Genomic DNA, 55,807 nt, shown 5'->3' on the forward strand with positions numbered 1-55,807 from the left:
CCACCCCCCGGGCCATGCACTCGACAAGGGGAGGTAGTCATGCCAACTCCGAAGGCCGGTAACCCCGTTGCGGGGCTACGAAGACGGTAATGGGGGGGGGGAAGCGGGGGTTGTAACTGGCGCCGGGGCGCGCCGGCTTCGCGCCGAGTCTCTGCATCACTCCGTCGGCGGAGACAGTCGTCAGCCTCCTGTTCACCGTTCCCTTCGCGCTGGGGTCGTCGTGAGCAATGCTCAAGTCCTGTGGATCGGGCTCGGGTTGGTGCGTAGAGGGCGTACCTTCCCGAGTGATCGATTGAAGGTCACCGAGTAGGCCGACGCTGCGAACGTCGGTCGGGAAGGCACGCCCGTGCTCAGCGTAGTCAATGCCGATGGCGCCACCCCGAACTCCTCCTTGATTGACGAGATCGTCCGTGAAGGCGCACGGCGCATGCTGGCCGCCGCGCTGGGGGCCGAAGGCAACGCCTACATAGCCGAGTTGGCAGATCAGCGGGACGAGTTGGGTCGGCGCCTGGTCGTGCGCAATGGCTTCCACCAGCCGAGGAAGGTCACCACGTCGGCCGGGACCGTCGAGGTCAAAGCCCCGCGGGTGAACGACAAGCGCGTCGATGAGGCGAGCGGGGAACGCAAGCGGTTCGCCTCGGCGATCCTGCCGCCGTGGTGCCGCAAGTCCCCGAAGATCAGCGAGGTACTGCCGTTGCTCTACCTGCACGGACTGTCCTCCGGCGACTTCGTGCCCGCTCTCGAGCAGTTCCTGGGCTCCTCGGTCGGCCTGTCCCCAGCCACGGTGACGCGGCTGACCACCCAGTGGCAGGCCGACCACACCGCCTTCCAGGACCGCGACCTGTCGGCCACCGACTACGTATACGTCTGGGCCGACGGCGTTCACCTGCGCATCCGCTTGGAGGAGGCGAAGGCCGCCGTGCTGGTGCTGATGGGCGTGCGTGCGGACGACATGAAGGAACTGATCGCGATGACCGACGGATACCGCGAGTCGTCCGAGGCATGGGCGGGGCTGCTGCGGGATTGTGCCCGTCGGGGTATGCGGGCCCCGGTCCTGGCCGTCGGCGTCGTCGCGCTCGGCTTCTGGAACGCGCTGAACGAGGTGTTCACCGACACCCGCCACCAGCGGTGCTGGGTTCACAAGACCGCCAACGTTCTGGACGCGCTGCCGAAGTCGGCCCAGCCCGCGGCCAAGCGGGCGATCCAGGAGAACTACAACGCTGAGGACAAGGAGCACGCGGCCAGGGCCGTCCGCAACTTCGAGTGCGCCTGCCAGGCGAAATCCCCCAAGGTCGTCAAGCGGGTCACGGACGACGAGGACGAGCTGCTGGCGTTCTTCGACTTCCTCGCCGAGCACTGGGTCCATCTGCGCACCACAAATCCGATCAAGTCGACCTTCGCCACGGTCCGGTTGCGGACGAAGGTCACCAAGGGTGCCGGCAGCCGGGGAGCCGCCCTCGCCATGGTCTTCAAGCTGATCGAATCCGCGCAGGTCCGCTGGCGCGCGGTCAACGCACCCCATCTCGTGGCGCTGGTGCGGGCCGGCGCCCGCTTTGAACGCGGCCACTTGGTCGAGCGCCCCGAGGAGGCCGGCGCGTGAATGGCCTCAACGGCGCCGATGACGGTTTCGCCGAGGACGGGCACCAGCGATTCGCCCGCTACCTGCACGAGCTGGCCGTCGTCCGTGACGAGGAAGGCACTATGGGAGTGCGATCCACACGTCCTGCCCCTCGCTATCAAGCCAGGTGTCGGTCAGGTTCAAGAGGCGATCTGCACCCTGCTCCTCAATGAGATCGCACAGAATGCGCTGGGCATGCAGGCAGTTTTTCTGCACGACGCTCTGGTCACGCTCGGGCTGGAAAGGGAAGTGTTAGCGACAACGCTCCGCCCCTGCCTGCAGTCCGCGATAACTGACTTCAAGTACGGCGACCAACCGGCCGTGGTGTGGCAGAGACTGACACGCAGTCTCGCTGTGCACATTCCGGCAATCGCTACAACCCAGCTCACACGCAAGCCACTTGGCGCCCTGAATCGTCTACAGCTCCGGCTCGCAAACGACCGGGTGATACCTGGCCTTACCGCCCACCAGTCCAAGGGACGCGAGTGGAACACGGTAGCCGTCAGGTTGAGCCCGGCAGACGCTGCGGCCCTGGCGCACGGCCTCGACCCTGCACGGTCAGACCATCGTGCCCCTGTACGTGGCACTCACGCGCGCCCGCCTCAACACCATTGCCCTAACTTGAAAGTGGCACGCCCCATACATCCCAAGCCGAACGTCGTGGACGTCCCCACGGGAAGCAGGAGTTTACTCCTCGACAACCAGGGGGCTGCGAAGGTTTGCCGGGGCACCCCGGCCTTGTGTAGTTCGACCGGATCGAAGCGGACCGGCCCTACTTCGGCAAGAAGCGGCACGTGGCCGGCCAGGATCCGTTCCATGGCGGCCCGGATCGCGGCCTCGTTGCCCCGACCCGGTATCACGTGAACGGCCCCCGGCGACTACTAGAACTCAAGCTGCGCCGGGGGCCGTTTCCCGTCTCCCCATGGGAGACGGATGGGAGAAAGATCTTCCCAATCAGGGCTCGCTAGGGCAAGTGAAAGCCAAGTAGGGCTAGGTAGTGGGACCGGATAGAAGCAGGCGGAACGCTGACCGGGCCTTGCGTCGACACAACCCTTGATCCAGACGATCACGGTTCCCCCTCTTCTGTTGGCCCCCTGAGGCTTGCCCGCTTCACCCTGCCACGGAAACCAGCCCCTGATGAGGGGGCCGAAAGCAAGGCGCCGGTGCCCCCGCCCAGGGACACCGGCGCCGCGGAACGAACGTCTCAGCTGTTCTTGCCCAGTGCACCCTCGTCCATCGCCAGGCTGTCACTGCTGACGGTGTGGTCGAGGGTGCTGAGCGTGTCGTTGACGTCCAGGTTGTCGAGTACGTCCGTGTCGGCGTGGGAAGGCGTGACCGCCGCGACGACGAATCCGGCGGCCAGGGAGGCAATGGCAAGCATGCTTCGCTTCTTCATGCCCGGATCAACTGCGAAGCCGGTCATCAGTAACGGGTGGGTCACGCAACGCGACTTTGCACCACCTGGCACATCCGTAGCACTACCGTCATCCCCCTCGAAACATCCCTGGGGGGACAAGATGGCCAATCCGTACACACCACCATCGAACGCACCGGCCCGCACCGCACCGGTCTCGGCGCGCGAACGGTTCCTCCTGCCTGCGCTCGCCGTGGCGTTCCTCATCGGCATAGGCATCGGCATAGGTGTCGGCGGCAGCGGCGACGACAAGGAGCCCGCAGCGGCCGATCCCCAGCCGAGGGCCACGGTCACCGCGACCGAGACAGCCACCGCAACAGCCACCGCAACGGAGGCGGCCACGCCAAAGCCCGCTGCCACCGTGACGGTCCGGGCGACGACGACCGTGAGTACGACTGTCACCGCGCAACCCGCCGCCGGCAGCGACACCGACGACAGCAGCGGCGGAAGCGACGACGTCTACTACGGCAACTGCGCCGCCGCCCGCGCCGCGGGAGCCGCTCCCGTGCACGTCGGCGAACCCGGCTACGGCCGCCACCTCGACCGTGACGGGGATGGCGTCGGCTGCGAGTAAGAGGCCGTCAGCGCCACGTCGAGCCCAGAGAGTTGGGGACGGCGTCCGGAGCGCCGGCCTCAACGCCGGCTTCGTTTTTGTTTCCGACAGGTACCTCACCGGACGCCGAACCCAGGGCACCGAGCGCGAGCGCGCCGACTCCAACATCCGCGCCACGCAAGCCACTTCGCCGGAACATCCGATGTTCCGGCACGCCCACAAGCAGGAAGAGCCGCTGGAGAGCAGGCTCAGCCCTGTCTTCCTCCTCAGTCATCTACCAACACAACCGAACACACAGCTTGGGATCTCACTCCCATTCGAGGGCTCCGTCAAGAGATCTGACGATATTTCGAACACCAACTACCGCCTGGCGCCCGTCATGACGCAACCCTTCCAACAGGGTCCGACACGTCCTACCGTAAACGCACACAGAGATGACACAGACATGACGTCATCCCACCTTTCGCGTGCTCGGAGGAACGTAACGATGCGTCACCTTCACACCCGCACGGCCCGCCGAAGAGTGGTCGGAACACTCGCCGCAGGACTGTTGTGTACGATCGGCCTCGCCGCGCCGGCCCTGGCCGCCCCCGCCGAGGATGCCGCTTCGGCCCAGGACGTGGCCCCGGCCGTGGACGACGGCCTGGCCCTCACCCCGCCCATGGGCTTCAACAACTGGAACTCCACGAACTGCCGCGCCGAGTTCAACGAGGACATGGTCAAGGGGATCGCCGACATCTTCGTCGAGAAGGGCCTCAAGGCGGCCGGATACCAGTACGTCAATCTGGACGACTGCTGGGCCCTACAGTCCCGCGACGCGAACGGCAAGCTGGTGCCCGATCCCGTCCGATTCCCCAAGGGACTCAAGGCAGTTGCCGACTACGTCCACTCCAAGGGGCTGAAGCTCGGCATCTACACCAGCGCCGGCACGAAGACCTGCAACGAGGCGGGCTTCCCAGGTGCGCTCGGCCACGAGTACAGCGACGCCCAGCAGTTCGCGGACTGGGGTGTCGACTACCTGAAGTACGACAACTGCAACAACCAGGGCGTGGACGCCCGCTTGCGCTATACGACGATGCGCGACGCCCTGCTGGCGGCCACCCGGACAACGGGCCGCCCGATCGTCTACAGCCTCTGCGAGTGGGGCGAGAACAAGCCCTGGGAATGGGCGTCCGAGGTCGGACATCTGTGGCGTACGACCGGTGACATCAGTGACAACTGGGGGTCGATGCTGTCGATCCTCAAGCAGAACCTGCCGCTCGCCCAGTACGCCGGTCCCGGGCACTGGAACGACCCGGACATGCTGGAGGTCGGCAACGGCGGCATGACCGACACCGAGTACCGCTCACACTTCTCCATGTGGTCGATCATGGCCGCGCCTCTCCTCATCGGCTCCGACCTGCGCGACGCGTCCGACGCGACCTTCGGCATCCTCGGCAACAAGGAGGTCATCGCCGTCGACCAGGACCCGCTCGGCAAACAGGGCACAGTGCTCTCCTCCGAGGGCGGGCGCTGGGTCGTCGCCAAGGAGATGAAGGACGGCAGCCGGACGGTGGCGCTGTTCAACGAGAGCGGCAGCGCACAGCGCGTCGCCACCAGCGCGCGGGCCGTCGGTCTGCCCGCCGCCGGCGCCTACACCGTCCGCGACCTGTGGCAGCACAAGAGCTACAACACCGCGGGCGCCATCTCCGCGACCGTTCCCGCGCACGGCACGGTGCTCGTACGCGTCTCCACCGACGCCAAGTGGGCCAAGAACCCGCCCGCCGTCGAACTGGGCCTCGACGGCAGCCTGTTGGTCGAGGCGGGCAAGCCCGTGAAGCTGACGTCGACGGTCACCGATCTGGGCCGTACGGCCGCCACGCAGGTCTCCGTGAAACTGAGCGGGCCCGCGGGCTGGGCGGTCAAGGCGACTTCACCGGCCGACGCGCACGTGCTGCCGACGGGCCGGTCGCTGCGTACGGCATGGAAGGTCACCGCCCCCAAGGGCACGCCCGACGGCTCGTACGACCTGACGCTCAAGGCGACCTACCGCTCGCCCACCGGAGCGCGCGCCGAGAGCGTACTGCCGCTGACCGCGTCCGTCGTCGTGGCACCCCCTTCGGGAGTCTCCTCCCTCGGGGACCTGCCGTGGCTGTCGACGACCAATGGCTGGGGCCCTGTTGAGCGCAACACGAGCAACGGTGAGAACGAAGCGGGCGACGGTAATCCGATGACTGTCAACGGTGTCGTGTACGCCAAGGGGCTCGGCGTACATGCCGACAGCACCGTCGAGTACTTCACCGGCAACGCGTGCGAGACCGTCAGCGCACAGGTGGGAGTCGACGACGAGGAAGGAAACGACGGTTCCGTCGCCTTCGAGATCTGGGCGGACGGCACGAAGGTGGCCTCCTCGGGCGTCCTCACCAACGCCCAGGCCGCGCAGGCGATTTCAGCCGACGTGAGCGGCGCCCAGTTGGTACGTCTTGTCGTCACCGACGGCGGCGACGGGAGCACCTCGGACCACGGCGACTGGGCGGACGCGCAACTGACCTGCTGACGCGCCGCCCGGCCGCCACCGGGTCAGCCACTCACACCTGCGGCGGTCGTGTTCGCCTTGCGGGTGAGCGCGGCCGCCGCCGCGCCGACCAGACCGGCGTCCGTGCCCATCAGCGCGGGCGCCACGGTCAGGCGCTGGACGAAGGACAGCGTCGCGTAGGCGGACAGCGCCTTGCGCAGCGGCGTGAAGAGGACGTCCCCGGCCTTGCCGACGCCTCCGCCGATGACGGCGATGTCGATCTCGACGAGGGTCGCGGTCGCCGCGATGCCCGCCGCGAGGGCCTGCGCCGCCCGCTCGAAGGAGGCGGTGGCGACCGGGTCACCGTCGCGGGCGGCGGCGGCCACCGCGGCCGCCGAGGTGTCGCCGTCCGGACCGGGCTGCCAGCCGCCCTCCAGCGCACGGCGCGCGATGTTCGGGCCGCTCGCGATGCGTTCGACGCAACCTCGGGATCCGCAGGGACAGAGGTCGCCGTCGAGGTCCACGCTGATGTGGCCGATGTGGCCCGCGTTGCCGGTGGGCCCCGGGTGCAGTTTGCCGCCCAGGACCAGCCCGCCGCCGACCCCCGTCGACACGACCATGCAGAGCGCGTTGGCGTGGCCGCGTGCCGCGCCCTGCCAGTGCTCGGCCGCCGTGATGGCCACGCCGTCGCCGATCAGCTCGACGGGCAGCCCACCCGTGGCCCTGCGGACCCGCTCGACGAGGGGATAGCCACGCCAGCCCGGCACGTTCACCGGACTCACGGTGCCCTCCGAGGCGTCCACGGGTCCCGCGCTGCCGATACCGACGGCGCCCGCCCTGCCCCACAGAGGGGAAAGGGTCAGCTCGCGGATCACTTCCTCCACGGCCCCCATCACGGTGTCGCCGTCCTCCTGCGCGGGCGTCGCACGCTGCGCGCGGAGGAGAATCCGGCCGTGGCCGTCCACCAGCGCTCCGGCGATCTTGGTGCCGCCGATGTCGAGCGCGGCCACGAGGTCGGTGTGCATCAGTGTCAGATCTCCCAAGGCGGTGTCGAATCGGACCCGCCGCGCTGCGGGTCCGTGTCCCCGGCCGGAAACAGGACGGAACCACGCGCCTCTGGGGGAAGGCGCAGGCCGGAGAATGCGGTGGACAGTGTCTCCCGCATCTGACAACGTTGTCCAGGCTCTATGCTCGACGCCACATCCTCATACAACCCATGGACCGACGCATCCCCCTAGTCCATTCTCATGGATCATTCTTTATGGAGCGACGCATCCCCGTGGACGACAGGACAGGACAGCGCATCGTGGCAGAGACCGCCCGCCGATCCCAGAACCGCTACGGCAACCGTCCCACCATGAAGGATGTCGCCGCGCGCGCGGGGGTCGGTCTCAAGACGGTCTCGCGCGTGGTCAACGGCGAACCGGGGGTCACCCCGGACACCGAGCGCCGCGTCCAGGAGGCCATCGACGCGCTGGGCTTCCGCCGCAACGACAGCGCCCGGGTGCTGCGCAAGGGCAGCACCGCAAGCATCGGACTCGTCCTTGAGGATCTCGCGGACCCGTTCTACGGGCCGCTCAGCCGGGCGGTCGAAGAGGTCGCCCGCGCCCATGGCGCACTGCTGATCAACGGCTCCAGCGCCGAGGACCCGGAACGCGAGCAGGAGTTGGTCCTCGCGCTGTGTGCGCGCCGGGTGGACGGGCTCGTGGTGATCCCCGCCGGTGACGACCACCGCTATCTGGAACCCGAGATAAAGGCGGGCGTCGCCACCGTGTTCGTGGACCGCCCGGCGGGGAGGATCGATGCCGACGTCGTGTTGTCCGACAGCTTCGGCGGGGCCCGAGGCGGCGTCGCCCATCTCATCGCCCACGGCCACCGCAGGATCGGTTTCATCGGTGACATGCCCCGCATCCACACGGCCGCCGAGCGACTGCGCGGTTACCGCGCCGCGATGGAGGACGCGGGCATAGAGGTCGAGGACGCGTGGATGTCCCTGGGCGTCACCGACCCGCAGCGGGTGCGCAAGGCGGCCGAGGACATGCTCTCCGGCGACTCCCCCGTCACCGCGGTCTTCGCCGGCAACAACCGTGTGACCGTCACGGTGGTCCGCGTCATCGCCGAGCGCGGGCGCCCGGTCGCCCTCGTCGGCTTCGACGACATCGAACTCGCCGACCTCCTCCAGCCCGGCGTCACCGTCGTCGCCCAGGACGCCGCCGCCCTCGGGCGCACCGCGGCCGAACGGCTCTTCCGCCAGCTCGACGGCAGCCTCATCACTCCGGAACGGATCCAGCTCCCGACCCGGCTCATCACCCGCGGCTCGGGGGAACTGCCGCCCGCGGTCTGAGCCATGGGCCGCCCGGATCCTCGTACGCTCGAAGCGCTGGGCCTCGCCGAGGCGCCGCGTGACCACCCGCTGAGCTATCCGGGAAGTGGCCTCAGGAGTCCGGACTCCTGGACGGGGACCGCCTATTGCCCCTGGAACGACTGGTGCACAAGGACCGCGTCCCCGTCATCGCCGTCGGCTCCAACGGCCGCCCCGCCCAACTCCGGCACAAGATGGCGGAGTACGAGGTGTCCTCCCCGATCCCGCTGGTGAAGGCGAGGGTCAGGAGCCTGGGCGTCGGCGTCTCGGCCCATGTGAGTCTGATGGGTTACGTGTCCGCGTCGCCTTCCAAGCGCCGGGAACCGTGGGCGGGTTGTTCGTCACCTGGCTCGATGAGGCCCAGCTCGCGGTCATCGACGCCGGTGAGGGAGTTCCGGCGCCGACCGGGGCGTACGACCGCGCCTGCGTGAGCTGTTCGGGGACACGCCCGAGGAGTTCTGCACCAGGGCGCGCTTCGACAGAGCGCTCTGCGCGCGGGGCGCCCGGCTGTTCGCCGAGGAAGGACTTGCGATGCCTTCCGGCCTGGAAGGGCTGCAAGGGCTGGAGACGTACGTGGGGTCTCAGCAGACCGGAAGTCCCGGAAGCGGTGCGTCGTTGTCGCCGCCCTGGATGTAGACATCGCTGACGAAGACATTGACGTTGCCACTGTCGTCGTCAGTCCTGGCCCACCAGACGTTCGTCCACTCGCCGTAGGTCTCCCGGCGGCCCAGGTTCTGCTGGCAGTAGAAGTAGTTGGTGCCCGCGTTGAGGGTGCCGGCCTCGGCGCCGGAGGCGGTGTAGGACGTGGCGGTGCGCCAGACCTGGCAGTTGTACCTGCCGCCGCCGATGGGGTCGCAGACGGGATCGGGAGGGGGGTCAGGAGTGGGAGAGCTGTCCGAACCGCCCCCCGTTGTACCGCCGTCGGCGGAGCCGCCCGAGGCTCCGCCCGATGTCCCACCCGATGTCCCGCCTGTACTGGCGCCGTCGACGGGGGCATTTGAGGGCTTCGGAGTGGTCTCGCCCGTGTGACTGGGCTTCTGCTCCGGGGGCTTGGTCTTCTTGTCGCCCTGTCCGGTCGGCTTGGAGTCGTCCGACAGGTCGACCTCTCCGCGGCTGGCTCCGTCGGAGGGTGCCGCGCCGTCGGCCCGGGGCGGCGCCGCTGCGGCCCCGCTGCCGGTGTCGTCGGCCGGGCTGTTCAGCAACGCGACGCTGACGCCGGCCGCCGCGAGGACGACGGTGACGGCCGCCGCGGCGAGGAGGGCGCGGCCTCGGCGGCGGGGTGCGGGAGAAGGGCCGGCGGCAGCAGGGGCCGCCGCGGGAACCACGGGCTCCGGTGGCCCGAATCCCGGCGGTATGGAGGGGACGCTCAGCGCCGTCGCCTGACGCGGCTGTGGCTCCGGCAGCCTCAGCCCAGTCGTCCGGGAGTCCGTCTCAGGAGCTCCCGCGACCGCCTCCAGCAGCTCGCGTGCCCGGTCCGCGTCCGGTCGTTGCCCCGGCTGCTTGTTCATGAGCTGCTGCAGTACGGGGCCCAGCGGCCCGGCGCGCCGGGGTTCCGGCAGCGGGTCGGCCACTATCGCGGTGAGCGTGGACCACGTCGACGTACGACGGAAGGGGGACAGCCCCTCCACGGCCGCGTACAACGTGGCGCCGAGTGCCCAGACGTCCGACGCGGGGCCCGGGTCGTTGCCCTGGGCTCGCTCGGGCGCCAAGTAGTCCAGGGAGCCGACCAGTTCACCGCTGCGGGTCAGGTGGGTGGCCGAGCCGTCGCCCGGGTCCTCCATCGTGGCGATGCCGAAGTCGGTGAGGACGACGCGGCCCGAGCGGTCCAGGAGGATGTTGCCCGGCTTCACATCGCGGTGCAGGACGCCTGCGCGGTGGGCCGCGGCCAGCGCGTCCATGACCTTGGCGCCGATGGAGGCCGCCTCGCGGGGATCCAGGGTGCCGCGCTCGCCCAGGACGTCGTCCAGGGAAGGGCCGTCCACCAGTTCCATGACGATGAGCGGCCGTCCGTCGACCTCTGTCACGTCGTACACGGCCACGACTCCGGGGTGGCGCACCCGGGCCGCCGCGCGGGCCTCGCGCTGCATCCGGCGGCCCAGGTCGGCCAGTTCGGGGGCGGCGGCGTCCGTGTAGGTGCGCAGTTCCTTGACGGCGACCTCGCGGCCCAGCACCTCGTCCCGGGCTCGCCAGACGACACCCATGCCGCCGCGGCCGAGTTGGGCCAGCACGCGATAGCGCCCGGCCAGCAACCGACCGGTTCCGTCCGCCTGTTGGTTCTCCCCCGAAGACACCGCTGCCCCGTTCCTTGGTCACGCCAGTGGATGGCGTCCACCCTACGTGGCAGCAGTGACGGCTGGTGTCGGGAGGCGGCCTCTGTGACGTGGTCGCTCCTCGGCGACCGGAGTCGACGGCCGTCCTGAAGCCCCGGGCCGTCCGCCCGCCGCGGCGGAGCCGCACAGTGTCACAGCCCCGCGCCCCCGAAAAGCTCTACTTGGCCGAGATCGTCAGATCTCCCCGCCTCGGCACCGCGAAGCCCTCCAGTTCCGCCCGTGTCAGCCCCGTCGCCCGTGCCACCTCGGCGAGGTCCAGGGCGCCGCAGTCCAGGCCGCGCAGCAGATAGCCACTGAGGGCCTTGGCGGTGGCGGGCTCGTCCATGACGTCGCCGCCGGCCTGGTTGGCGTAGCGGGAGAGGCGGGCCGCGGCCTGCTCGTAACCCTCGCGGTAGAAGGCGAAAACGGCCGCGTAGCGGGTCGGGATGTGGCCGGGGTGCATGTCCCAGCCCTGGTAGTAGGCGAGGGCGAGGGCGCGGCGGGTGAGGCCGTAGTGCAGCCGCCAGGCGTCGTGGACCTGCTCCGACGGGCCCACGGGGAGGACGTTGGTGGAGCCGTCGCAGACGCGTACGCCGGTGCCCGCCGCGGCGACCTGCATGATCGCCTTGGCGTGGTCGGCGGCGGGGTGGTCACTGGCCTGGTAGGCGGCGCTGACGCCGAGGCAGGCGCTGTAGTCGAAGGTGCCGTAGTGCAGGCCGGTGGCGCGGCCCTCGGCGGCCCGGATCATGCGGGCGACGGTCGCGGTGCCGTCGGCGGCGAGGATCGACTGGCTGGTCTCGATCTGGATCTCGAAGCCGATCCGCCCGGGCTCCAGGCCGCGCGCCTTCTCGAACTCCTCCAGGAGCCGGACCATCGCGGTGACCTGTTCGGCGTACGTCACCTTCGGCAGGGTCAGGACGAGCCCCTCGGGCAGACCGCCGGCCTCCATCAGGCCGGTGAGGAAGATGTCGAGGGTGCGGATGCCGCGGGCGCGGACCGGGGCTTCCAGGCACTTCATGCGGATGCCCATGTACGGGGCCGCCGTGCCGTTCTCGTACGCCTCCGCGATCAGCCGGGCCGCGCGTGCCGCCGTCTCGTCCTCCTCGGCGTCCGGACGCGGGCCGTAGCCGTCCTCGAAGTCGACGCGCAGGTCCTCGATCGGTTCGCGCTCCAGTTTGGCCCGTACGCGGTCGTACACGGGCTGCGCGAGCTCGTCGGTGAGGCCGAGGACGGCGGCGAAGGAGGTGGCGTCCGGGGCGTGCTCGTCCAGGGCCGCGAGTGCCTGGTCGCCCCAGGTGCGGATGGTGTCGGCGGCGAACGCGTCACCGGGTACGTACACGGTGTGGACGGGCTGCCGGGTGCCCGGGTCGCCGGGGTAGTGGCGCTCCAGCTCGGCGTCGACCGGGGCGAGGGAGGCGCTGATCTCCTCGCTGACGGCGCCCGCGAGGCTGGTCGCCACCTTCTCCTGCTGACCCTGACTCATTCCACACCCTCCATGTTTTCCGCAGTGCGGAATCAACAATCCGTAGAACGAAGTTATCCGGGGACCTTCCCGCCGGTCAACACCCTCCTGGGCAACTCTGCCCCCGGCATGAACAGAGGCCCCCGCGACCGCGCCAACGGCGGTCGCAGGGGCCTCGTATGCCTCGTACGGCGGAAAATCAGCCCTTGCGGGACTTGATCTCCTCGGTGAGCTGCGGGACGACCTCGAAGAGGTCACCGACGACGCCGTAGTCGACCAGGTCGAAGATCGGGGCCTCGGCGTCCTTGTTGATGGCGACGATGGTCTTCGACGTCTGCATGCCGGCGCGGTGCTGGATCGCGCCGGAGATACCGGAGGCGATGTACAGCTGCGGCGAGACGGACTTGCCGGTCTGGCCGACCTGGTTGGAGTGCGGGTACCAGCCGGCGTCGACGGCGGCGCGCGAGGCGCCGACGGCCGCACCGAGGGAGTCGGCGAGCCCTTCGATGATCGCGAAGTTCTCGGCGCCGTTGACGCCACGGCCGCCGGAGACCACGATCGCGGCCTCGGTCAGCTCCGGGCGGCCGCTGGCCTCGCGCGGGGTGCGTGCGGTGACCTTCGTGCCGGTGGCCTTCTCCGAGAAGGTCACGGCGAGGGCCTCGACGACGCCCGCGGCCGGGGCGGCCTCCACGGCGGCCGAGTTCGGCTTGACCGTGATGACCGGAGTGCCCCTGGACACACGGGACTTGGTGGAGAAGGAGGCGGCGAACGCGGACTGCGTGGCCACCGGGCCCTCGTCGCCGGCCTCCAGGTCGACGGCGTCGGTGATGATGCCACCACCGATACGGAGCGCGAGGCGGGCCGCGATCTCCTTGCCCTCCGCGGAGGACGGCACGAGCACGGCGGCCGGGGACACGGCGTCGTACGCGGCCTGGAGCGCGTCCACCTTCGGTACGACCAGGTACTCGGTGAACTCGGGGGCGTCGGCGGTGAGGACCTTGACCGCGCCGTGCTCGGCGAGCGCGGGGGCGGTGGCCTCCGCGCCGGCGCCCAGGGCGACGGCGACGGGCTCACCGATGCGACGGGCCAGGGTCAGCAGCTCAAGGGTGGGCTTGCGGACGGCGCCGTCCACGTGGTCGACGTAGACGAGAACTTCAGCCATGGGACTTCTTCTCTCCTGCTTGCGAAAGATGAGGGGCGGTCAGGGAGCCTGCGGCAGGCCGGTGTTCTCAGATGAACTTCTGGCCCGCGAGGAACTCGGCGAGCTGCTTGCCGCCCTCGCCCTCGTCCTTGACGATCGTGCCGGCGGTGCGCGCGGGGCGCTCGGTCGCGGAGTCGACCTTGGTCCAGGCGCCTTCGAGGCCGACCTCGTCCGCCTCGATCTCCAGGTCCTCCAGGTCCCAGGCCTCCACCGGCTTCTTCTTGGCGGCCATGATGCCCTTGAAGGACGGGTAACGCGCCTCGCCCGACTGGTCGGTGACCGACACGACCGCCGGCAGGGAGGCCTCCAGCTGCTCGGAGGCGGAGTCGCCGTCGCGGCGGCCCTTGACCACGCCGTCCTCGACGGAGACCTCGGAGAGCAGGGTGACCTGCGGGACGCCAAGTCGCTCGGCCAGCAGGGCCGGGATGACACCGGCGGTGCCGTCGGTGGACGCCATGCCGGAGATGACCAGGTCGAAGCCGGCCTTCTCGATGGCCTTCGCGAGCACCAGCGAGGTACCGATCACGTCGGAGCCGTGCAGGCCGTCGTCCTCGACGTGGATGGCCTTGTCCGCGCCCATTGACAGCGCCTTGCGCAGCGCGTCCTTGGCGTCCTCGGGGCCGACGGTCAGCACCGTGATCTCGGCGTCATCGGCTTCGCCGGCGATCTGCAGCGCCTGCTCCACCGCGTATTCGTCGAGCTCCGAGAGCAGACCGTCCACGTCGTCACGGTCGACGGTCAGGTCATCGGCGAAGTGCCGGTCGCCGGTGGCGTCGGGCACGTACTTCACAGTGACAACGATCCTCAAGCTCACGCCGGCTCTCCTACTGCATCGTCATTTTTGGCTGCCTTCTATCGGCAGCATAGGCGCCTGAAGCGGCCGATCCCGGTCGGGGCGGCCCGCGCTCCGACCGAAATATTACTCACCAGTACACCTAGTGGGTGCCCACTAAGCAAGCGCTTTGAACTGTGACGTTCGCAACGCTGCGTAACCGAGAAGTAGGACCGGTGAGTAGACCGGAGAGTAGGACCCCGAGCAGGACCGCGGAGCAGGTTCGGACTCGACTCAGTCGCGCAGGCCGTTGAAGCGCCCCTGGTGGTAAAGCAGCGGGCGGCCGGAGCCCGAGGGGTCGCCGAGGACGACCTCGGCCAGGACGATGCGGTGGTCCCCCGCGGGCACGCGCGCGACGACACGGCATACGAGCCACGCCAGGACGTCGTCGAGCACCGGAACACCTTCGGGGCCGTTACGCCAACGGGTGGGCGCGCCGAAGCGGTCGGCGCCGCTCCTGGCGAAGGTGCCGGCGAGTTCCTGCTGGTGCTCCCCGAGTATGTGCACGCCTATGTGCTCGGACTCGGAGACCGCGGGCCAGCTGGAGGCGCCGACTCCGATCCCGAAGGAGACGATCGGGGGCTCGGCGGAGACCGAGCTGAGCGAGGTGGCGGTGAAGCCGACGGGGCCGTCGCCACCGGGAGCCGTGATCACGGCGACACCGGCCGCGTGCCGCCTGAAGACGGAGCGCAGCAGGTCGGGGGAGGCGAGCTGGGGGGTGCCGAGGTCGGGCGTGGCCGTCATGGACTTGTCCTTCTGCGAGAGGTGACGGGCTGATCCGTGGCTGCTCAGCAGCCCGGACAGCGCGCACTCGCGGTTCGGGCCAGGTCCACGTGGACGCGCTCGAAGAGAAGGAGTTCCGGGGGCATACGGTCAGGCTGACGATAGATGGCGGGTGCAGTCAAGTGCGTCCCGGTATCTGGGAGGTGCCTCACCTTGGTCACCACGGTCACACCGCCTCCCCCAGTGCGGCGATCACATCCGCCTTGCGCGGCTGCCCCGTTGCCCGCCGCACGATCCGCCCGTCGGCGTCGAGCACGAGGACGGTCGGGGTCTTGAGAATGTCGAGTTCGCGTACGAGGTCGAGGTGGCCTTCCGCGTCGATCTCCACGTGGGAGACCCCGGGGACCAGCTCCGCCACCTCGGCGAGGATCCGCCGGGTCGCCCGGCAGGGGGCACAGAAGGCGCTGGAGAACTGGACGAGCGTGGCCCGCTCACCGAGCCCCTCCCCCAACTCCGCCGCGCCGAGCAGCTTTCCGCCGTCGCGCCCGCGCACCCTCACCCTCCCGCTCCGCCGCCGATGCAGCACTCCGTAGGCGCTCGCCATCGCGAGCACCACCACGCACACCACAAGTCCGGTCATCACATCGACAAGCATTCACAAGACCGCAAAGATTCCCGCCTACGGGAATCGCGCCCGATGCGGAATGCTTGGTTCATGGAAATCGACGCAAGAGGGCCACGCTTCGGTGCGGCCGTGACGACCTTCGTGCTGGCGGGCGTACTGATCACCGGCAGCGGCTGGCTGCTGGCCTGGCAGACGCTGGCGTTCGCGCTGGGCGCTGCGGGCGGTGTGGGGCGCTCCCCGTACGGCTGGCTGTTCCGCAAGGCCGTACGGCCGCGGATCGGGCCGCCCACGGAGTTCGAGGCACCGGAGCCGCCGCGATTCGCGCAGGCGGTCGGGCTGGCGTTCGCGGTCGTGGGGCTCGTCGGCTACGCGGTGGGGCCACAGTGGCTGGGTCTCGCGGCCACCGCGTGCGCGCTCGCGGCCGCGTTCCTCAATGCCGCGTTCGGCTACTGCCTCGGGTGCGAGATGTACCTGCTGGTGCGGCGAGTCACAGTACGCACGGAGTAAAGGAAAGTTAAAACTCCGAGGTGGATCAAGGGGTGACGTGACGAGGATCTCGCCCGGTCCGGGCACCAGGACTGGCCACTCGTCCGTTCTTCGGGCACGATCTGCGCAATGCCGTAAACCTACGGCTGCGTAACTTTCGCCGGGAAGCCCCTTCCCAGGCAGAGAGAAGGGCCCACCCCGTCCATGGCAGAGCTTGTCTACCGTCCCGTCGTCGGTCTCGCCCAAATCTTGTTCAAGGCCTGGGACCTCAAGATCGACTGCAAGGGATCGGAGAACATTCCGCGCTCGGGCGGCGCTGTGCTGGTCAGCAACCACATCAGCTATCTGGACTTCATCTTCGACGGCATGGCCGCCCTGCCGCAGAAGCGTCTGGTGCGCTTCATGGCGAAGGAGTCGGTGTTCCGGCACAAGATCTCCGGGCCGCTGATGCGGGGCATGAAGCACATCCCGGTGGACCGCACGCAGGGTGAGAAGGCGTACCAGCACGCATTGGAGTCGCTGCGCTCCGGCGAGATCATCGGCGTCTTCCCCGAGGCCACCATCTCGCCGTCGTTCACCCTGAAGAGCTTCAAGTCGGGTGCCGCGCGCATGGCCCAGGAGGCCGGCGTCCCGCTGATCCCGATGGCGGTGTGGGGCACCCAGCGCCTGTGGACCAAGGGACACCCGCGCAACTTCAAGCGCAGCCACACCCCGATCACCATCCGGGTCGGCGAGCCGGTCGAGGCCCCGAAGGACCAGTACGCGGGGGCGATCACCCGGCGGGTGCGTGACCGCGTACAGGAGCTCCTCGAAGCCGCTCAGCGCGCCTACCCCGTGCGGCCCAAGGGTCCGGACGACACCTGGTGGATGCCCGCGCACCTCGGCGGCACCGCGCCGACCCCCGAAGAGGTGAAGGCGGCCGAGGCGCGCTGAATCGTCACTCCGGGGCGTGGACGGTGATCCGCGCCCCGGGGCTGAACTTCTCCAGGAGTTCGGCGAGTTCGGCACCGGCCCGCACGACGTCGGCCACCGGCATCGGCGCCAGGCCCTCCAGCAGGAAGACCGCGGAGACCGATTCCTCGGTGAGCCGCGTGCGCGGCCCCTGGCGCCAGTTCCAGCGGCGGCAGGTCACCCCCGCGTCGTCGCACCACACCACCTCACCCGCGTCCGGGTGTTCAACAGCCTCCTCGCCGCCCGCGACCGTCACGAAGTCCTCGTCGCCGGTGGCCCGAACGAGGCGCATCCCGCCCTGGACGCGGTCGATGTCCTCCCCGCCCACAGGAATCAAGTGGGCGACGCTGATGGCGTTGTAGACATCGACGAGCACGTTGATCCGGGGCAGTCCGGCGTCCGAGAGCGCCCGTTTGGCCAGCGCCTCCGCCGAGTTGCGGGTCCGCGAGGGCTTGGAGCCGAACGCCGTGTAGGTCTCCCGCCAGGCCGCCATGTGCGGGTCCTCGTGCGGAGCGCGACCGTCCAGCCGTACGGCCAGACGGCGGGCCGCGTCATCGAGCAGCGCCGAAGTCCCTTCGGTACTGGGCCCGTTGACGAGTCCGTACGCCTCGATGGCGACGTGGGTGAAGCCGGGCGCGAGGGCCCGCACCTCGTCGGACACGGTGAGCGTGAGAGTCATGGCCTGCCTCAGAGTGCGGTGGGGAGCGTCTGCCAGAGGTACGGCCGGTCGGGGGCGGCCTTGAGGGCGCTCAGCACAACCGGGTGAGGTTCAGCGTACAGTACTGGATAGTCCATCTCATTGGACTCCGGGTCGGGGGTGAAGGCCAGCCGTTCGCCCTCCAGGGAGAACTGGGCATCCACGCCCGGTTTGTTGCCGCGCGGGTCCTGCCGATGCCAGGCACCGTTGAACCGCACGGCGACGAGCCCGTGCACCTCGTCGAACTTCTGGTAGCACAACGCCGTCGGGATGTCCTCGGCCCGCAGCAGGGCGGCCAGGGCGTGCGCCTTCGCGTAGCAGATCCCGGTGCGCTGCTCCAGTACGTCGGACGCGCGCCAGGTGACGCGCGGATCACCGGAGTCCTGCGAGTGCGGGATCGCATCGCGCACGAATTCGAAGGCGGATCGCGCATAGGCATACGAGTCGACGGATCCCCTGGCAAGCCGCGCGGCCGTCTCGCGCACCAGCGGATGGTGGTGGTCGATGACCTCGTCGGCGGCCAAGTACGCGGACAGGTCCGTGGTGTTCTGGATCAGTTCCATGCCCGCAGAGCATAGGAACGCGATCACCCGAGAGTCAATGACTTTTCAGGTGACCGCATACCTATGCATTAAATCCTCGGGTTACGGGTGCGCCATCTCCTCCTTGAGTGCCGCCACGAAACCGTCCACGTCGTCCTCGGTGGTGTCGAAGGCGCACATCCAGCGGACGTCGCCCGCGCTCTCGTCCCAGAAGTAGAAGCGGTAGCGCTGCTGCAGGCGCTCGCTCACGTCGTGCGGAAGGCGCGCGAAGACCGCGTTGGCCTGCACCGGGTGGAGGATCTCCACGCCGTGCACCGCGCGCACCCCCTCGGCGAGCCGCTGGGCCATCTCGTTGGCGTGGCGGGCGTTGCGCAGCCAGAGGTCCTTGGCGAGCAGCGCCTCCAACTGCACGGAGACGAAACGCATCTTGGAGGCGAGCTGCATCGACAGCTTGCGCAGGTGCTTCATGTGGCTGACGGCGTCAGGGTCGAGGACGACGACGGCCTCGCCGAACAGCGCACCGTTCTTCGTCCCGCCCAGGGAGAGGATGTCGACGCCCACCGCGTTGGTGAACGTCCGCATGGGGACGTCCAGGGAGGCGGCCGCGTTGGATATCCGGGACCCGTCCAGATGCACCTTCATGCCGTGCGCGTGGGCGTGGTCGCAGATCGCGCGGATCTCCTCGGGCGTGTAGAGGGTGCCCAGTTCGGTGCTCTGGGTGATCGAGACGACCTGCGGCATCGCCCGGTGCTCGTCGTCCCAGCCGTACGCCTGCCGGTCGATCAGTTCGGGCGTGAGCTTGCCGTCGGGGGTGGGCACGGTGAGCAGCTTGAGGCCGCCCATCCGCTCGGGGGCGCCGCCCTCGTCGACGTTGATGTGCGCGCTCTCGGCGCAGATCACCGCCCCCCAGCGGTCGGTGACCGCCTGGAGCGCGACCACGTTCGCGCCCGTTCCGTTGAAAACCGGGAAGGCTTCGGCCGTGGCTCCGAAGTGGCTGCGGACGATGCGCTGGAGGTTGGCGGTGTAGTCGTCCTCGCCGTACGCGACCTGGTGTCCGCCGTTGGCGAGTGCCAGGGCGGCGAGCACCTCGGGGTGGGCACCCGCGTAGTTGTCGCTGGCGAAGCCCCGGACGGCCGGGTCGTGGTGACGCCGGGCCGCTGTATATGGGGCCTTGGGAGGGTTCACGGCTTCTCGGTCAGCCACAGACGTTTTCCGTTCACTTCACCGGCGGGCTTGTCCCAGACGCCGGCGATGGCATCGGCCAGCTCCTTGACGTCGGTGAAGCCCGCGAACTTCGCGTTCGGGCGCTCGGCGCGCATCGCGTCGTGCACCAGTGCCTTGACGACCAGGATGGCAGCCGCGGACGTCGGCCCCTGTTCGCCCCCGGCCTTGCGGAAGTAGTCGGCCATGGCGAGCGTCCAGGCCTCGGCGGCGGCCTTGGCGGCGGCATAGGCCGCGTTGCCCGCGGTGGGCTTGCTCGCGCCGGCGGCACTGGTCAGGACGTACCGGCCGCGCTCGCTGCGTTGCAGCGCCTCGTGGAAGGCGAGGGAGGTGTGCTGCACGGTGCGGATGAGCAGCAGTTCGAGCAGGTCCCAGTCGTCGAGGACGGTCTTGGTGAAGGTCTCGCTGCCCCGCCAGCCGCCGACCAGGTGGACCAGGCCGTCGACGCGGCCGAAGTCCTTCTCGATGCGGGTGGCCCAGTCGCGCGTCGACCGCAGGTCGAGCAGGTCGACCGTGTCACCGACGACGGTGGCGCCGCCGTACGCGTAGCGGGCCGCGTCCACGGCCTCCGCGAGACGCTCGGGGTCGTTGTCCGAGCCGACGACGGTCGCGCCCGCCTCGGCGAGCCGCAGCAGCGTCGCGCGGCCCGCGGGGCCGCCGGCGCCCGCCACCGCGATCACCGCTCCGCCAAGTGCTCCGTTGCCGTTTCCGTTGGACATCGCCTTCGCCTCCGATACGTCCTCGGCACCGGCACTCACGCGGCGACCTGCTCGGACTTCGCCGCGGTGATGCCCTTGGTGGAGGCGATCACGTGCTTGAGCTTCTTGGCGAGCGCCTCATAGAACATGCTCAGGGGAAACTCGTCAGGAAGCACGTCGTCGACAAGCTTGCGCGGGGGTTGGGTCACGTCCAGGGCGTCCGGGCCCTTGGCCCAGCGGGAGCCCGGGTGCGGGGCGAGGTAGGTGGCGACCAGCTCGTACGCCTTGAACCAGTGGACGAGCTTGGGGCGGTCGATGCCGGCTCGGTAGAGGTCCTCGATCTCCGCGCACAGCTGGTTGGTGACCTGCGGGGCGCGCTGCCAGTCGATGTGCAGCTTGTTGTCGGTCCAGCGGACGACGTCGTGCTTGTGGAGGTAGGCGAAGAGCAGCTGGCCGCCGAGGCCGTCGTAGTTGCGGACGCGCTCGCCGGTGACGGGAAAGCGGAACATGCGGTCGAAGAGCACCGCGTACTGCACGTCACGGCCCTGCGGGAAACCGTCGGCCTCCAGCTTCACGGCCTCCTTGAAGGCGGTGAGGTCGCAGCGCAGCTCCTCCAGGCCGTACATCCAGAACGGCTGGCGCTGCTTGATCATGAACGGGTCGAAGGGCAGGTCTCCATGGCTGTGGGTGCGGTCGTGGACCATGTCCCAGAGCACGAAGGCCTGCTCGCAGCGCTCCTGGTCCTCGACCATCGCAGCGATGTCCGCGGGCAGCTCCAGTCCGAGGATGCCGACGGCGGCATCGGTGACGGCGCGGAAGCGGGCGGCCTCGCGGTCGCAGAAGATGCCGCCCCAGGAGAAGCGCTCGGGCGCCTCGCGCACGGCGATGGTCTCCGGGAAGAGAACGGCCGAGTTGGTGTCGTAGCCCGCGGTGAAGTCCTCGAAGGTGATGCCGCAGAACAGCGGGTTGTCGTAGCGGGTGCGCTCCAGCTCGGCCAGCCAGTCCGGCCACACCATGCGCAGCACGACCGCTTCGAAGTTGCGGTCCGGGTTGCCGTTCTGCGTGTACATCGGGAACACGACCAGGTGCTGGAGGCCGTCCTCGCGGTGTGCGGCGGGCCGGAAGGCCAGCAGCGAGTCGAGGAAGTCGGGCACCTGGAAGCCCCCGTCGGCCCAGCGGCCCAGATCCTTCACGAGGGCCTCGTGGTAGGCGGCGTCGTGCGGCAGCAGCGGGGCGAGCCGCTCGATCGCGTCAATGGCACGGCGTACGGCCAGATCCGCGTCGGACACGTCCGGCGCGCCCTCCGCGCCGAAGTCGATCGAGCCGTCCTTGGCCTGCCACGGCCGGATCGCCTCCACGGCACCCTTGAGCACGGGCCATGCCGGGTGCTCCACCACGCTGGCTACGGACGGAACCTGCCCCTCCGCACCTACCCGCACAAGAATTTCCGTCATGTCCCACCCTCCACAGGAGAACCTCGCGTAAGAACACCGTATGCGAACGGACTTCCTTCCCACAAGCGGGAACTCGGGGCATTATCCTGCGCACCAGCATCTTCACCGCTAATTTTCCTGCTGGAAACCGTTCAGGCGGTTACTACCGCCGAATGCGGCGCGGGCGGCGCCGGAGTCAACCGTTGCCGGGACTCGCCCACCGCGGAGTGACCCGGCGCGGCGGCGCGGGGAGAGTCTTCCCTGACCGGCGGGGTCATTGGCCCGCGTACGAGCGGGTACATCGCGCAGCAGGGCCATTAGGCTGCGGCCTTGCCGCGTGGGCGCCGCCGTCGGAACCACGCGCGAGCCGAGCCGCCGTCGACGGAAGCGAGTCGCGTCTTGAACTTCCTCACCATCGGTCACCGCGGAGTCATGGGTGTCGAACCCGAGAACACCCTCCGTTCCTTCGTCGCCGCCCAGCACGCGGGCCTCGACCTGATCGAACTCGATCTGCACCTGAGCAAGGACGGCGCACTCGTCGTCATGCACGACGCCGAAGTGGACCGTACGACCGACGGGTCGGGGCCGATCGCCGAGAAGACCCTCGCCGAGCTGCGCCAGCTGGACGCGGGGCGCGGTGAGCGCGTTCCCGTCTTCGAGGAGGTCCTTGACGCCCTCACGACGCCGCTCCAGGCCGAGATCAAGGACGTGGCGGCGGCGCGGGCGCTGGCCGAGGTCATGCACCGGCGGGATCTGGTCGGACAGGTCGAGGTGTCGTCCTTCCACGACGAGGCGATCGACGAGATCGCCCGGCTCGTGCCGGGCGCCCGCACCGCGCTGATCGCGAGCCGGTACGGCACCGACGTGGTGGACCGCGCCGTGGACGTGGGCGCCGCGACCGTCTGTCTCAACATCCGCCGGCTGACCCTGGAGGTCGTCGAGCGCGCCCGCAAGGCCGACCTGCGGATCATCGGCTGGGTGGTGAACACCCAGGACCAGCTGCGGCTGGTGCGCGCCCTGGGACTGGACGGCGCGACCACCGACTATCCCGAGATCAAGCGCACCGGCCGCTTCACCGCGTGAACGTCACACCAGCGACTTGACCAGCAGCTCGAACTGCAGGTCTTCGCGCTGCGGAACGCCGAAGTGCTCATCGCCGTACGGGAAGGGGGTCATCCTTCCCGTACGGCGGTAGCCGCGCCGCTCGTACCAGGCGATGAGGTCCTCGCGTACGGAGATCACCGTCATGTGCATCTCCTCGGCGCCCCAGACCTCGCGCGCGTGGCGCTCCGCCTCGGCGATGATCACCTTGCCGAGGCCCGCGCCCTGGAGTGCGGGGCTGACCGCGAACATGCCGAAGTAGGCGTGGTCGCCGCGGTGTTCGAGCTGACAGCAGGCCACGATCGCGCCGTCCCGCTCGACGGTCACCAGCCGGCTGTCGGGCGACTTGATGACCGTCAGCACGCCCTGGGGGTCGGTCCGCTGCCCTTCGAGGATGTCCGCCTCCGTGGTCCAGCCCGCCCGGCTGGAGTCCCCGCGGTACGCCGACTCGATCAGCGCCACCAGGGCGTCGACATCGCTGTCGGTGGCATCGCGGAAGGTCGGTCCGCAGGAGGCGGTGGTGTCCATGGAGCGGTTCTCCGTTCGGTGGCGCGGCTCGGGCACCGCCGAGCGTAACCCTCCTCTAGGCTTCCGCTGCATGGTGCATGTACTGAGCAGCCGAACCCTCCTGCGCCCCACAGACCCGGAGCGCTCCCGTGTCTTCTACGGCGAGAAGCTGGGGCTCGCCGTCTACCGCGAGTTCGGTACGGGCCCCGAACGCGGCACCGTCTACTTCCTCGGCGGCGGCTTCCTGGAGGTCGCGGGGCGCTCCGAGTCCCTGCCGTCCCCCGCGGTCAAGCTGTGGCTCCAGGTCGCGGACGCGAAGGTGGCGCACGAGGAACTGACGGCCGCCGGTGTCGAGGTCCTGCGGCCGCCGGTGAAGGAGCCGTGGGGGCTGATCGAGATGTGGGTCGCGGATCCGGACGGCACCGAGATCGTGATCGTGGAGATCCCGGCGGACCATCCGCTGCGTCACCGGCCCTGAGGCCCGGGTTTCTCTGCGCGGCAGCGCCTTCGGATGGCCGCCCCGGAGGCCCGGGACTAGCGTTTTGAGGGGGCTCGCTGCGGAAGGAACCTCATGAAGCTCGACAGGCCGGTGACCGGCGGACCCTGCTGGACGGAGTTGGGGACCAGCGATCCGGAGGCGGCCAAGCGCTTCTACGCCGACCTGTTCGGCTGGCGTCCGGAGACGGACACGCGCCAGGAGACGGGCTGCTACACCGTGGCGCATATCGGCGACGCCGCGGTCGCCGGGCTGGCGCCGCTGCACCAGGAGTCGCAGCCCGTCGCCTGGAACGTCTCGTTCGCCGTGGCCGACGCGGACGCCGCCGTGGCCGCGGTGGAGACGGCAGGCGGCACCGTGACCCTCGCCCCGACGGACGTGCTCGACCAGGGCCGTTTCGCGGTCGCGTTCGACCCGGGCGGCGCCGCCTTCCAGCTGTGGCAGGCGCGGTCCTTCCCCGGCGCGGGACTGTTCAACGCCCCGGGCGCCCTCGGCTGGGTGGAGCTGCTCACCCGCGCCCCCGACCGGGTCACCGAGTTCTACACGACGGTGTTCGACTGGACGGTGAACGCCTCGGAGCACTACACGCAGTGGGGTGTCGACGGCGCCGACTTCGGCGGCATGGTGACGATGGACGACAAGTTCCCGCACGAGGTCCCCTCGCACTGGCTGCCCTACTTCGCCGTCGAGAACGTGGACGCCACCGCGGACGCCGCCCTCCTGGCGGGGGGCCACCTGCTCATGGAGCCCATGTCCGTGCCGCACGGCCCACGGATCGCCGTCGTACGGGACGCGCAGGGCGCCGCCTTCGGCATCCACCAGGAGAGCTAGGGGGTGCCGTTTGGGTAACTCCCGGAGACTCAGGCGCCTGGCAATCTGAGTCGGCTCTCCAGTTGGCCGAGCAACTCGGCCAGCAGGTCGGCCAGTTCGCGCTGCCGGCCCAGATCGGTGCCCGACAGGACTGTCGTCTCGTAGGAGAGCTGTTCGGGGAGGACGCCGTCCACCAGGTCGCGTCCCTCGTCGGTCAGCCGGACGTGTGCGACCCGGCGGTCACGGGTGTCGCCGCGCCGTTCGACCAGGCCTCGCTCGGTCAGCTGCTTCAGGCGCTTGGCGACGGCGGCACCGGAGGAGAACGTCTCGCGGGCGATCTCGCTCGGGGTCAGCTCATGTCCGGTCCGCCGCAGTGTGCCCAGGACGTCGAACTCGGGGCGGGTGAGTCCGGCACGGCGCAGCGGAGCGTCCTCCGCCTGCTGAAGCAGGGCGGCGCAGCGGTTGATACGTCCGATGATCTCCATGGGCCCGGTGTCGAGGTCGGGCCGCACCGCCTGCCACTGCCGTACGACCGCGGCCATGGTGTCGTCGGGTGCCACCACCCCGGAGTCGCTCTCCGAGACCCCCACATGCCCGGCACGGGTGTCCGCCCCCTCTCCCCGTCCCATATGGGCGTTCCCGTCCGTCGTCCGCCCGTTCGCTGCCGTCATGCCTGTGCGCCCTCCAGGAGTGCAGACCCTGCCGTCGTACCGACGCCGCGAGCGTACGGCGTACGGCGCCTTCCACCGGCATCACTCGGTTCTCCGGCCAGGCGCGCTGCACCGACTCAGCTGCAATGCGCTCAGAACGCTCCCCCATGTACACCCTTGCGCTCGCTTGCGCCCCGCCCGAGCCGGGCATGCCCTGACCGACTGTCCGACGCCCGTCGAGCGGGGAGGTGCCCGATGCGTGGACCGGCTTCGCCCGGCTGGCTGCTCGTCGTGCTGTGCGCGGCGACCGGGGCCTACTGCCTCCTGCGGATGCGCAGTTCCGTCGAGGAACAACGCCGTGCCGCGGGCGGTGAGGCGCTCATGGCCTTCGGCATGGCCGCGATGGCCGTGCCCGCGGCGGTGGCCGCGCCACCGCGCTGGGCCTGGCTCGCCTACGCGGCCGTGTTCGGCGCGGCGGCGGTACGCGCCCTGTGGGTGGCCCGTACGAGCCCGCACCATGTGCACCACCTGGTGGGCGCCTGCGCGATGGTCTATATGGCGGAGGTGATGGCCACCGCTCCGGGCCACCACAGCCACGGCGGTTCGGGGGTGCCGCTGCTGACCGGGGCGCTCCTGCTCTACTTCACGGGGTATGTGCTGCGCTCGGGTCTGCGCCTCCTGCCGATGGGGAGCGTGGGAGGCGGCGCCGGGACCGTCGGCTGGGCCGACCGCCCCGAACTGTCACAGGCGTGTCGGCTGTCCATGGGCATAGCCATGCTGGCCATGCTGGTCACGCTCTGAGAGCGAAGCCTCCCGACCGCGGGAAGTTGCCGCGACAAGACCGTGGCGTACGTCACTTTGCCGTCGTGGCCCGTATCCTCCGGCGACACCCCGCTCATAGGCTTCGGCCATGATGGTCCCCGCGGCACTGTTGCTGCTCGGCGCACTGGCTGCCGTGGTCGCTCCGCGGCTGCTCGCCAGGGCGGACTGGGTGGACCGCGAACCGGTGGTGGCCCTCTGGGCGTGGCAGTGCGTGGTCGCGGCCGTTCTGCTGTGCTGCGCGCTGTCGATGACGCTGAGCGCGGCCGCCGCGTGGCTGGTGGTGCGGGGCCAGGTGTTCGGTCCGGCGCCGCATTCGGTCGTGGACGCCTATGCGTTGAGCACCGGGAGTCCCTGGGCCGCGACGACCGCCGTGGCGCTCGCGTGCGGTGGCGTGTGGACCGCGGCGATGCTGGTCCGTGAGATCGCGGGGGCCCGGGCCCGCCGTCGGCAGAGCCGGGCCGAACTCCTTCTGCGCGCCCCGCTGTTGCCCGGTGAGGAGCCGGCCGCCGACCGTCTGGTGGTCCTGGAGGGGGTGCGCCCGGACGCCTGGTGGCTGCCCGGCGCGGCGCCCCGGCTGGTCGTCACCACGGGCGCGTTGCGCCGCCTCAAGGGACCTCAGCTGGACGCCGTACTCGCCCATGAGCAGGGGCACGCGCGGGCGCGGCACGACTGGCTGCTGCACTGCTCGGGCGCGCTGGCCAACGGATTCCCGCAGGTTCCGGTGTTCGCCGCGTTCCGCGACGAGATGCACCGGCTGGTCGAACTCTCCGCCGACGACATGGCCTCGCGCCGCTTCGGCCGCCTCACGATCGCCCTCGCCCTGGTGGAACTCAACGAGGACCGGGGGGTGTTCGGTCCCTGCCCCACCCCGCAGGCCCATGTCCCGCACCGTGTCCACCGCCTCCTCACTCCTCCGGACCGGCTCACGGCGGCCCGGCGCCTGCGGCTGACGGCGGCGGCCGCGCTGGTGCCGGTGATCCCGCTCCTGGTGACGTTCGTACCGGGGCTGCGGGCGCTCGGGTAACCAGACATCTGAGCGACCCGTGAGTTCCCCGGGCGCCCCGAGGTTGGATTCCGGCCCCGTACATCGGCGAGGATCACCCCATGCACTCCCGGCCTGTCGACGCACCTCCCCGCACACCGGGCCCGCGGACCGCGGCACTCACGGCGGCGGCGCTCACCCTGCCCTCCCTGCTGCTTCTCCTGCTGGTCGCGTTCTCCTGGCAGCCACTGCTCACCCTCGACGGACACATCGCCCGCACCACGCACCCCTGGGCAGTCGACGAACCCGGCCTCACCCATGCGTTCCGCATCCTGACGGACTGGGTGTGGGACCCCTGGACCATGCGTGCACTGTGTGCCGCCGCCGTGGTTTGGCTGGTGTGGCGGCACCACGCATGGTGGCTGGCCCTATGGGTGGCGGCCACATGTGTGCTGGGCACAGTGGTGCAGCAGGGGCTGAAGTCGGCAATCGGCCGCGCCCGCCCCGTCTGGCCCGATCCCGTCGACTCCGCCCACTACGCGGCCTTCCCCTCCGGCCACGCCATGACGGCCGCGGTGGTGTGCGGGCTGCTGCTGTGGCTGCTGCACCTGTACGACGCCGGGGACACCCTGCGGCGTACGGCGTACGCGCTGGCCGTCGTCTCCGTCGTGGGTGTCGGTCTGACCCGTGTCTGGCTCGGCGTCCACTGGCCGTCGGACGTCGTGGGCGGCTGGCTTCTCGGGGCGCTGATGGTCGCGCTGGCGATGGCCTCGTACGAACGGTGGCCTGCCGCAAAGCGGCCTTGACCGATGCGGGCCGCGCCGCGAAGGATCTCCCTCATGACGATCAAAGGCGTGCTCTTCGACTTCTCCGGAACGCTCTTCCGCGTCGAATCGACCGAGTCCTGGCTACGGGCGGTGCTCACGGAGGCCGACATCCCGCTGCCCGAGGCCGAGTTGATCCGCGCCGCCCAGGACCTGGAGTCGGCGGGCGCGCTCCCCGGCGGGGCCTCCCCGGCAGAGCCGCTGCCGGACGAGCTCAGCGGTATGTGGGCGATCCGGGACGAGAGCGCCGAGTCGCACCGGGCCGCCTACACCGCGCTCTCCCGTCGGGTGGCGCTGCCCGATCCCCGGCTGCACGACGCGCTGTACGAACGCCATATGGGTCCGGACGCCTGGCGGCCCTACCCGGACGCGGAGGGGGTGCTGGGCGCGCTGCGCGAGGCCGGGATCGCCGTCGGTGTGGTCAGCAACATCGGCTGGGATCTGCGGCCCGTCTTCCGTGCGTACGGGCTCGACCCGTACATCGGCGTGTACGTCCTGTCGTACGAACACGGTATCCAGAAGCCGGATCCGCGGCTGTTCGCGGTCGCCTGCGACGCGTTGGGGGTGGCGCCCGAGGACACGCTGATGGTCGGGGACGACCGGCGCGCGGACGGCGGTGCGACGGCCCTGGGCTGCGCCATACATTTCGTGGACCATCTGCCGGTGGCCGAGCGTCCGGACGGGCTGCGGCCGGTCCTCGGCCTGACCGGCTGACGTCCCGGCGCGGCTCGCGCTCTGGGCCGCTCCTTCAAGCGTCGCCTCAGCCCTGATAGTCCTCGACCTGCGAGGAAGGACGGGCCCGTGCCTCGTCCGGATTCTCACCGAACTCGGACTTCGCACGCCGCTGGCGCAGCAGGTCCCAGCACTGGTCGAGATCGCGCTCCAGTTGTCCGAGCCGCTCGTGCTCGGTCGAGCTGTCGATCTGCCCGGACGCGAGGGCGTCGCGCAGGCGTCGCTCGTCGTCCACCATCGCCGTGATCCTGGCCAGGATCTGATCTTGATCCATGTCGACCCGCCTCCTCGGCACTCCAGCCCACTCTAAGGAGACCGTTCACGCCCCGCACGTCCGCCTCGGATGATCCCCCGCGTCACCCGAGGCGGACGGCAGCCCGAAACAGCCCCCGGAGGGGCTTGGTCCGGACAACCTGAGTATAGTTGGCTGACAGCCAGTCAACGCAGGAGTTTCAGAATGTCCCCGCGCAGCCAGTCCGTCAACGAAGAGTTGCGGCGGCGTTCCCGGGAACGGCTCCTACAAGCCGCGGTGGAATTGGTGAGCGAGCAGGGGTACGAGGCGACCACGCTCGGCGACATCGCGGATCGCGCGGGATCGGCGCGCGGACTGGTGTCGTACTACTTCCCCGGCAAGCGCCAGCTCGTGCAGTCCGCCGTGCACCGGTTGATGCACCGCACGCTGGAAGAGGCGCTGGAGCGCGAGCCGCACACCGAGGACGGCCGGGAGCGGATGGCGCGGGCCATCGACGCGATTCTGGGACTTGCCCGCGATCAACCGGTGCTGATGCGCCAGCACATGGCCGGGATCCTCCAGCCCGAGGGATTCGTGGAGTGCCCGGATCAGCAGCGTCTGGCGCAGCTGCTCGGCGAGACCGTCGCCTGCTTCGGCTCACCCGACGCCGCCACCGACTACCCGATGCTGCGCGCACTGCTCATGGGCTCGGTGTACGCGGCCGTGGTGCCGGGCGTCCCGATGTCGATCCCGACGCTGCGGGCCGAACTGTTCAAACGGTACGGGCTGGAAAGGGCGTTGGGTGTCCCGCCGGACACCGAGGTGCCCGGCGGGACGTGCGACACGGACCTGTCACGGTTCTTCGCGACCGACCGAAAGCCGGCCGATCAGCCCGGTCCTCGGTCCGGTGGTGATTCCGGTAGTGAGTCCGACGACCGGTCCGATCGACTGAACGATCAGTCGAAGTAGTCCGGCTGCGTCTGGACGTTGAGCTCGGGCAGCTTGACCCGCTTCGCCGGGTCGGTGCGCCGGTCGCTGAGCTTCAGCACATCGAAGCCCTTGATGATGTCGTTCGAGTAGATATAGCCGTTGTAGTAGTACGCCGACCAGGAGCCGCCGACCGAGAACGTGCTGGTGCTCAGCGGGCCGCGCTCGAAGTAGGCGATCTCCTTCGGCTCGGCCGAGTTGGTGAAGTCCCAGACGGACACGCCACCCTGGTACCAGGCCTGGACCATGATGTCCTTGCCCTCGACGGGGATGATCGAGCCGTTGTGGGCGACGCAGTTCTCGGTGTCGGCCTGGTAGCGGGGGATCTTGTAGTAGCTCTTGAAGACGAGCTTGCGGTTGTCACCCTTGCCAACGATGTCGTAGATACCGTCGGCGCCGCGATTCGGACCGATGGCCGCGTTGCAGGTGGCCGCGCCACCGCCGCCCAGCTCATCGGTGAACACCACCTTGTCGGCGTCCTGGTTGAAGGTCGCCGAGTGCCAGAACGCGAAGTTCACGTTGTCCTGGACCCTGTCGATGACCTTGGGGTTCTCCGGATCCTTGATGGAGAAGAGGATGCCGTCGCCCATGCAGGCGCCCGCGGCGAGGTCCTTGGACGGCAGGACCGTGATGTCGTGGCAGCCGGTGGTCTTGGAGACACCCGGGTTGGTGGGCGAGCCCGGGTTGCCGCCGCCGTCCGGTCCCTCACCGGGGAAGAGGACGGGGAAGCCCACGACTGCCGCCTTCTCGGGGGCCTTGCGCGGCACCTTGATGACCGAGATGCCGTCGTGCGGCGGCTGGCAGTCGGGGTAGGCGGCGTTCGGCGAGTACGAGGAGACGTAGATGTAGACGTTCTTCTTCTCCGGCACCAGCGTGTGGGTGTGCGAGCCGCAGGCGGTCTCGACAGCGGCCACGTACTTCGGGTTCGCCTTGTCGGTGATGTCGAAGACCTTCATGCCCTCCCACGACGACTTCTCCGTCACGGGCTGCGTCGTGCTGGCGCACGAGTTGTCGCTGCGCGAGGAGTCGGTGGAAAGGAAGAGCAGGTTGCCGGAGACGGAGATGTCGTTCTGCGAGCCCGGGCAGAGCACCTGCGCGACCGTCTTCGGCGCCTTCGGGTTCCGGATGTCGAAGATGCGGAAGCCGTCATAGTTGCCGGAAAAGGCGTAGTTGCCCTGGAAGGCAAGGTCCGAATTGAAGTTGGGCAGAGCATCCTTGGGGATGTTCGCGAGGTGCTCGATGTTGTCCGAGTGGACGATCTCGTCCTGCCCGGGTATCTCGCCACTCGTTATGGCCGCCTCGGCGACAGCCTCGTCGCTCTGGGAGACCTTCTCCTGCGCGGCGGGACTGTCCCCGGGGTCGGGGATCGCGGCCGCCGGGCCGGCCGTGAGCAGCGCGGCCAGGAGTCCGGCCGCGGCCGCGGCAACTCCGAGGCGTCTGTGCCGCGTTCGGGGGTCTTTCAACAGGGTCACTGCATCCTCCCTTGTAGCCGTTCGCAGTCGAACGGTTCACGCACACCCCGCAGTATCGTCTTCGCCATGCACCGATCAACAGAAGGCAACGCAGTCGTAATGAAAGTTTCTGATCATCCAGGTTCACTAGCGTGCTAGGAAAGTCCTCAACACCCTTGAGGTGTTCGCCCGTTCGTGCGCCTCAGGAGGTCACCGTGCTCTTCCGCCGTCCGTCCCACGCGTCCCTGGTCACAGCGTCGCTGGCGGTCGTCGTGCTCGCGCTGGGAGGCTGTGACTCCGATACCGAGACCAAGTCCCCCACGACGAGCGGGGCTTCGGTGATCGTGCCCGGCAAGCCCGGTGAGGCGGCTCAGACTCTCTCCGCCGAGGACGCCGCGAAACAGCGGACGGACGACGACACCCCCAACTCGGCGGACCTCGCATACGCGCGGATGATGATCGAGCATCACACTCAGGCGCTGGAGATGACCGAACTCGCCCCGAAACAGGCCGAGTCGAGCTCGGTGAAGGCGCTCGCAGAACGGATCGCCGCCTCACAGGGGCCGGAGATCACCACCATGGAGAGCTGGCTCAAGGCGCACGACGGGGAGAGCGCCGCCACGGAGCACGCCCACGAGGCGATGCCCGGCATGGCGACGGAGGCGCAGCTGGAGAAGTTGCGCGCGGCCAAGGGCAAGGCGTTCGACCAGCTCTTCCTGACGCTGATGATCACGCATCACGAGGGCGCGATCACGATGGCGACGGATGTGAAGGCCCAGGGCAACAACATCCAGATCGAGGAAATGGCCGACGACGTGATCGCCCAGCAGACGAGCGAGATCGGCAGGATGCAGGACATGTCGTAACCGCACGCCGTCACCGTCGCCCTGTCGGAGGCGATCGCCGTCGGTGCCGCGACCGCCGCGCCAACTGTCGTCCTCAGCGGCGTACGTGACGTGGCGTCAGAAACCCCGCGTCGCGTGCCCCGGCGATCAGCTTGAGCGACCTGCGGCGGCTGTGGCCGGTCACATCCATCACCGCGAGCACCGGGTCGCGGCCGTCGCCCTGAGCCGCGAGGTACTCCTCGGCGACGAGCCGACGGCCCTCGACACCGCGCGGCCACACGGGCCGGGCGCGGTGCGAGGGCTCTTCCTCGCAGAACTCGTCGTGCGAGAGCCCTTCCCCGCACGAACCGTCGCGCGAGAGCCCTTCCGCGCATGGCGCTTCGTGCGGGAGCCCTTCCCCGCACGCCCCTTCGCACGTCGGCGCGGTGCGCGCGCCGCACGCCTCCGCGAGCGGTTCCTCGATCCAGTCGGCGAGCAGGTCCAGGTCACCGAGGGAGAGCGGGGGCTGGGCCCGCACGTCCTCGATCGACACAGCGCCCTCGCACACCACGGCGAGCAGGTCGACCCGGGCGCCGTCGGCGAAGGCGAGCCGGACGTCGAACCAGGAGGTCACCCCATGGCGCTCGCGCACTTGCCACGCGGGCGACACCGACACGGCACCGTCGGGACCGCGGTGGTCGGAGTCACCCAGGCGATCGGACAGATTAAGAGAGGATGCTTCTAGCACATACGGAACGTAACCGCATGATCACATTCCATACGAACGGACACGCTCGCACGAGCCGTGCGCCGACCCTGTCAGCGGAGCACCAGTGGTGCGATCCTGGAAGAGCCATCAGCGATCTCCTCGAACTGTTCAGGTTTCGGACAAGGAGTTCCGCGTGCTGCGTGTCGCCGTCGTCGGCTCGGGTCCCAGCGGGGTCTATACCGCCCAGGGTCTCGTCCAGCAGAGTCAGGTACCCGGTGTACGGGTGGACGTACTGGACCGGCTGCCCTGCCCGTACGGCCTGGTCCGCTACGGCGTGGCGCCCGACCACGAGAAGATCAAGTCCCTCCAGAACAATCTGCGGTCGGTCCTGGAGGACGAGCGGGTGCGGTTCCTCGGCGGCGTCCGGATCGGCCCGGACGCACTGCCTGCGTCCAGGCTGCGCGAGCTGTACCACGCGGTCGTCTACTGCGTGGGCGCCGCCACCGACCGCCACCTCGGGGTGCCCGGCGAGGAGCTGCCCGGCAGCTGGTCGGCGACCGAGTTCGTGTCCTGGTACAGCGCGCACCCCGACTCCGCGGCCGAGGGATTCGTGCTCGGTGCACGGTCCGCCGTGGTCATCGGCGTCGGGAACGTGGCCGTCGACGTCACCCGCATCCTGGCCCGCGGTACGGCCGAGCTGAACCCCACCGACATGCCGCAGTCGGCGCTCACCGCGCTGGCCGCGAGCCGGGTGACGGAGATCAGCATGGTGGGGCGGCGCGGCCCTTCACAGGCCCGTTTCACCACCAAGGAGCTGCGCGAGCTGGGCGCCCTGCCGGACACCGAAATCGTCGTGGATCCACGGGAGTTGGAGCTGGATCCGGCCTACACCGATCCCTCCGGGCTGCCGGCCGCCAACCGCCGGAACGTGGAGGTGCTGCGGGGCTGGGCCTCCGCGCCCCCACGGGATCCCGCCGCGCGCAGGATCCGGCTGCGCTTCTTCCTGCGCCCCGTCGAACTGCTCGTCGGCGAAGAAACCGGCGGGCGGGTGGGCTCGGTCCGCTTCGAGCGGACGGTGCCGGACGGGCAGGGCGGCGTCACGGGCACGGGCCGGTACGAGGACATCGACGCGCAGTTGGTGCTGCGCTCGGTGGGCTATCGCGGAGTGCCGCTGGACGGGCTGCCGTTCGACGCGCGGCTCGGCACGGTGCCGCATCTCGCGGGACGCGTCGTACGGGACGGCGCGATCGCACCCGGTGAGTACGTGGCGGGCTGGATCAAGCGAGGTCCGACCGGCGTCATCGGCACCAACCGGCCGTGCGCCAAGGAGACGGTGACCTCGCTGCTCCAGGACGCCGAGATGCTCCTGCGACGGGAAGTGCCCGAGGATCCGCTCGTGGCGCTGCGCGCGCAGGGGCTGACGCCCGTCGAGTGGGCGGGATGGCAGGCGATCGAGCGCGCCGAGGCGGAACTGGGCGCCTCGCTCGGGCGGCGCATCGTCAAGCTTCCGGACTGGGCCTCGCTGCTGGCCGCGGCAGCACGGACGGCAGGGGCGTAGCGGGACCGCCGCCGCGCGCACGGCAAGGGCGTAGCGGGACCAAGGCGGCGCGGACGGCAAGGGCGTGGCGGGACCGAGGCGGCGCGGACGGCAAGGGCGTGGCGGGGGTGCAGCAGGCTGTAGTGGGTGTGTCACGGATCTCCGGCAGGGGTGACGGGAACTCCGTGGGTAGGACACACGTCGGCAACAAGCCAGAAATCAACAAACTGTTCAAGTCGCCTACGGTCTGATGCTGCCCCCCAAAGCTCCGCGTCCCCGCGACCTCGCAATCCCGCTGCTCCTGGAGTAACCATGGCAACCACCACACCCGTGCATCCCGTCGACGAGGTCCCACCCGTACGCCAGCTGGCAGCCTTCGGACTCCAGCACGTGCTCGCGATGTACGCGGGGGCGGTGGCGGTTCCGCTGATCGTGGGCGGGGCGATGAAGCTGTCGCCCGCGGACATGGCGTATCTGATCACCGCGGATCTACTCGTGTGCGGGATCGCCACACTGATCCAGTGCGTGGGTTTCTGGCGCTTCGGAGTGCGGCTGCCGATCATGCAGGGCTGCACCTTCGCGGCGGTCTCGCCGATGGTCCTCATCGGGACGACGGGCGGCGGACTGCCCGCGATCTACGGTTCGGTGATCGTCGCGGGTCTCGCGATCGTGCTGCTGGCGCCCGTCTTCGGGAGGCTGCTCCGCTTCTTCCCGCCGCTCGTCACCGGCACGGTGATCCTGATCATCGGGGTCTCGCTGCTGCCGGTGGCGGGCAACTGGGCGGCCGGCGGCGCGGGCGCGGCGGACTTCGGTGAGCCGAAGAACCTGGCGCTCGCGGGCTTCGTACTGGCCGTGGTGCTGGGTGTGCAGCGGTTCGCGCCTGCCTTTCTGAGCCGGATCGCGGTGCTGATCGGTATCGCGGTGGGTCTCGCGGTCGCGGTGCCGTTCGGGTTCACGGACTTCGGCGGGGTCGGCGACTCCGACTGGGTCGGGATCAGCACGCCGTTCCACTTCGGGGCGCCCAGCTTCCACGCCTCGGCGATCATCTCGATGCTGGTCGTGGCGCTGGTGACGATGACCGAGACGACGGGTGACCTCATTGCGGTCGGTGAGATGACCGACCGGAAGATCGAGCCGCGGTCGCTCGCCGACGGCTTGCGGGCCGACGGCCTCTCGACCGTCCTCGGCGGGCTGTTCAACACCTTCCCCTACACGGCGTACGCACAGAACGTGGGCCTCGTCGGTATGACCCGCGTCCGCAGCCGCTGGGTCGTCGCCGCCGCGGGCGGCATCCTCGTCCTGCTCGGCCTGCTGCCCAAGCTGGGCGCGGTGGTCGCGGCGATACCGGCTCCGGTACTCGGCGGCGCGGGTCTGGTGATGTTCGGGACGGTCGCCGCGAGCGGGCTGCGGACGCTGGCCCAGGTGGACTTCAAGGACAACCACAACCTGACCGTCGTGGCCGTCTCGGTGGCCATCGGCGTGCTGCCGGTCGGGGTGCCGACGGTGTACGAGAAGTTCCCGGACTGGTTCCAGACGGTGATGAACAGCGGGATCAGTGCCGGGTGCCTGACGGCGATCGTACTCAATCTGCTCTTCAACCACCTTCCCACCAAGGGCGGTTCAGCTGCTCCTGAGCCGGCGGGTCCGACCGACGGCGGCAGTGACGAGGCTGTCGAGAAGTCCCGGGAAGAGGTCGTCTAGGTCATCGCGGCGCAGGCCGTTCATCTTGGCCGAGCCCCGGTGGATCTGCCGGATCACCCCGCTCTCCCGGAGCACCCGAAGGCGGTGCGCGGTCGTGGACTTGGTGATCGGCAGATCGAGGTGTGGTCGGGAAACAGTGGCGGGAATCGACGTCGGGAAACGTCACCGGGGAGGCACAGAACGGCCGAACGGGTGCCGGCGCGCTGCCTGTTCGGCAGTCACCGGCACCCGTTCCGTCAGTCGGTCGGCGTCAGGCCGCCAGGGCGGCCGGCTCCCCGTGCGCCGTTGTGACCGGCTCCCTCGTCGGCTCGCCGGCCTCGGCGAGCAACGCGGCCAGGGTGGCCCGGGCACGCGCCACCCGGGAGCGGACCGTGCCGATCGGGCAGCCGCTGAGTTCGGCCGCCTCCGCGTAGGGCAGCCCCATCAGCTGGGTGAGGACGAAGGCCTCGCGGCGCTCCTCGGGCAGAGCGGCCAGCAGATCGAGGAGTGCGATGCCCTCGTCGAAGCCGGGCAGGTCGCACGGCTGGGCGAGCTCCACCGCCAACTGCCAGTCGCGGGTGTCGCTCAGCCGCGGCCGGGCGGCCGCGTGCCGGAAGCTGTCGATCACCGCACGGCGTGCGATGGACAACAGCCATGCGCGGGCCGAGGAACGTCCCTCGAACCGGTGCAGGCTGCCGAGCGCCCGCAGGAACGTGTCCTGGGCCAGGTCGTCGGCGGCCTGGGGGTCCGAGCTGAGATGGGCGACGTACCGCACGACGTCGCGGTGCAGGGCCCGTACGAAGCGCTCGACGGCGTCCGGGTCGCCGCCGCGGGCGGCCAGCGCCCAGGCGGTTATCGACTCGTCGACCGACGCCGTGTCGTCGAGCGGAATGGGCAGGGCGGAAGTGATCACCAGGTGTCCTTCTCGGGTCATCCGCGATCCGGACCGCCGCGCCGGGCGCGACGGATCCGGTCTGGGGTGAGGCCGTACGACCGCAGGAGGTACGGCCGAGACCCGAGGCACGCGACAGCGCCGCCTCGGGGAACCGGCTGTCTCAGACGACAGCGGTCCCCGTCGGCGGGCCCCGAGAAGTGATCGCGTGAACGAGAAGGAGACGGGTGGGCGCCCGGTCCGAGGAGGCCCGGCCGGCGCGCACGCGCGGCCGGTGCGGCGGAGTGGGCAGCGCGTGCAGCAGCCGCAGCGGTGCGGCCAGTCGGCCGGTCAGGGCCCGCAGGATGCGGAACGCGGCGCGTTCGCCGTACCCGAGCCACAGGCCGCACAGCAGCGCGGCCACCAGGTGGGCGGCGAGCATGCTGAGCGCTGACGGGCCGCCCATGCCGTCGCCCATGTGCGCCGTGGGGTCCGCGGTCATGTTCCCCATGTCCATGGGGTCCATGTGCATCGAGCCCATGTGCATGGCGTCCATGTGCATGGAACCCATGTCGTGTCCCATGGCGTCCACGCCGGAGGCCCTGACCGGCGTCATCGACTCCCCGGCCGACTGCGCGAGCGAGAACGCCGAGTGGAGTACGCCCTGGGTGACCACCACCACCGTCATGACGAGCGGGAGCCCGCGTTCACGGCGGGCCAGGCACCAGCCCAGACCGCCCGTCACCACGGCTGCCGCGCTCATCGCCCACCAGGGCACCGGGGAACCCGACATCAACACGTGCCCCAGGGCGGCGAGCAGCACACAGACGGCCGCGAACATCGCGGCCCGTACCGTGCGAGTACACCACCCAGCAATCATGACGAAGCTCATCCTTGCATCCGGAGCTCATGCGTCATGGTGCAGTACGGGAATAACCCCCGTTCCACGCTCAACACTGTGTGGGTGATCCAGAACACATCACCTGCCCGGCGCCCAAAGGGCGTTCGGACCGACTCCCAGCGGAGAGCGCCGGCCCAGACGTGCATCAGAGCTGGTCCGGCAGGCGTGGCGCCGTTCGGCTCAGAGTGAGTCCTCCGTCGGGCGGACCACCACCGCCACCACCTTGACCGCCCCGCTGCGCTGGAAGTGCAGCGTGAACGGCACGAGATCGCCCGCGCGCCACCCCGCCTCCGCCCGCAGCGTCACATCCAGACCGTGCGGGGACATGGTGAGGCCCCCGCGAGCCGGGACGGTCACCGACTCCACCGTGTCCCGGTACGCCACCGCGCCGCCGGTCGTACGGTGGCGGCTGAGCTCGATCCCATCCTCCAGGGCGGGTGAGGCGACCTTCAGCAGCCTGTCCTCGCCGTCTCCCGAGTTGGAGATCCGGAAGAACGCGGCGGTGTCCCGGTTGTCGCCGTACGGAAGGAACACGCGTCCGGAGACGACCTCGATCTCCGCCGGAGTGCCTGCCCTGCCGAAGGCCGTCCAGGTGGTCAGGGCGCCCAGCGCGACGACGCATGCGGCGACGGGCGCGAGCGCGGCGAGCAGGGTGTCGGCGAGCCGACGGCGGGTCGGACGCCAGAGGTTCTCGGTCATCACTGGTGGCTCCCGGGTTGCGGCGAGCTGCGGACTCGGTCGAGCGGCCTGCGGCCCCGGCCGGGTGACCTGCGGCCTCGGCCGCGTGACGGCTGCCAGGCGCGCAGCCGCAGGCTGTTGCCGACCACCAGGACCGAACTCAGCGACATCGCCGCCGCGGCCACCATCGGGTTGAGCAGACCCACCATCGCCAGGGGGACCGTCAGCACGTTGTAGCCGAAGGCCCACAGGAGGTTGACGCGAATCGCGCCGAGGGTGCGCCGGGCGAGCAGTACGGCGTCGCCCAGGGCCTCGATGTCACCGCGCACCAAGGTCACGTCGGCGGCCCCGATGGCGGCGTCCGTGCCGGTGCCCATGGCGATGCCCAGGTCGGCTCCGGCGAGCGCGGCGGCGTCGTTCACGCCGTCTCCGACAACCGCGACCCGGCTGCCTTCCGCCCTCAACTCCCGTACGAGGGCGGCCTTGTCCTCGGGAGTGCAGCGGGCGTGCACCTCCTCGATGCCGAGTGCGGCGGCGACGGACCTGGCCGGTGCTTCCCGGTCCCCGGTGGCGAGGACCGGCCGTACACCGAGGCGCCGCAGCCGGTCGACGGCGCGGTAACTGCCGGGTCGTACGACGTCACCGACCTCGATCAACGCCTCGGCAACCCCGTCCACGCGGACCAACACAGGCGTGTGTGCGGCGGCCTCCGCCGGCGGGAGCGCGTCCGCCAACGTCGTGGGCAACTCGCCGTCGGGTGCCACGACTTCGACGAGACGGCCCTCGGCCCGGCAGCGAACTCCCCGGCCGGGCGAGGCGCGGAAGTCGACAGCTGTCGGCAACGACTGTCCGGGCAGCGATCGGCGCGCGTACGACACGATCGCGCGCCCCAGCGGGTGTTCCGAGCCCTGTTCCGCCGCGGCGGCCAGCCGTAGCGCCTCTTCCCGTCCCAGGCCGCCCGGTACGGCGGTGACGCGGGCGACGGTCATCTGGCCGGAGGTGAGCGTGCCGGTCTTGTCGAGGACGACCGTGTCGATGTGCTGAAGCCCCTCCAGAGCCTGGGGACCGCTGATCAGGACGCCTAGTTGGGCGCCCCGGCCGGTGGCGGCCATCAACGCCGTCGGGGTCGCGAGGCCCAGCGCGCAGGGGCAGGCGACGACGAGTACCGCCACGCACGCGGTGACCGCCGCCTGCGGATCGGCTCCGGCGCCGAGCCAGAAGCCGAGGACGGTGACGGCGAGCGCCAGCACCACCGGCACGAACACCCCGGCCACCGAGTCGGCCAGCCGCTGCGCCCGCGCCTTCCCGGCCTGAGCGTCCGTCACCAGCTGTGCGATGTGTGCCAGTTGGGTGTCGGCGCCGACCGCGGTGGCGCGTACGAGCAGCAGTCCGCCGACGTTGACGGCGCCGCCCACGACCGCCGAACCCGGCCCCACCTCGGCCGGCTCGCTCTCCCCGGTGACCAGGGACAGGTCCACGGCGGAGCTGCCTTCCACCACCTCGCCGTCGGTGGCGACCCGCTCGCCGGGCCGTACGACGAATACCTGGCCGCGCCCCAACTCCTCGATGGGAATGCTCCGTTCGGCGCCGCCATCCTCACGGACCGACACCTCCTTGGCCGCGAGACCCGCGAGCGACCGCAGCGCCGCCCCGGTCCCCCGCCGCGCCCGCGCCTCCAGAAACCGCCCGGCCAGCACGAACAGCGGTACGCCGACGGCCGCTTCGAGATAGACGTGCGCCACGCCGTCCGCCGCGGAGGGCAGCAGGCTGAACGGCATCCGCATCCCCGGCTCGCCCGCTCCCCCGAGGAAGAGCGCGTACGCGGACCAGGAGAAGGACGCCAGCACGCCCAGTGAGACCAGCGTGTCCATGGTCGCCGTCGAGTGCCGAAGACCGCGCAACGCCCTTACGTGGAAGGGCCAGGAGCTCCACACCGCGACCGGTGCGGCCAGCATGAAGCACAACCACTGCCAGTTGCGGAACTGCAGGTCCGGCACCATCGACAGCACAAGGACCGGGACGGCGAGCAGCGCGGTGACCACAAGCCGTTCCCGCTCGCGCCGCGCGTCCTCGGACTCCCCGTCGTCCTCCTGTTGACGTGGCTTCGGGGCCTTCGGCAGGGCGGCCGTGTAGCCCGCCTTCTCGACGGTGGCGACGAGTTCATCTGGGCGGACATGCGGCGGATGGCTGACGTGGGCGCGCCCGGTGGCCAGGTTGACCGTCGCGGTGACGCCTTCCAGCTTGCCGAGCCGCTTCTCCACGCGCCGCACGCAGGCCGCGCAGGTCATGCCACCGACTGTCAGATCGGTGGTCACCACCAACTGACCGGTACCGAGCGCGGGTTGTGTGGTCATGGCGTGCCTCCGCCGTGCATGTCACCCATGTCTTCGCTCATGTCACCGTCGCCACCGCCACCGTCCTTTGTGCCGGTGCCGGTGCCGGTGCCGGTGCCGGTGCCGTGCATGGCGGGCGCCACGGGACCGGCGGCGGATCCGGCGGCGTACGACACCGTGAAGAGCAGGGCGAGGAGCAGGACGAAGCCGCAGAGGGCGGGCGGTGGAATGAACTTCCGAGGCGTCACACCGCAGGAGTCGGGTCCGGGAAAGGAGGAGTTCCTGGGGGTCCGGGTGACGCGCGCCACACCTGGCTCTCGGCGGAAGCAGCCCGTGCGGAGCGCGCGGCCCAGCTGGAGCGAGAGGTTCCGCCCGCCCGCTGGAACATCTCCATCGGCCCCAACTCCCTTCAGCGAACGCCGACGCCCCCGTCGGTCAGCTCGTCCGCCGCCCCCAGATCGGCCCGAACCGCTCCCACTCCTCGTCCCACTGGTCCATGCGCCGCCTTTCCAGGCGGCCACGGACGAGCTGCCCGCACACGAAGGGCCCAGCCGCGACGCTCAGGCCGATCAGGACGCCCACCATGGCGGCTCGCAGCTGGGCCTGGGACGCGGTGGCGGGCCTGGTGACGAGGCGGCCCTCGGGGTCTGTCCAGACGGTGACCGGGGTGCCCTCGGTGGTGCCGGTGTCCACCCGCGCCTGGCCGGTACGGGCGGAGCCGTCCGGCGCGGTCCAGCGGACCTTCGCCCAGACCCGGTCGGCGCCGCTTTCCGTGCGGGTCGACTCGGTCGCGTCCGCCATGAGCTGTGCCGGGACGGAGTGCCACTCGGCGCGCTGCCGGGCCAGACCGTGCTCCACGGACTGTGCCGCCGCCAGGCCGGTGAGCACCCCGCCGAACACGGTGAGCGCCCAGGCGACGAGTACGACCCAGGCCTCCAGAGCGTCACTGCGACGCCGCAGCGGATTGCGCCGCCATCGCCACAGCCACACCTTCGGAACACGGAATGCCGCCATGACTGGCGTCCTCCTCACGACCGCACGAACCCACCACATCCCCCTCCCATACGCGACCGGTCCTCGCGTTGCTCACGCCGACTCCGCCGACTCGCCCGTTTCAGGATCTCGCCCCCTCCCTCGGCGCTCGGCGGGAATGGCCGAAGATCCAGTCTGACCTGCGGAAACAGCGAGTCCGGAGGTGACTGTCAGTGCCGGGGTGCAGACTGGCCCCGTACCTGAGACAACGACGTCGCGGAGGTGGTCGGCATGACCGACGTACTGCTCACCGTGGGCACCCGCAAGGGGCTCTTCATCGGCCGACGGCGCGTCGGCGCCTGGGAGTTCGACGAGAGTCCGTACTTCAACGCGCAGGCCGTGTACTCGGTCTCCATCGACACCCGGGGCGAGACACCCCGGCTACTGGCCGGAGGGGACAGCGCGCACTGGGGCCCGTCCGTCTTCCACTCCGACGACCTGGGGCGCAGCTGGGCGGAGCCGGCGCAGCCCGCCGTCAAGTTTCCCAAGGACACCGGGACTTCGCTGGAGCGGGTATGGCAGCTGCACCCTGCCGCGGCGGAGCCGGACGTGGTGTACGCGGGCACGGAGCCGGCCGCGCTGTACCGCTCGGAGGACCGGGGCGAGTCCTTCGAGCTCGTGCGTCCGCTGTGGGAGCACCCCACGCGGTCGCAGTGGGTGCCAGGCGGTGGCGGGGAGGGGCTGCACACCATCCTCACCGACAAGCGCGACGCGCGCGCCGTGACGGTCGCCGTCTCCACGGCCGGGGTCTTCCGCACGGCCGACGGCGGCGCGAGCTGGACACCCTCCAACTCCGGTGTCTCCGCGGTGTTCCTGCCCGATCCGAACCCGGAGTTCGGCCAGTGCGTACACAAAATCGCACAGGACTCGGCGACCCCGGACCGCCTCTACCTCCAGAACCACTGGGGTGTGTACCGCAGCGACGACGCGGGCGGCCGGTGGACCGACATCGGCGAGGGCCTGCCCTCCACCTTCGGGTTCGCGGCGGCCACGCATCCGCACCGCGGTGACACGGCGTACGTCTTCCCGATCACCGCGGACGCGGACCGCGTCCCGGCGGAGCACCGATGTCGGGTCTTCCGCACGGCCGACGCGGGCAAGAGCTGGGAGCCACTGACCGCCGGCCTCCCGGCGGAGGACCACTACGGGACGGTGCTGCGCGACGCCCTGTGCACGGACGGCGCGGATCCGGCAGGCGTGTACTTCGGCAATCGCAACGGCGAGGTGTACGCGTCGGCGGACGACGGGGACAGCTGGCAGCAGCTGGCCTCCCATCTGCCGGATGTCCTCTGCGTACGCGCCGCGGTCGTCGACTGAGACTCCGGAGGTCCCGCACGCCCATGAACGCACGCATCACCGCCGGGACACTCGGTCCCGTTCCGCTCACAACCCCGCCCGGGAGGCGCCTTGTTCGTCAGTTCAACGGTCATACTCGGTCGCGCGCCAGCCATCGGTTGATCTCCGCCGTGTGTACGGCAGTAGGGTGACGCCCGTGGCACCACGACCGTTGAATGAAATCGTCGAACCGGGCTGGGCGAAAGCCCTGGAACCCGTGGCCGGACAGATCGCCGCGATGGGGGACTTCCTGCGCACGGAGATCGCCGCGGGACGCACCTACCTCCCGGCGGGGGCGAATGTCCTACGCGCCTTCCAGCAACCCTTCGACGAGGTGCGCGTCCTGATCGTCGGCCAAGATCCCTACCCCACTCCGGGGCATGCGGTGGGTCTTTCGTTCTCGGTCGCGCCCGAGGTACGTCCGCTGCCGGGCAGCCTGATCAACATCTTCCGGGAGCTCCACACCGACCTGGGCCTGCCCCAGCCGTCCAACGGCGACCTCACGCCCTGGACGCAGCAGGGCGTGCTGTTGCTCAACAGGGCGCTCACGACCGCCCCACGCAGTCCTGCGGCGCACCGCGGCAAGGGCTGGGAGGAGGTCACCGAGCAGGCGATACGCGCGCTGGCCGGGCGGGGGCGCCCGTTGGTGTCGATCCTGTGGGGCCGCGACGCCCGCAATCTGCGCCCGATCCTCGGCGAACTGCCCTCGGTGGAATCCGCCCACCCCTCCCCCATGTCGGCGGACCGCGGCTTCTTCGGTTCCCGGCCCTTCAGCCGGTCCAACGACCTGCTGACCGGGCAGGGAGCCGAACCGGTGGACTGGCGCCTGCCGTGACCCGCGCCGGCCCGCGGCCCGGTGTGCTGGCGGTGGACTCGGGAGGTTCGGGGCTGCGCGCGGCGCTCGCCGTGGACGGGCAGGTGCACGGGGTTCCGCTGACGTCGAAGGAACCGGTGCGCACCGGCCCGCGTGGTATCGACTCCGGGCACCTGTTGGAGCAGCTGTTGCCGATGGCCCGGCAGTTGATGGCCGACGCGGGGATCGAGGAACTCGGCGCGGTCGCCATCGGAGCCGCGGGCCTGGCCACACTCGGCGACGAGCTGCGCGCCGAGCTGCCGGCGGCGCTGGAGCGTGAACTCGGCGTGCCGCGGCTCGCGCTGGCCGCCGACGCGGTGACCGCCTATGTGGGCGCGCTCGGCCGACGGACGGGTGCGGTCGTCGCCGCGGGCACGGGCATGATCGCCGTCGGCACGGACCTGAAGAGCTGGCGCAGGGCCGACGGCTGGGGCCATCTGCTCGGCGACTGCGGCGGTGGGGCCTGGATCGGCCGCGCCGGTCTCGACGCGGCCGTGCGGTCCTTCGACGGGCGCCGTGGCGGATCGGCGGTGCTGCGGGCGCGCGCCGAGGAGATGTTCGGTCCGGTACCCGGCCTGCCGGGCGCACTGTATCCGCGGACCGACCGGCCCGCCGTGCTCGCTGCCTTCGCACCCGAAGTGGCCGCCTGCGCCGAGAGCGACCAGGTCGCGGCGGGCATTCTCCGCGCGGCCGCGCGGAGCATCGCCGAGTCGGCGGCCGCCGTGTGCCCGTGCGCGGGAGAGCCGCAGATCGCCCTCACCGGTGGCCTGTTCAAGATGGGCGCCCCCCTCCTCGTACCCCTGAGAGAGGAACTCGCGGAGCAACTGCCGCACGCCCGGGAGGTACCGGCCGCGGGTGACCCACTGCACGGCGCCGTCCTCATCGCCGTCGACCTGGCGAGCGACGAACTCACCCTCCCCCGGGACGGGCGGATGTTGTACACGGTGACCGAAGGGACGGAGAAAGCCTCTCGTCGTACTGATCACTTCTGATCCGTACGTAACTCATCAGACAAAAGCGGACGGATACCGCTCACCTGCACCCTCCCCGAACAAGGGAACCCAGGAAACCAGTAATATTCGGCGCCATGAGCTCCCCCACTGGGCCCGCGTCCGGCCTGCCAGTACGAATGCCGCGACCCCGCCAGCCCGGGCGGCACCGCCGTCCGGAAGCCCTGGTGGCTCCCGAGGGCGCGCCCGCGCTCGTCCTCGCGGTACCGGGCACCCCCAGCGCGGCCATACGCAGCCTCACCGAGGAGGTCGTGAGCATCGCGCGCTCCGAGCTCCCCGGTCTCGACGCCCGGATCGGGTACCTCGACGGGGACGACGCCGAGTTCCCCACACTGCAGTCCGTGCTGGTCCGCGCCTCCGAGGAGCGCACCGCCCGCGTCGAGCAGTCCCGTGCCGCCGGTACGGACGTGGCCGAGCCCGACGGGCCCGTGGCCGTCGTGGTGCCCCTGCTCGCCGGTCCGGACAACGCGCTGCTGCGCCGGATCCGCCAGGCCGTCATGGACAGCCGCGTCGCGGCGGACCTGGCCGATGTGCTCGGCCCGCACCCGCTGCTCGCCGAGGGGCTGCACGTGCGTCTGTCCGAGGCGGGTCTGGCCCGCGCCGACCGCGCCCGGCTGTTCACCGTGGCGACCGCCGCGGACGGCATCATCCTGGCCTCCGTGGGCGGCGAGGAGGCCGTGCAGGCGGCCGGGATCACCGGCATGCTGCTGGCCGCGCGGCTCGCCGTGCCGGTGATGGCGGCGGCGCTCGACGAGGAGGGCTCCATCGCGGCCATCGCCGAGCAGCTGCGCGACTCCGGCTCCCAGAATCTGGCCCTCGCGCCGTATCTGATCGGTCCCGAGCTCGACGCGGGTCTGCTCGACGCGGCGGCCAAGGAGGCGGGCTGTGCCGCCGCCGAGGCGCTCGGCCCGTACCCGGCCATCGGCAAGCTGGCGCTGGCCAAGTACACGGCGGCGCTGGGCATCGCCCCTCAGCAGCCGCAGGGGGCGCCGGTGCGCTGAGCCCGGCACCACAGAGAACGCGAAAGGGCCCGCTCCCATGGCAGGAGCGGGCCCTTCGCGTGCGTGCGGCAGCCAGGGTCTGTCCGGCGGGGCCGGCCGGAGGGAAACCAGCGGCGCCCGGTAAGGCCGGGGGCGCGGGGGCCGGCGTGTGCAGCTGCGAGGCGGAGGCGGGCGACGACGCGATGGGGTCCCCCCTCGTGCGAAGCCGAGGGGGAGTCGGCAACCGACAACAACGCCGCCTGGGTCCCCCCCACGCCCTTGAGGCAGTGAGAGATAGGGGGTGCCTAGACCCCGCCCCCCCGGCCTGATCCACCGGACGGGCGCCCTGGGTCAGCCGAAGATCACACCGGATCATGGCGCGGGAGCCCGGCGTGATCCGCCGGACAGGACCTGGGTCAGCCGAAGACCACGCAGGATGCCGCGGGAGCGTCGACCGAGCCGCCCCGCCTGGGTACGCCCGTGTCGGGGTCGACCGCGAACCAGGTCACGTCGCCGGACCGCTCGTTGGCGGCGTACAGGAAGCGTCCTGAGGGGTCGAGGGCCAGTGCGCGGGGCCACGTACCGCCGCAGGGCACCGTGGCGACCAGCCGCAGCCCCTCGCCCGCCGCGTCGGGCACGAGCACGGAGACCACGTCCTGGCCGCGCGTGGCCGTCCAGACGAAGCGGCCGTCGGGCGACACGACGATGCCCGACGGGTACGCGTCGCCGTCCGGTACACCGGGCAGCACCGAAGTCTCGCCGACGGGCCGCAGCGCGCCTTCGGCGGCGTCCCAGCGGCAGACGGTGACGGTGGGGGCGAGCTCGTTGAGGACGTACGCGTGCTCGCCGCGCGGGTGGAAGGCCAGGTGACGGGGTCCGGAGCCGGGGCGCAGCGCCGTCTCGCGGTGCAGCGTGAGCTTTCCGCCGTCCAGCGCGCACACCCGCACCGAGTCCGTGCCGAGGTCGATGCTCACCGCCCAGCGGCCGCTCGGGTCGGGCTGCACCTGGTGGGCGTGCGGGCCGTGCTGGCGCGGTGTGTGCGGGCCGGAGCCGGTGTGCTGGAGCACGCTGGAGGCCGCGGTCGCGAGTCCTCCGTCGGCGCGGACGGGGACGGCGGTGACGCTGCCCGAGCCGTAGTTGGCGGTCAGAACGTGTCCGGCGAAGACGCTGAGGTGCGTCGGGCCGCTGCCGCCGACGCGCACGGGCTCCCCCGTCAGAACCGGCTTGTCGCCGGTCACGCGGTAGGCGGCCAGCGCGCCGTCGGCCGTCTCGCTGACCGCGTACAGCATGTCCCGGGTGGGTGACAGGGCGAGGTAGGACGGGTCGGGGACGCCGTCCACCGCGCTCAGGACGGTCAGCGCACCGCTGACCGGGTCCACGGTCGCCGTGAGGACACCGAGGCCCCCCGCCGCCGTGAACGAGCCGATGAACGCCCGCTGCCACCGCCTGCCGCCGTCTGCCACTGGGGTCCCCTCTCGCTCCCGTGTTGTCGGGGGCGACGGTAGCAGTCCATGATCCGAGGTCTAGACCAGGATCGCGCCACGGGCGCGTTCGTGTGCCTCCGGGTGGTGCACGTACGCGGGACGCCGCTCGACCGCCTCGTAAGTGCGGTGGAAGACGGGGGTGGCGCTGCCCGAGATGGGCGGGACGATCCACGACCAGTCCGCGCCGACCCGGCGACCTTTGCGTTCCTCGCTGCCTAGGTGGGTGAGGAAGCGCCGGGACTCCGTGTGGTGATCGGTGACCGTGACGCCCGCGCGGTCGAAGGAGTGCAGGACGGAGCGGTTGAGTTCGACGAGCGCGCGGTCCTTCCACAGGGAGCGGTCGGTGCGGGTGTCGAGGCCGAGGCGCTCGGCGATGTGCGGCAGGAGGTCGTAGCGGTCGGTGTCGGCGAGGTTGCGGGCGCCGATCTCGGTGCCCATGTACCAGCCGTTGAAGGGTGCGGCCGGGTAGCAGACGCCGCCGATCTCCAGGCACATGTTGGCGAGCGCGGGCACCGCGTGCCAGCGCAGTCCGAGCGTGCGCCACCAGGGGTACTCGGGGTGTGCGAGCTCCACTTCGAGCACCGCGTCCGGGGGCAGCGCGAACCAGCGGGGCCTGTCCTCGGCACCCTGGATCACCAACGGCAGTACGTCGAAGGGGGTGCCGGGGCCGCCGGGCCAGCCGAGCCGCCGGGCGAGCGCCGTGAGCCCGGTGTTGCGCGGATCTCCGGTCACGCCGCCGTCCGGGCGTGCGTAACCCGCGTACCGGATGAGCTGTTCGTTCCAGATCCGCGGCCCCGGGCGGCCTGGTTCGTCGGGGGCGAAGACCGTGATGAGCGCGCGGATCCGGCCATCGCGGGTCGCCTCCCGCAAGTGGTCCGCCGCCGCCTCGGCGACGTCCTGCGTGTCCCGCAGGTCCCGGCGGTCGTGTACGCGCAGGGAGTGCCAGTAGAGCCGTCCGATGCACCGGTTGGCGTTGCGCCAGGCGACGCGTGCGCCGAAGACGAGTTCCTCGGTGGTGTGGCGGTACGTCCCCCTCTCCGCGATCTCCCTGTGCGCGGCGGCGATCCGCCGGGCCGGGTCCCCGAGGCCTTCCTCGGTGTGGTGGAGGGTGAGGAACTCGGCGGCGGCGCGGTGAAGTTCGTACGGGGTGGGTGGGGGGCCGGCGGGGAGGGGTGCGGCCGGGCCGGTGACGTCGCCGGGAACCGCGGAGTTCTTGGCGGAACCGCCGGTCACCGGCTGCTCCCGCAGGTCTGTCACCGAGGCGGGTCGGCTCGTCGGCCAGGGGCAGTTATCGGCGCCGGCAGGCACGTACCGGGCGCCCGGATCGGCGCCTTGGTCGTGACGGGCGTCGGGGTTCGAGTCCTCGGATCCCCCTTGGTCCGTTCCCTCTCGCCATCGGCCGCCCGGGGTCCGGTCCAGGCACCCGCCCGGTTCCCCGGACCACGGCGCCGGGAGACCCGGGGTTCCGTCGTCGGTGAAACGCTCCCCATGTTCCGATCCGTGCAGGAAATTGCGCATGGTGCACCCCCAAGGGGTTCGGCCCGCGGACCGCTCCCGCACGGTCCGCGGGCTCCGTGCGTCTGATAGCCGCGGAGTTACCCGGCCGGGGTCCTGATCCACCCTCTACGTGTCCGGAAAAGTTCCCCATTCCGGGGTTTGGTGTCCATGCGCCGACGTCAGGCGCTGATGAGTCGGGGGGCGTGCGGGGGAGGCGTGGCCACCGTCTCGGTCGACCGCGGCCCGCGGCAGTCGCCGTGAGCCACTCTTCAGGCGCCGGCCAACGGGGAGTACCGCGAGCTGCGCAGGGGCACCGCGAGTTCGGCCAGTGCCCGCTCCAGGCTGTGCAGGTGGGCGAGCGCGGGCTCGGTGGCAGCGGGGTGCGGCAGCGTTTCGGCGGCTCCGGTCGGACCGCGACGTCCTCTCTCGCTGACCGTCAGGGCCTCCACGGCCGCCTTGACGCGGCTACAGGCCGCGGCGAGGCGGGCGTCATGGCTCGCGTCCGGGTCGGCGGCGACGGCCACCAGCCCGCGCACTTCGCGGGCGCAGTCGTCCAGCAGCGTGATGACCTGGCCGGCCCGTGCCTTGCGTGCGCGGGACGGGTTGAGCGGATGGACGAGGGGAGCGAGCGCCATCCGGACACGGGCGAGCAGCACTTCGAGCTCGGCCGCGTGCGGTGCGGGGTCCGCTGTCTGCGAGCCCGCGAGACGGGCGGCGGCTTCGGCGGTCGCCGCGTGAACACAGCGCAGCGCGCGCTGGATCCACGCGTCGTTCGTGGCGTGGGTGGTGACCGGCAGTACGAGAACCACGGCGAGCGCGGCTGCCACCGCGCCGATGGCCGTCTCCTCCAGACGCAGGACGAGAAGGCCGAGGTCCAGAACTCCCAGCAGGCCGTAGAGCAAGCCCGCCATCACCGTCACCGCCAGCACCATCCAGCTGTACGAGACGGCGGCCGTGTAGAAGATCCCGAAGACACAGACCGCGACCAGGACGGCGGTCGGTACCGGCGCCCCGTGCAACGGGATGGCGATCAGCAGGCCGACGCCAATGCCCACGACCGTGCCCAGCACCCGGCGGAATCCACGGACGAGGGTCTCGCCCCGCGAAACCGTGTTGACGAAGATCCACCAGACGGTGCCGACGGCCCAGTACCAGCGGTCCCCGGACAGCGCCTGCCCCAGGACCAGGGCGAAGGCGCAGGCCACCGTGGCCTGGAAAGCCTGCCGGGTGGTGGGTCGAGCCAGTCCCGTGCCGGGCAGCGGCCGGGGCGCGGGAGCGGGAGGAGCCGCACCGCGCTCCAAGGGCCAGAGAACGAAACGTACGAGGCCGGCGGCGCCCAGGGCCAGGCCCACCGCGGCGTACAGCTCGGGCAGTTGCTCCGGGACGGCGTGCAGGAACTGCGTGATGAAGAAGTTCATGAACGCGAAGATCCCGAGCGCATGTCCCCGAGGACCCCAGCGACGGGCGTACACCCCGCCGAAGACCACCAGCAGGAAGGCCGCGTCCCGGGCCGGGGTCACACCGTGCAGCAGGGTCGCCAGGGCCAGTACGGGAAATCCGGCGACCGGCAGCAGAGCAGTGGTCACCCGCTGGGCGCGCACCGTCGCGTCGGCGACCGTGAAGAGGGCGAGCAGGGCCGCAAGTCCCCCGGTGATGGAGGCCGTCAGGGACAGTCCGACGAATTCCGGCACGGCGACGGCGAACCCGGTGCCGATGACGGCACGGCATGAGTTCCTCAGCCTGACCTGCCCCGGATCCGGAGCCACGAGCATTCTCTTCACGGCGTTCCGCCCGCCCCCTCGACTGCCTCTTGCCGGAGCGCGGGCGCCCGGGGTGGCGGGAACTCGCGAACACGACGAAGCGCCGCGGTCCGGTACGGCCTCGTTGCCGTCCGGCGCTGCGCGGCGCCGATTGTGCATGGATACAGCACAGATAAGCATCCGCAGGCCCAACGGCTCAACTCGTGCTCAAACTACTGGGCCATTGGCCCATCACAGGAGAGTGATGCCGGTCAAGGAGCCGACCAACGGACCATCGTGGTGACCGATGACGGCAGACGCTCTTCGGTGTGTAGGTCGAAAGAACCGGGGCACCTGAGGTCTCGGAGGCTGATACCGATGCTTCCCGCGCTTCCGGTTCCTCCGGTTGTCACATCCGGTTTCCTCGGTTGTTCCGGTTGTTCCGGTTGTTCCGGTTGTTCCGCGGGCGGGTACGGCAGCCGGTTTCGAGAATTCCTGCCGGGAAGGACAACAATGATGTCGAAGTCCGCATCCCCCAAGTACACGGTCCCCGGGCTCAGTACGCACGAGGGCGGAGTGATCATTGATCTGTTGCGTATGCGCCTTCATGCGCTCAATGACCTTTCTCTGACTTTGAAGCACGTTCACTGGAATGTCGTGGGCCCGCATTTCATCGCCGTGCACGAAATGCTCGATCCTCAGGTGGATCGGGTGCGCGAAATGGCCGACGACGCCGCCGAACGCATCTCCGCCCTCGGCGGGGTACCCGAGGGCACACCGGGCGTTCTCGTCGCCGAGCGGACGTGGGACGACTACGGCGTCGGGCGGGCCGACGCCATCGCCCACCTCGGCGCCCTCGACCTCGTCTACACCGGCATCATCGAGGGCCACCGCGCGGCGATGACCGAGGTCGGCAAGAGCGACGCGGTGACGGAGGATCTCCTCATCGAACAGCTCCGCTCCCTCGAGCAGTTCCAGTGGTTCGTGCGCGCTCACCTCGAGAGCTCGGGCGGAACCCTGTCCACGACCCACTCCCACACCGAACGCCAGGCGGCCGAGGACGCCCACCCGGACGGGACCTAGCAGCACCCTTCCACGCGTGGCATTTCACGCGCGGTGGCGGCAGACATCGGCGAAGGCCCGGACCCGGCAAGGGGTCCGGGCCTTCGCGTGACGCACCGTACGCACTACGTCCGCACGTCAGGCGGTGCGGCTCACTTGCAGGGGACGTAGCTGCGGACTGTCGTGCCGTTATCGCCGGTGTGGACGCGGACGAGGTCGGAGAGGAAGTGGACGAGGAACAGGCCGCGGCCGCCCAGCTGTTCGGGACGCACCGGGTAGCGGCCGGCGAGCGGGTCGGCCAGGTGTCCGTCGTCCTGCACCTCGCAGACGATCTGCTCGCTCTCCGCCCAGATCCGCAGCGTTCCCGAACCGCCCCCGTGCACCACGCTGTTGGTCGTCAGCTCCGCGACGACCAGCGCCAGATCCTGGAGGCGGGCGTGGCTCATCCCCCGCTCCCGTGCCTCGTGCAGCGCGAAGTCGCGAGAGATCGGCAGGTCGTCCGTGTCGAAGTGGACCGTCGCCGCTCCCGGCGGATGACGCAGGGGCTCGTTGCAGCGGGCGAGCACCGGCTCCAGCGCGTAGGCGGTGCTGGCCCGCTCCCGGCCCCCGGCGATGACGACGGGGTGCGTGGCGTGCGCGTCGGCGATCACGTCGGCGGAGAGAGCCCGTGCGTCGTAGGGGCACAGGATCGTCACGTCGCGCCCTTGGAAGGCCATGTTGATCAGTGCCTCGTGCTGAACGCAGGCCGGGTACTCCACCTCGGTGCGGCCGGGCCATATCGGTTCCCCGATGATGCGGACACGGCTGTCGGTCCTGGTGTCGGCGAACGACCGCAGGACCGACGGGATGATGCGGCCGGGGTTCCGCCCGGCCTGAGTCATGTCGACGAAGTGCACGGCGGCGGCGGCCTCGCCGAGTTCGGCTCGGATCAGCTCAAGTCGCGAGACGGGCGCGGCCACGGCGACCGGCTCCGCGGCGGCCATGCCGTCCAGGAGGAACGGCACGGTCCCTTCCACGTACTCCTGGTCACTGCGGTAGAACAACGCGGGGTGGGCGAAGGGCTCTGTCCGGGTGGCCGAGTTCGTCATGCGGCCACCTCGATCGTCCGGAGTTCCGGCCAGAACAGCTCAAGGATCCGCGGGAGTTCGGGCGGCGGCCGTTCCAGCACCAGACGCCGTCGCTCGTTCAAGCCCTGTGCGGTGCGCGCGAGTTCGCAGGCACCGGCGACATCGACGAACGTGATCGCGGACAACTCGAGGAAGCAGACGTGCTCGCACTGGCCGGACACCTGCTCCAGAGCCTGCCGCCAGACGGGACGCGTGGAGGGGCTGATCTCACCGACGAGCCGGATGCCGGGTCGCTCCGCGAGCTCGTACAGCCGAAGCACAGCTCCGCCGACCTCGGACGGGGAGGCCCCCGCCGTCGACCCGTCATCGCCGTACGCCATATCCCTCCCCGCCTCTCGGAACCCCGCCGTACACCATGGGGGCCCGGCTCTCGGAACCCGCCGTACGCCGTCGCGGCCCCGGCTCTCGGCGCCCAGGGTACCCGGCAGCTCCGGACCGCGGCCGGCTCGCCGAAGGGCCGGACCGCACGGTGAGGGCAATCCAAGATTCTTGGGAATCCGGTGGTGTGATCTCTGCCAACCGGGGCATTCGAGCTGTGTCAACGATGCCTTCGAGGATTTGGGGTGGGCGGCATGGCAGCCGTGACGGTGCTGGAGACAACGGCCACGGCACAGCGGACAGTCGACATGGGCGGGGTGGACGGCGAGTTGGCGCTTCCGTTCATCGAGGACCCGTCGAAGGTCAAGCCGAAGGACGCGCGTGAACTCTCCCGCCAGTTCTTCGACCGGCTCGCCGAACTCGAAGAGGGCACGCACGAGTACCAGTACGCGCGCAACACCCTGATCGAGATGAACCTCTCCCTGGTCCGCTACGCGGCCGGCCGCTTCCGCAGCCGCGGCGACTCGATGGAGGACATCGTCCAGGTGGGCACGATCGGTCTGATCAAGGCCATCGACCGCTTCGAGCTCACCCGCGAGGTCGAGTTCACCTCCTTCGCCGTCCCCTATATCGTCGGCGAGATCAAGCGCTTCTTCCGCGACACCAGTTGGGCGGTGCACGTACCCCGCCGACTCCAGGAGGCCCGCGTCGAGCTGGCCAAGGCCACGGAGGAGCTGCAGACCCGGCTGGACCGTATGCCCACCACGCGCGAGCTGGCCGAGCTGATGTCCCTGCCCGAGGAAGACGTCATCGAGGCCCGCAAGGCGGCGAACGCCTACACCTCCACGTCCCTGGACGCCGCCCTCACCAGCAACGGCGCCGGAGAGGGTGAAAGCGCTCTGGCCGACTTCATCGGCGAGGAGGACCCCTCCCTCCAACTGGTCGACGACTTCAACTCACTGGCTCCGCTGATCGCCGAACTCGACGAACGCGAGCGAGTGATCGTCCACCTGCGCTTCGTCGAGGAGCGCACCCAGGCACAGATCGGCGAAGACCTCGGTATCTCCCAGATGCATGTCTCCCGGCTGATCACCCGCATCATCAAGCGTCTTCGCACGGGGCTGCTGGACCCGGCCGTCGCCTGAGTCCACGCCTCCAAGGCTCCGAGCCTTCCACGGCTCCGATCCCGCCGTCCCGGCGGTCACCCCTCCACGCGGTGACCGCACGGCACGGCGGGATCCGTGTGTACAGCCCCCCGTCGGCACCACGACACCTCGGAGCCCGGACGGACCGAGAGGGTCCTGTGTATCCCCATCTCGCGTTCCTATGCCTCCTTACCTGAAACTTTTTTGGCCACGCGGGAGTTCCGGCCACCACTTTGTTCATCGCATGATTTCTGGGTTAGCCTGCGGCGTATTTTCTCAGCGGGCGCATCCGTGATTCTGCGGGAATGCTGCGGACGACACATAGACCGTGCGTGAGTCCGGCGTGGTTCCGAGTCCCCTCCCGGGACTCCTGGGGAGCGGAACGAGGGTAAGCATGACCGTGACAGCGACCGGGCCTTCGAGCCGAACGCCTGGCGAACAAGAGCTTCGTCAGCTGCTGGCGGGACTGACCGCCGTGCGCGACGGGGACTTCGGCACACGTCTGCCGGATGATGCCGGCGGCCTCCTCGGCGACATCGCCACCGTGTTCAACGGGATGGTCGACCAGTTGTCCGTGTTCACCTCCGAAGTGACCCGCGTGGCACGGGAGGTCGGCACCGAGGGCACCTTGGGCGGGCAGGCGGAGGTCCCCGGTGTCTCCGGCACCTGGGCCGATCTGACCGACTCCGTCAACGCCATGGCCGGCAACCTCACCACACAGGTCCGTGACATCGCACAGGTGGCCACGGCCGTCGCCAAGGGCGACCTCTCCCAGAAGATCGACGTCCCCGCGCGCGGCGAGATCCTGCAGCTCAAAGAGACCGTCAACACGATGGTCGACCAGTTGTCCGCCTTCGCCGACGAAGTCACCCGCGTCGCCCGCGAAGTAGGCAGCGAAGGGCGCCTCGGCGGCCAGGCCCAGGTGCCCGGCGTCGGCGGTGTCTGGCGCGACCTCACCGACTCCGTGAACCTCATGGCGGGCAACCTCACCGCCCAGGTCCGCAACGTGGCGCAGGTGACCACGGCCGTCGCCAAGGGCGACCTCTCCCAGAAGATCACCGTCGACGCCCGCGGCGAAATCCTCGAACTCAAGAACACCATGAACACGATGGTCGACCAACTCTCCGCCTTCGCCGACGAAGTCACCCGCGTCGCCCGCGAAGTCGGCACCGACGGACGCCTCGGCGGACAGGCCGACGTCAAGGGCGTCAAGGGCACCTGGCGCGACCTCACCGACTCGGTGAACTTCATGGCGGGCAATCTCACCGCCCAGGTCCGCTCCATCGCCCAGGTGGCCACCGCTGTCGCCAAGGGCGACCTCTCCCAGAAAATCACCGTCGACGCCCGCGGCGAAATCCTCGAACTCAAAGACACCATCAACACGATGGTCGACCAACTCTCCGCCTTCGCCGACGAAGTCACCCGCGTCGCCCGCGAAGTCGGCACCGCGGGCAACCTGGGCGGACAGGCCACCGTA

General features: G+C 70.3%; 53 protein-coding genes and 2 pseudogenes (1 of these 55 cut by a window edge). 25 read left to right on the plus strand and 30 right to left on the minus strand.

What is annotated here, in order from left to right:
* The first annotated feature begins 346 nt into the window (after nt 1-346).
* A complete protein-coding gene (locus tag ACIPC1_RS37405; RefSeq protein WP_402525553.1) occupies nt 347-1,600 on the plus strand; it encodes an IS256 family transposase in 1,254 nt (417 codons plus the stop codon).
* A gap of 1,222 nt (nt 1,601-2,822) precedes the next feature.
* Here ACIPC1_RS37405 and ACIPC1_RS37410 read toward each other — a convergent pair.
* Nucleotides 2,823-3,014 (minus strand): hypothetical protein, encoded by a 192-nt coding sequence (locus ACIPC1_RS37410; protein ID WP_365430786.1) that lies wholly within the window; start codon nt 3,012-3,014, stop codon nt 2,823-2,825.
* A 121-nt stretch (nt 3,015-3,135) separates the two neighbouring features.
* Here ACIPC1_RS37410 and ACIPC1_RS37415 point away from each other — a divergent pair, with 121 nt between their 5' ends.
* Both ACIPC1_RS37415 and ACIPC1_RS37420 read left to right on the plus strand, forming a co-directional pair.
* Nucleotides 3,136-3,606 (plus strand): excalibur calcium-binding domain-containing protein, encoded by a 471-nt coding sequence (locus ACIPC1_RS37415; protein ID WP_402525556.1) that lies wholly within the window; start codon nt 3,136-3,138, stop codon nt 3,604-3,606.
* Nucleotides 3,607-4,072: 466 nt separating this feature from the next.
* Nucleotides 4,073-6,121 carry an NPCBM/NEW2 domain-containing protein gene (locus tag ACIPC1_RS37420; RefSeq protein ID WP_402525558.1) on the plus strand — a complete coding sequence of 683 codons (2,049 nt, stop codon included), beginning with the start codon at nt 4,073-4,075 and terminating at the stop codon, nt 6,119-6,121.
* Nucleotides 6,122-6,144: 23 nt separating this feature from the next.
* Here the strand turns inward: ACIPC1_RS37420 and ACIPC1_RS37425 are convergent, their stop codons facing one another.
* Nucleotides 6,145-7,104 (minus strand): ROK family protein, encoded by a 960-nt coding sequence (locus tag ACIPC1_RS37425; protein ID WP_402525561.1) that lies wholly within the window; start codon nt 7,102-7,104, stop codon nt 6,145-6,147.
* A 236-nt stretch (nt 7,105-7,340) separates the two neighbouring features.
* Here ACIPC1_RS37425 and ACIPC1_RS37430 point away from each other — a divergent pair, with 236 nt between their 5' ends.
* A complete protein-coding gene (locus ACIPC1_RS37430; protein ID WP_402525563.1) occupies nt 7,341-8,423 on the plus strand; it encodes a LacI family DNA-binding transcriptional regulator in 1,083 nt (360 codons plus the stop codon).
* 3 nt (nt 8,424-8,426) lie between these two features.
* Nucleotides 8,427-9,077, plus strand: a pseudogene (locus tag ACIPC1_RS37435) (hypothetical protein).
* Here the strand turns inward: ACIPC1_RS37435 and ACIPC1_RS37440 are convergent.
* The 6 genes from ACIPC1_RS37440 to ACIPC1_RS37465 form a co-directional block, all read right to left on the minus strand.
* A complete protein-coding gene (locus tag ACIPC1_RS37440; protein ID WP_402525565.1) occupies nt 9,023-10,732 on the minus strand; it encodes a serine/threonine-protein kinase in 1,710 nt (569 codons plus the stop codon). The pseudogene ACIPC1_RS37435 and the gene ACIPC1_RS37440 sit on opposite strands and share 55 nt — an antisense overlap.
* A gap of 196 nt (nt 10,733-10,928) precedes the next feature.
* Nucleotides 10,929-12,233: a DUF6986 family protein gene (locus tag ACIPC1_RS37445; RefSeq protein ID WP_402525567.1), complete on the minus strand. Its 1,305-nt coding sequence runs from the start codon at nt 12,231-12,233 to the stop codon at nt 10,929-10,931.
* A gap of 178 nt (nt 12,234-12,411) precedes the next feature.
* Nucleotides 12,412-13,374: an electron transfer flavoprotein subunit alpha/FixB family protein gene (locus ACIPC1_RS37450; protein ID WP_402525569.1), complete on the minus strand. Its 963-nt coding sequence runs from the start codon at nt 13,372-13,374 to the stop codon at nt 12,412-12,414.
* A gap of 67 nt (nt 13,375-13,441) precedes the next feature.
* Complete coding sequence (locus tag ACIPC1_RS37455; RefSeq protein WP_384382416.1) at nt 13,442-14,227, minus strand: electron transfer flavoprotein subunit beta/FixA family protein; 786 nt, start codon at nt 14,225-14,227, stop codon at nt 13,442-13,444.
* 252 nt (nt 14,228-14,479) lie between these two features.
* A complete protein-coding gene (locus ACIPC1_RS37460) occupies nt 14,480-14,989 on the minus strand; it encodes a flavin reductase family protein (RefSeq protein ID WP_384382418.1) in 510 nt (169 codons plus the stop codon).
* A gap of 205 nt (nt 14,990-15,194) precedes the next feature.
* Nucleotides 15,195-15,608, minus strand: coding sequence for a TlpA family protein disulfide reductase (locus ACIPC1_RS37465; RefSeq protein WP_384382480.1), 414 nt, complete (start codon nt 15,606-15,608; stop codon nt 15,195-15,197).
* 75 nt (nt 15,609-15,683) lie between these two features.
* Between ACIPC1_RS37465 and ACIPC1_RS37470 the strand changes: the two genes are divergently transcribed.
* Both ACIPC1_RS37470 and ACIPC1_RS37475 read left to right on the plus strand, forming a co-directional pair.
* A complete protein-coding gene (locus tag ACIPC1_RS37470; protein ID WP_402525573.1) occupies nt 15,684-16,100 on the plus strand; it encodes a DUF4395 domain-containing protein in 417 nt (138 codons plus the stop codon).
* Nucleotides 16,101-16,283: 183 nt separating this feature from the next.
* On the plus strand, nt 16,284-17,012 hold the full coding sequence (locus ACIPC1_RS37475; protein ID WP_402525575.1) for a lysophospholipid acyltransferase family protein: 729 nt from the start codon (nt 16,284-16,286) through the stop codon (nt 17,010-17,012).
* Between the two features lie 4 nt (nt 17,013-17,016).
* Here the strand turns inward: ACIPC1_RS37475 and ACIPC1_RS37480 are convergent, their stop codons facing one another.
* The 5 genes from ACIPC1_RS37480 to ACIPC1_RS37500 all read right to left on the minus strand — a co-directional run bounded on the left by ACIPC1_RS37480 (nt 17,017) and on the right by ACIPC1_RS37500 (nt 21,642).
* Nucleotides 17,017-17,709: a B3/4 domain-containing protein gene (locus ACIPC1_RS37480; RefSeq protein ID WP_402525578.1), complete on the minus strand. Its 693-nt coding sequence runs from the start codon at nt 17,707-17,709 to the stop codon at nt 17,017-17,019.
* 8 nt (nt 17,710-17,717) lie between these two features.
* Entirely contained in the window at nt 17,718-18,290 is a 573-nt protein-coding gene (locus ACIPC1_RS37485) for a transglutaminase domain-containing protein (protein WP_384382424.1), read from the minus strand.
* Nucleotides 18,291-18,371: 81 nt separating this feature from the next.
* Complete coding sequence (locus ACIPC1_RS37490) at nt 18,372-19,454, minus strand: threonine aldolase family protein (protein ID WP_402525581.1); 1,083 nt, start codon at nt 19,452-19,454, stop codon at nt 18,372-18,374.
* Nucleotides 19,451-20,209: an SDR family NAD(P)-dependent oxidoreductase gene (locus tag ACIPC1_RS37495; RefSeq protein ID WP_402525769.1), complete on the minus strand. Its 759-nt coding sequence runs from the start codon at nt 20,207-20,209 to the stop codon at nt 19,451-19,453. The genes ACIPC1_RS37490 and ACIPC1_RS37495 overlap by 4 nt, the downstream gene beginning before the upstream one ends.
* 35 nt (nt 20,210-20,244) lie before the next feature.
* On the minus strand, nt 20,245-21,642 hold the full coding sequence (locus tag ACIPC1_RS37500) for a DUF6421 family protein (protein WP_402525583.1): 1,398 nt from the start codon (nt 21,640-21,642) through the stop codon (nt 20,245-20,247).
* A gap of 378 nt (nt 21,643-22,020) precedes the next feature.
* Between ACIPC1_RS37500 and ACIPC1_RS37505 the strand changes: the two genes are divergently transcribed.
* Nucleotides 22,021-22,704, plus strand: coding sequence for a glycerophosphodiester phosphodiesterase (locus ACIPC1_RS37505; protein WP_402525585.1), 684 nt, complete (start codon nt 22,021-22,023; stop codon nt 22,702-22,704).
* A gap of 3 nt (nt 22,705-22,707) precedes the next feature.
* Here ACIPC1_RS37505 and ACIPC1_RS37510 read toward each other — a convergent pair whose 3' ends face one another.
* Entirely contained in the window at nt 22,708-23,250 is a 543-nt protein-coding gene (locus ACIPC1_RS37510) for a GNAT family N-acetyltransferase (protein WP_402525588.1), read from the minus strand.
* 70 nt (nt 23,251-23,320) lie between these two features.
* On the opposite strand from ACIPC1_RS37510, the gene ACIPC1_RS37515 reads away from it, so the two are divergent.
* Both ACIPC1_RS37515 and ACIPC1_RS37520 read left to right on the plus strand, forming a co-directional pair.
* Nucleotides 23,321-23,707: a VOC family protein gene (locus tag ACIPC1_RS37515; protein ID WP_402525590.1), complete on the plus strand. Its 387-nt coding sequence runs from the start codon at nt 23,321-23,323 to the stop codon at nt 23,705-23,707.
* A 93-nt stretch (nt 23,708-23,800) separates the two neighbouring features.
* Nucleotides 23,801-24,556 (plus strand): VOC family protein, encoded by a 756-nt coding sequence (locus tag ACIPC1_RS37520; protein ID WP_402525592.1) that lies wholly within the window; start codon nt 23,801-23,803, stop codon nt 24,554-24,556.
* 29 nt (nt 24,557-24,585) lie between these two features.
* Here the strand turns inward: ACIPC1_RS37520 and ACIPC1_RS37525 are convergent, their stop codons facing one another.
* On the minus strand, nt 24,586-25,206 hold the full coding sequence (locus tag ACIPC1_RS37525) for a MarR family winged helix-turn-helix transcriptional regulator (protein ID WP_402525594.1): 621 nt from the start codon (nt 25,204-25,206) through the stop codon (nt 24,586-24,588).
* A 234-nt stretch (nt 25,207-25,440) separates the two neighbouring features.
* Here ACIPC1_RS37525 and ACIPC1_RS37530 point away from each other — a divergent pair, with 234 nt between their 5' ends.
* The 4 genes from ACIPC1_RS37530 to ACIPC1_RS37545 all read left to right on the plus strand — a co-directional run bounded on the left by ACIPC1_RS37530 (nt 25,441) and on the right by ACIPC1_RS37545 (nt 28,527).
* Complete coding sequence (locus ACIPC1_RS37530; RefSeq protein WP_402525596.1) at nt 25,441-25,986, plus strand: DUF5134 domain-containing protein; 546 nt, start codon at nt 25,441-25,443, stop codon at nt 25,984-25,986.
* 109 nt (nt 25,987-26,095) lie between these two features.
* A complete protein-coding gene (locus ACIPC1_RS37535; protein WP_384382433.1) occupies nt 26,096-27,031 on the plus strand; it encodes a M56 family metallopeptidase in 936 nt (311 codons plus the stop codon).
* A gap of 80 nt (nt 27,032-27,111) precedes the next feature.
* Entirely contained in the window at nt 27,112-27,795 is a 684-nt protein-coding gene (locus ACIPC1_RS37540; protein ID WP_402525599.1) for a phosphatase PAP2 family protein, read from the plus strand.
* Nucleotides 27,796-27,828: 33 nt separating this feature from the next.
* Entirely contained in the window at nt 27,829-28,527 is a 699-nt protein-coding gene (locus ACIPC1_RS37545) for an HAD family hydrolase (RefSeq protein WP_402525601.1), read from the plus strand.
* 46 nt (nt 28,528-28,573) lie between these two features.
* Here ACIPC1_RS37545 and ACIPC1_RS37550 read toward each other — a convergent pair whose 3' ends face one another.
* Complete coding sequence (locus ACIPC1_RS37550; protein ID WP_402525604.1) at nt 28,574-28,819, minus strand: DUF2630 family protein; 246 nt, start codon at nt 28,817-28,819, stop codon at nt 28,574-28,576.
* Nucleotides 28,820-29,002: 183 nt separating this feature from the next.
* On the opposite strand from ACIPC1_RS37550, the gene ACIPC1_RS37555 reads away from it, so the two are divergent.
* Nucleotides 29,003-29,746, plus strand: coding sequence for a TetR/AcrR family transcriptional regulator (locus ACIPC1_RS37555; RefSeq protein ID WP_402525606.1), 744 nt, complete (start codon nt 29,003-29,005; stop codon nt 29,744-29,746).
* On the opposite strand, the gene ACIPC1_RS37560 is transcribed toward ACIPC1_RS37555, so the two are convergent.
* Nucleotides 29,734-31,236 (minus strand): LVIVD repeat-containing protein, encoded by a 1,503-nt coding sequence (locus ACIPC1_RS37560; protein ID WP_402525608.1) that lies wholly within the window; start codon nt 31,234-31,236, stop codon nt 29,734-29,736. The two genes, ACIPC1_RS37555 and ACIPC1_RS37560, sit on opposite strands and share 13 nt — an antisense overlap.
* 194 nt (nt 31,237-31,430) lie before the next feature.
* On the opposite strand from ACIPC1_RS37560, the gene ACIPC1_RS37565 reads away from it, so the two are divergent.
* A complete protein-coding gene (locus tag ACIPC1_RS37565; RefSeq protein ID WP_402525610.1) occupies nt 31,431-32,081 on the plus strand; it encodes a DUF305 domain-containing protein in 651 nt (216 codons plus the stop codon).
* Nucleotides 32,082-32,154: 73 nt separating this feature from the next.
* Here the strand turns inward: ACIPC1_RS37565 and ACIPC1_RS37570 are convergent, their stop codons facing one another.
* Nucleotides 32,155-32,715, minus strand: coding sequence for a DUF6214 family protein (locus ACIPC1_RS37570; protein WP_402525771.1), 561 nt, complete (start codon nt 32,713-32,715; stop codon nt 32,155-32,157).
* A gap of 226 nt (nt 32,716-32,941) precedes the next feature.
* On the opposite strand from ACIPC1_RS37570, the gene ACIPC1_RS37575 reads away from it, so the two are divergent.
* Together ACIPC1_RS37575 and ACIPC1_RS37580 are read left to right on the plus strand one after the other, a co-directional pair.
* Nucleotides 32,942-34,306: an FAD-dependent oxidoreductase gene (locus tag ACIPC1_RS37575; RefSeq protein ID WP_402525613.1), complete on the plus strand. Its 1,365-nt coding sequence runs from the start codon at nt 32,942-32,944 to the stop codon at nt 34,304-34,306.
* A 291-nt stretch (nt 34,307-34,597) separates the two neighbouring features.
* Entirely contained in the window at nt 34,598-35,986 is a 1,389-nt protein-coding gene (locus ACIPC1_RS37580) for a nucleobase:cation symporter-2 family protein (protein WP_402525615.1), read from the plus strand.
* Here the strand turns inward: ACIPC1_RS37580 and ACIPC1_RS37585 are convergent.
* From ACIPC1_RS37585 to ACIPC1_RS37615, 7 genes and pseudogenes are all read right to left on the minus strand, one after another.
* Nucleotides 35,906-36,121, minus strand: a pseudogene (locus ACIPC1_RS37585) (transcriptional regulator); the annotation flags it as partial. The gene ACIPC1_RS37580 and the pseudogene ACIPC1_RS37585 overlap by 81 nt on opposite strands.
* 115 nt (nt 36,122-36,236) lie before the next feature.
* Nucleotides 36,237-36,878, minus strand: a complete 642-nt coding sequence (locus tag ACIPC1_RS37590; protein ID WP_402525617.1) for a sigma-70 family RNA polymerase sigma factor — start codon at nt 36,876-36,878, stop codon at nt 36,237-36,239.
* A 142-nt stretch (nt 36,879-37,020) separates the two neighbouring features.
* Nucleotides 37,021-37,716 (minus strand): hypothetical protein, encoded by a 696-nt coding sequence (locus ACIPC1_RS37595; protein ID WP_402525620.1) that lies wholly within the window; start codon nt 37,714-37,716, stop codon nt 37,021-37,023.
* A gap of 201 nt (nt 37,717-37,917) precedes the next feature.
* Entirely contained in the window at nt 37,918-38,436 is a 519-nt protein-coding gene (locus ACIPC1_RS37600; RefSeq protein ID WP_402525623.1) for a copper chaperone PCu(A)C, read from the minus strand.
* Nucleotides 38,436-40,769 carry a heavy metal translocating P-type ATPase gene (locus tag ACIPC1_RS37605; protein ID WP_402525625.1) on the minus strand — a complete coding sequence of 778 codons (2,334 nt, stop codon included), beginning with the start codon at nt 40,767-40,769 and terminating at the stop codon, nt 38,436-38,438. Before ACIPC1_RS37605 ends, ACIPC1_RS37600 begins: the two co-directional genes overlap by 1 nt.
* The gene (locus ACIPC1_RS37610; protein WP_402525627.1) at nt 40,766-40,996 is read right to left on the minus strand and encodes a hypothetical protein; all 231 of its coding nucleotides are present in this window, start codon (nt 40,994-40,996) and stop codon (nt 40,766-40,768) included. Before ACIPC1_RS37610 ends, ACIPC1_RS37605 begins: the two co-directional genes overlap by 4 nt.
* Before the next feature lie 187 nt (nt 40,997-41,183).
* Nucleotides 41,184-41,762, minus strand: a complete 579-nt coding sequence (locus tag ACIPC1_RS37615; protein WP_402525629.1) for a hypothetical protein — start codon at nt 41,760-41,762, stop codon at nt 41,184-41,186.
* Between the two features lie 249 nt (nt 41,763-42,011).
* On the opposite strand from ACIPC1_RS37615, the gene ACIPC1_RS37620 reads away from it, so the two are divergent.
* The 4 genes from ACIPC1_RS37620 (at nt 42,012) to ACIPC1_RS37635 (ending at nt 45,979) form a co-directional block, all read left to right on the plus strand.
* A complete protein-coding gene (locus tag ACIPC1_RS37620; RefSeq protein WP_402525631.1) occupies nt 42,012-43,097 on the plus strand; it encodes a WD40/YVTN/BNR-like repeat-containing protein in 1,086 nt (361 codons plus the stop codon).
* A gap of 175 nt (nt 43,098-43,272) precedes the next feature.
* A complete protein-coding gene (locus ACIPC1_RS37625) occupies nt 43,273-43,950 on the plus strand; it encodes a uracil-DNA glycosylase (RefSeq protein ID WP_402525633.1) in 678 nt (225 codons plus the stop codon).
* Complete coding sequence (locus ACIPC1_RS37630; protein ID WP_402525635.1) at nt 43,947-44,960, plus strand: N-acetylglucosamine kinase; 1,014 nt, start codon at nt 43,947-43,949, stop codon at nt 44,958-44,960. The genes ACIPC1_RS37625 and ACIPC1_RS37630 overlap by 4 nt, the downstream gene beginning before the upstream one ends.
* A gap of 95 nt (nt 44,961-45,055) precedes the next feature.
* Nucleotides 45,056-45,979, plus strand: coding sequence for a sirohydrochlorin chelatase (locus tag ACIPC1_RS37635; protein WP_402525637.1), 924 nt, complete (start codon nt 45,056-45,058; stop codon nt 45,977-45,979).
* A 395-nt stretch (nt 45,980-46,374) separates the two neighbouring features.
* Here the strand turns inward: ACIPC1_RS37635 and ACIPC1_RS37640 are convergent, their stop codons facing one another.
* The 3 genes from ACIPC1_RS37640 to ACIPC1_RS37650 form a co-directional block, all read right to left on the minus strand.
* A complete protein-coding gene (locus ACIPC1_RS37640) occupies nt 46,375-47,421 on the minus strand; it encodes a lactonase family protein (RefSeq protein ID WP_402525639.1) in 1,047 nt (348 codons plus the stop codon).
* Nucleotides 47,422-47,481: 60 nt separating this feature from the next.
* Nucleotides 47,482-48,675, minus strand: a complete 1,194-nt coding sequence (locus ACIPC1_RS37645; protein WP_402525641.1) for a nitric oxide synthase oxygenase — start codon at nt 48,673-48,675, stop codon at nt 47,482-47,484.
* 533 nt (nt 48,676-49,208) lie between these two features.
* Complete coding sequence (locus ACIPC1_RS37650; RefSeq protein ID WP_402525774.1) at nt 49,209-50,711, minus strand: FUSC family protein; 1,503 nt, start codon at nt 50,709-50,711, stop codon at nt 49,209-49,211.
* Nucleotides 50,712-51,194: 483 nt separating this feature from the next.
* Between ACIPC1_RS37650 and ACIPC1_RS37655 the strand changes: the two genes are divergently transcribed.
* The gene (locus ACIPC1_RS37655) at nt 51,195-51,761 is read left to right on the plus strand and encodes a Dps family protein (RefSeq protein ID WP_402525643.1); all 567 of its coding nucleotides are present in this window, start codon (nt 51,195-51,197) and stop codon (nt 51,759-51,761) included.
* A 131-nt stretch (nt 51,762-51,892) separates the two neighbouring features.
* Here ACIPC1_RS37655 and ACIPC1_RS37660 read toward each other — a convergent pair whose 3' ends face one another.
* Together ACIPC1_RS37660 and ACIPC1_RS37665 are read right to left on the minus strand one after the other, a co-directional pair.
* Nucleotides 51,893-52,828 (minus strand): anti-sigma factor RsbA family regulatory protein, encoded by a 936-nt coding sequence (locus ACIPC1_RS37660; protein ID WP_402525645.1) that lies wholly within the window; start codon nt 52,826-52,828, stop codon nt 51,893-51,895.
* The gene (locus tag ACIPC1_RS37665) at nt 52,825-53,187 is read right to left on the minus strand and encodes an STAS domain-containing protein (RefSeq protein ID WP_402525648.1); all 363 of its coding nucleotides are present in this window, start codon (nt 53,185-53,187) and stop codon (nt 52,825-52,827) included. Before ACIPC1_RS37665 ends, ACIPC1_RS37660 begins: the two co-directional genes overlap by 4 nt.
* Nucleotides 53,188-53,493: 306 nt before the next feature.
* On the opposite strand from ACIPC1_RS37665, the gene ACIPC1_RS37670 reads away from it, so the two are divergent.
* Entirely contained in the window at nt 53,494-54,330 is an 837-nt protein-coding gene (locus ACIPC1_RS37670) for an RNA polymerase sigma factor SigF (protein WP_402525776.1), read from the plus strand.
* Nucleotides 54,331-54,724: 394 nt separating this feature from the next.
* Nucleotides 54,725-55,807, plus strand: partial view of a HAMP domain-containing protein gene (locus ACIPC1_RS37675; RefSeq protein WP_402525650.1) — the start only. 3,195 nt of this gene lie beyond the right edge of the window; the window shows 1,083 of its 4,278 coding nt (coding positions 1-1,083); the start codon lies at nt 54,725-54,727; its stop codon lies off the right edge, out of view.

Origin of the sequence: Streptomyces sp. NPDC087263, from assembly GCF_044744645.1 — a bacterium.
In the GTDB taxonomy this organism is placed as follows: domain Bacteria; phylum Actinomycetota; class Actinomycetes; order Streptomycetales; family Streptomycetaceae; genus Streptomyces.

Coding starts and splice junctions, on each gene's coding strand:
- ACIPC1_RS37660 (WP_402525645.1), bottom strand. CDS start 52,828: ATGACGAACTCGGCCACCCGGACAGAGCCCTTCGCCCACCCCGCGTTG.
- ACIPC1_RS37485 (WP_384382424.1), bottom strand. CDS start 18,290: ATGGAACTGATCCAGAACACCACGGACCTGTCCGCGTACTTGGCCGCC.
- ACIPC1_RS37420 (WP_402525558.1), top strand. CDS start 4,073: ATGCGTCACCTTCACACCCGCACGGCCCGCCGAAGAGTGGTCGGAACA.
- ACIPC1_RS37665 (WP_402525648.1), bottom strand. CDS start 53,187: ATGGCGTACGGCGATGACGGGTCGACGGCGGGGGCCTCCCCGTCCGAG.
- ACIPC1_RS37480 (WP_402525578.1), bottom strand. CDS start 17,709: ATGACTCTCACGCTCACCGTGTCCGACGAGGTGCGGGCCCTCGCGCCC.
- ACIPC1_RS37460 (WP_384382418.1), bottom strand. CDS start 14,989: ATGACGGCCACGCCCGACCTCGGCACCCCCCAGCTCGCCTCCCCCGAC.
- ACIPC1_RS37615 (WP_402525629.1), bottom strand. CDS start 41,762: ATGGCGGCATTCCGTGTTCCGAAGGTGTGGCTGTGGCGATGGCGGCGC.
- ACIPC1_RS37430 (WP_402525563.1), top strand. CDS start 7,341: ATGGAGCGACGCATCCCCGTGGACGACAGGACAGGACAGCGCATCGTG.
- ACIPC1_RS37580 (WP_402525615.1), top strand. CDS start 34,598: ATGGCAACCACCACACCCGTGCATCCCGTCGACGAGGTCCCACCCGTA.
- ACIPC1_RS37410 (WP_365430786.1), bottom strand. CDS start 3,014: ATGAAGAAGCGAAGCATGCTTGCCATTGCCTCCCTGGCCGCCGGATTC.
- ACIPC1_RS37510 (WP_402525588.1), bottom strand. CDS start 23,250: ATGGACACCACCGCCTCCTGCGGACCGACCTTCCGCGATGCCACCGAC.
- ACIPC1_RS37495 (WP_402525769.1), bottom strand. CDS start 20,209: ATGTCCAACGGAAACGGCAACGGAGCACTTGGCGGAGCGGTGATCGCG.
- ACIPC1_RS37525 (WP_402525594.1), bottom strand. CDS start 25,206: ATGACGGCAGCGAACGGGCGGACGACGGACGGGAACGCCCATATGGGA.
- ACIPC1_RS37545 (WP_402525601.1), top strand. CDS start 27,829: ATGACGATCAAAGGCGTGCTCTTCGACTTCTCCGGAACGCTCTTCCGC.
- ACIPC1_RS37600 (WP_402525623.1), bottom strand. CDS start 38,436: ATGACCGAGAACCTCTGGCGTCCGACCCGCCGTCGGCTCGCCGACACC.
- ACIPC1_RS37635 (WP_402525637.1), top strand. CDS start 45,056: ATGAGCTCCCCCACTGGGCCCGCGTCCGGCCTGCCAGTACGAATGCCG.
- ACIPC1_RS37520 (WP_402525592.1), top strand. CDS start 23,801: ATGAAGCTCGACAGGCCGGTGACCGGCGGACCCTGCTGGACGGAGTTG.
- ACIPC1_RS37415 (WP_402525556.1), top strand. CDS start 3,136: ATGGCCAATCCGTACACACCACCATCGAACGCACCGGCCCGCACCGCA.
- ACIPC1_RS37550 (WP_402525604.1), bottom strand. CDS start 28,819: ATGGATCAAGATCAGATCCTGGCCAGGATCACGGCGATGGTGGACGAC.
- ACIPC1_RS37655 (WP_402525643.1), top strand. CDS start 51,195: ATGTCGAAGTCCGCATCCCCCAAGTACACGGTCCCCGGGCTCAGTACG.
- ACIPC1_RS37450 (WP_402525569.1), bottom strand. CDS start 13,374: ATGGCTGAAGTTCTCGTCTACGTCGACCACGTGGACGGCGCCGTCCGC.
- ACIPC1_RS37670 (WP_402525776.1), top strand. CDS start 53,494: ATGGGCGGGGTGGACGGCGAGTTGGCGCTTCCGTTCATCGAGGACCCG.
- ACIPC1_RS37530 (WP_402525596.1), top strand. CDS start 25,441: ATGCGTGGACCGGCTTCGCCCGGCTGGCTGCTCGTCGTGCTGTGCGCG.
- ACIPC1_RS37445 (WP_402525567.1), bottom strand. CDS start 12,233: ATGAGTCAGGGTCAGCAGGAGAAGGTGGCGACCAGCCTCGCGGGCGCC.
- ACIPC1_RS37555 (WP_402525606.1), top strand. CDS start 29,003: ATGTCCCCGCGCAGCCAGTCCGTCAACGAAGAGTTGCGGCGGCGTTCC.
- ACIPC1_RS37605 (WP_402525625.1), bottom strand. CDS start 40,769: ATGACCACACAACCCGCGCTCGGTACCGGTCAGTTGGTGGTGACCACC.
- ACIPC1_RS37500 (WP_402525583.1), bottom strand. CDS start 21,642: ATGACGGAAATTCTTGTGCGGGTAGGTGCGGAGGGGCAGGTTCCGTCC.
- ACIPC1_RS37595 (WP_402525620.1), bottom strand. CDS start 37,716: ATGATTGCTGGGTGGTGTACTCGCACGGTACGGGCCGCGATGTTCGCG.
- ACIPC1_RS37535 (WP_384382433.1), top strand. CDS start 26,096: ATGATGGTCCCCGCGGCACTGTTGCTGCTCGGCGCACTGGCTGCCGTG.
- ACIPC1_RS37425 (WP_402525561.1), bottom strand. CDS start 7,104: ATGCACACCGACCTCGTGGCCGCGCTCGACATCGGCGGCACCAAGATC.
- ACIPC1_RS37465 (WP_384382480.1), bottom strand. CDS start 15,608: ATGACCGGACTTGTGGTGTGCGTGGTGGTGCTCGCGATGGCGAGCGCC.
- ACIPC1_RS37475 (WP_402525575.1), top strand. CDS start 16,284: ATGGCAGAGCTTGTCTACCGTCCCGTCGTCGGTCTCGCCCAAATCTTG.
- ACIPC1_RS37470 (WP_402525573.1), top strand. CDS start 15,684: ATGGAAATCGACGCAAGAGGGCCACGCTTCGGTGCGGCCGTGACGACC.
- ACIPC1_RS37620 (WP_402525631.1), top strand. CDS start 42,012: ATGACCGACGTACTGCTCACCGTGGGCACCCGCAAGGGGCTCTTCATC.
- ACIPC1_RS37515 (WP_402525590.1), top strand. CDS start 23,321: ATGGTGCATGTACTGAGCAGCCGAACCCTCCTGCGCCCCACAGACCCG.
- ACIPC1_RS37650 (WP_402525774.1), bottom strand. CDS start 50,711: ATGCTCGTGGCTCCGGATCCGGGGCAGGTCAGGCTGAGGAACTCATGC.
- ACIPC1_RS37540 (WP_402525599.1), top strand. CDS start 27,112: ATGCACTCCCGGCCTGTCGACGCACCTCCCCGCACACCGGGCCCGCGG.